We start from the raw sequence: 57,347 nt of genomic DNA, 5'->3' as shown, positions 1-57,347 counted from the left end.
AGCCAATAGTGAATTAAAAGCTGGTGGTGGAGTTGATGGTGCAATCCATGCAGCCTGTGGTCAGGAATTAGCTGATGAACTTAAGGAAGTGGGGGGTTGCCCTGTCGGAGAAGCAAGACTGACTAAGGCATATAATATCCCAGCTGAATTTATCATTCACGCCGTTGGCCCAAAATGGGAAGGTGGAGGAAATGGTGAATCTGATTTACTTGAGAAGTGCTATATCTACGCACTTTCACTTGCTCTAGAAAACGAATGTAAGTCTGTTGCCTTTCCATGTATCTCAACGGGAATCTTTGGCTATCCAAAAATTGAAGCTGCCATTACTGCAACTTCGGCCGTAAAAAGTTTTGATGCTATTGAAGAATTTGATGATGTAATCTTCTGCTGCTTCGACGATGAAAGCTACGAGATCTATAAAACAATTCTGTAGCCTCTACAAAAGAGTGATCTCTTAACAATACTTGAGTTTATTTACTCTTCTTCATTTTAGAATTTCTGTGAACGACTGATATGATACTTATCAAGAGGCACAATCATGAAGAAACGAAAAGTGTTCACTTATTTATTCCCACTATTGGCCATTGTTATTCTTGTGGCCTGTCTAGGTCGAGGCCACAATCTTAGAAAAATAAGAAGTGAGATGATTTCAGATCAATCTTTAAATGTAGGTACAAGGGCGCCGGCCAGTACATTTGTTGAAGGTGAGGAGGAAGTTGTTATTGGAAACTTCTTTGATATCACTCAAAAAAATTCTCTCGATGATACAGTCGGATTTATTCAAGAAGGGAATTGGTTTCAGGACACCCTAAAAGGATATCAGGGAAGTATAAGTCGCTACACCAATGATCCTGGCGCTAGGGCCATCTATGTCACAGATCTTTTGGGCGATTCGACCTATTGTATTTGGTACTACAGAGTGCCATCAATGAATGCTACAGATAATGCAATTATAGATATCTTTGATGGTGTTGAAGAAATTGGATTGGCCAACTTTAGTCTAAGACTTCAAAGTAGTGAAAAGGGACTTTATCCATTGGGTGAGTTCTCGTTTACTTCAGGACAGGAGAGTCGTGTGATTCTTTCAAAAGGTGCTGAGGATCCACTACTTCTAAGGGCCGATGAAGTAGTTTTCAAAAAGCTTGGTGATTATGAAGACTGTCAGGGAATAATTTATAAAGACCTCGATGAGAGTGCAACGATAATGGCCAAGGCTGTTGATCAGAAAACTTTTAAAGGAACAGATGGCTACCGTGAATACGGCGATTGGGTAAATAGTAAGCTTAAAGGTGCTGATGGAAATATTGTTCGAATGAGTGAAGATGAATATGCTTATTCAACTTATAACTTCATGCCTAGTAGAACAAATTATTGCTTACAAGTTTATCGACCTACGATTGTAGGGGCCCTATCAAATGTTAAAGTGAGTATCTTTCAAGAAGATGTGGAAATCTTTTCGACTTTTGTTAGTTATAATATGCAAAGTAGCAAGAGTGGTTGGGTAAACCTAGGAAAGCACGAGGTTGAGGCAGATAAAGTTGTTACGGTAATTTTTGAAAGAGACCCTCTCGACATCGGCTTATTACTAAGTGATGCCGTGAGGTTTATTCAATTATCTAAAGATCAAAGTTGTGATTAAACAAGTAAGTGGTAAGTAATAAAAGCACCACCATAAGCAAGAACTGTCATATACCCAAACATTAGGAAGACATGTCCCCAACCATCTGTTTCTCTTCGAACAATCCCAAGTGTTGAGATACATTGCATTGCAAAGGCAAAGAAGATTAGAAGAGACCAGGCCACGGCCGTATTAAATACTGGCTTATTTGTTTCTGGGTCAATCTCAGCTCTTAGTCTTTCTCTTAGAGTTGTTGATTCTTCATCGACATCACCTAGAGCATAAATTGTTCCAAGTGTTGATACGAATAGCTCACGTGCACCCATGGCAACAGTGATTCCAACTCCCATCTTCCAGTTGTATCCAAGTGGCTTAATAACTGGTTCAATTAATTTTCCAAATTGGCCAATAGTTGAGTACTCTAGAGAAATTGCAGCGGACTCTGCCTCTGACTTTCCAATAAGCAGCTCTTCAGCTGGTTTTGGGAAAGTCGAAAGAAACCAAATTACCATTGAAAGACCTAAGATGATTGTTCCGGCCTTCTTTAAAAATACTCTTCCTTTGAAGATCATCGCCTTAAAAGCGGGCTTAAGAGTAGGCATCTGATAAAGAGGTAATTCAATAATAAATGAAGTCGTACTTCCCTTATAAAGAGTTAGCCTAAAGATTTTTGCAATAATAAGTGCAACAATACTTCCTAGGAAATAAAGGAAGAAAAATGCTAGGGCTTGAGAATTGAAAATTCCAAATACAGTTTTTTCAGGAACAAAAGTTCCAATAAGAAGAATATAAACTGGCAGTCTTGCCGAGCATGTAATGAGTGGAATCGTCATTAATGTTGCAAGTCTCTCTTTTTTATCTGAAATCGTTCTTGTTGCCATAATCGCTGGAACAGAACAAGCAAACCCCGAAAGATATGGTAGGAACGCTTTTCCATTTAAGCCAAAATATGACATGGCCTTATCTGTAATGATTGAAGCACGTGAAATATATCCACTTTGCTCAAGAAGGCTTAAAAGGAAGAAGAGAATCATAATTTGTGGAAGGAAGATTACAACTCCACCAACACCTGCAATGATTCCGTCAACAATAAAACTATTTAGCATACCTTGCGGAAGCATAGCTGCAACGTATTCTCCGAATGCACCAACACCACCATCAATGAGATCCATTGCCGGACCTGCCCAAGTATAAATTGAATGGAAGATTAAGTAGAAAATTGCCAAGAAGATAACACCACCTAAGAAAGGGTGAAGAACAAAGTGGTCAATTTTATTTGAAAGTTGAATCAGGCTCTTATTTTTTCCAATCGCATATGATGCTTTTAGGTCTCTTGCTTTTCTTTGATACTTTTCAATTTGAGAAAGAGCAGAAACTTCATTTTGAAGCTCAACAAATTGATCTTCTTCAAAGCTCACATTAAATGGATTGTATTCCGTTGATTCATTTGAAAGTTTTATTTTATTAGTTGGAAGGAGAATTTCACTTGAAGAGTTTTCTCTTAAGAAGTTTTCAAGTGTTGCTCCACTGTCTCTCATTGTAGAGAACTTAATATAAGGAACACCAATGTGTTCGCCAATTTTATCAAAATCGTAATTCTTTGTTACATCAAGATCATACTTATTGAAGATGATTTTAATCTTGCCTCCAAAGAGTTCTTTAACAGCAAGTGCAAGAGATAGAGAAGAGTCCAGGCGAGCACAATCAACAACACAAACAATATCGTGAAATTCTGTAACTTGATTATTTCTTCCGATTAAAGTGGAAACTGTTACTGCTTCATCAATTGAAGATGGAACAAGTGAATAAATCCCAGGAAGGTCAACTACTGCTAACTTTTCTTCATGACGAGCATTAGAAATAAGACCCGCTGTGGCCGTATCAACAGTAATTCCATTGTAGTTTGCAACCTTACGATTCGCTCCAGAAAGGATATTGAAAATCGCCGACTTCCCTGAGTTTGCAGGGCCAATAAGTAAAATTTTTCTCATTAATTTAATTCCTCAACATTGATGAGACTAGCTTCGCTTAAACGAAGGGCAACTGTTTCACCATCTGTTAATCTAAGAGTAAGAGGAGAGCCTAAGAATGAAGGAGCGACAACTTGAATTGCATCACCTGGAAGAATCCCAAGTCCTGTCATAATTGTCTTATGTTTAAGTCCTTTATCAAATGATAGGATCTTAACATTTACGCCTTTTTTAACCTTCGATAAAACCATATTTAACTCCATTCGTCTCAATGGGCTTACTATAGTTTTATTAGTCAAACTTGTCTAGGAACACTTTACTGATATGAACCATGTTTACACAGTGAGTTAGTCGCGATAGAAGGCGTCGGTAAAGTGTGCAATGAGTGAATCGAGAACGTGTTCACCAAGAGTAAGCTGTCGATACTTCACTCCAGTGAGGTCGAAGATGCGACGAGAGATACGATTTGACTCAGTACCTGAATGTTTATCTTGTAAGTATACGATTTCTTTAATCTTTGAAGAAGCAAGAAGCTTGGCACACTCATGACAAGGAAATAGTGTCACGTAACATCTAGCGCCATATAATTTGTGATTTGAGTGAAGAATTGCATTGGCCTCGGCGTGAACAACGTATCCATACTTTTGTTGCTCGAGAGGGAGAGTTCTCTCTTTTCCCCAAGGAAGTTTTGTTTCATCAATTCCCGCAACAAAGCCGTTGTAACCAAAAGTTATTTGATGGTTATTATCATCAACAAAAACACATCCTACTTTTGTGGCCGGATCCTTACTCTTGAAACTTGCCATAATAGCCTGAAGCATAAAGTATTCGTCCCAATTTACGGCACTCTTTGTATTGATGTGATTAATCGACTTTTCCAACTCTGTTTTCATGGCAGCAAGATTAGTTAATTATCCTTCACTTGGCAACTACTGGAAGCTTGTTAAGTCAGATAGGGTGGTGCAAAATATTGGAATGACAAGAGAACACAGGAAGAATTTTTTACTATCCTCTATTAAGATGGCCGTTGCAACTTTATCAAGTCGTGTATTGGGTTTTGCTAGAGAAATTTTAATGGCCAAACTTTTTGGTGCTTCGGGGCTTACTGATGCCTATCAAATTGCTTTTCGTATTCCGAATATGTTACGTGACTTATTTGCAGAAGGTTCTTTCTCATCTGCCTTTGTCCCAATATTTACTTCGGCCAAAAAAGATGGCGATGAACACGCTCGCAAGCTTCTATGGTCAATGGCCATTGTCTTACTAGCTATCACTTCGATTGTTTGTTTACTGATTTTTATCTTTGCTCCACAAATCATTCAAGTATTAACAAATGAGCTTTTTACTTCTGATGTAAATCGATTTGAATTATCTGTATTGTTAACAAGAATGATGTCACCTTTCTTAGCATTCGTTTCTGTGGCCGCACTTTTTATGGGAGTTCTTAACACTTATAAAATGTTCTTTGCTCCTGCGATGGCACCAGCTGTTTTTAATATCATTATGATCATTGCGATGGTGACATTACCAAAGTACTTAGAAGCAAAGAATCTTCATCCGATTATTTCTTTAGGAATAGGGGTTCTTGTTGGTGGATTTTTTCAGATGCTTATTCAAGTACCGATGCTATTTTCAAAAGGACTTGTAAAGGTTGATGGTATTGATCTTTTTTCAAGTGATGTAAAAGAAATTTTAAAACGAATGAGTATTGGAACAATAGGTGTTGCTGCAACCCAGATCAATCTTTTGGTTTCAACTTTCTTAGCTACAGGTACAGTTGTTGGAGCTGTTTCTTGGCTACAATATGCTTTTCGATTATTTCAATTCCCTGTAGGAATTTTAGGTGTTTCGATTGGAAATTCCAATCTCGTTTACTTCTCTGAACTTTGGAGGGGAGGCAAGGAAGAAGAAGCAAAGGCAGCACTTCAAACAAGTTATATAACAAGTCTTTTTGTTCTTATGCCAGCAATGGCCTTAATGTTTGCACTTGCCCAAGACTGCGTTGCAATTTCTTTTCAGCGTGGAGCCTTCGGTCTTGATGATACTAAGATGGTAACAGAAGCACTTTATGCTTATTTATTTGGACTTCCATTTTATGGACTCTATAAGGTGTTTTCTCCGAGTTTTTACACATTAGATAAACCAAAGATTCCTGTAATTATCTCTTCGATTGCTGTCGGAATTAATATTGTCTTCTGTTTTTCACTTGTTGGTACATACGGTTTTAAAATTCTTGCTATGGGGACATCTGTATCGATGATTTTTATCATCCTTGTTCAGTCGATTCTATTATTTAAATTACTAGATCTAAGGCTTAATTTCTTCTTCCCGCTAAGATTTTTTAAAATTGGTTTAAGCTCACTATTGGCCTTTTATGCTACACAATATGTACGTGGCCACTTCCCAAATAATATTTTTTCGACTCTTGATAATCTCGCGGCCTTCGTTACTGCAGCGTGTGCAGGTGCTATTGCTTATGTTATTGTGCTAAGTGTCTTAGGGGATTATGTTTTAATTCAGCGCTTCTTAAATAAGATAATCCGCCGAAATTAGAATGGAAGTAATCATAAATTCTCTTGCTTGATGAGAGGCAAGTCGTTAAACTTAAAGAGATTACACATTTGGAGCAGTAAATGAGAACTAGTTTTGAAACACTCGAAAATTTAGCGAGTCATACAATTAATACACTTAAGGAAAAGGGTGTTATTGAATTCGATATTGCAAATCGTGAGAAGCTTATTGAATCAATGGCCACTGAATTTGGTGTATGTCTAGCAACTGATGAAGATATTCGCGATCAGGCTATCGAAGAAGTTGAAGAGAAGATGGGTGTAGATAATATGCCTGAAGACGTAACAGAGTCTGAAATGTTCAACCATGCTCGTAAAGAAATTATTAAGTCATTTAGTGGTGAAAATATTGGTGGTCTTTACTTAGTAGAGTCACTACATAATATTGCAAATCGTATGACTGCATTTTTAATTGATTGTGAATTCATTGATGATGTTTTTGGAACTGATGAAGAAATTCACAACTTCCTAGTACAGAATATTAGAACATTTAAGACTAGATAATAAAAAAGCTCCTTAAGGAGCTTTTTTTATTTCTTTTTAATATTGTGTAGCGACTGTTCGAAAAACATCCGCGGCATTTAAGCGGAGCTTAAATTGGACGCGGTGTTAGCTCCCTATCACTTTAGCTAAAATAATATATTCAACAGGCCTGCGTTTATGCAGGCTTTGTTGCCTCAGGAGCAATGGGAAAGTTATAGCCTTTTAATATTGTGTAGTGATTGTTCGAAAAACGGACCTTCAAGCAAACCATTTAGAACCGAACTCTCACTTTCTAAAATGACAATACCATCATCAGTTTTTAGTAGAGCAGCATCGTAGTAGACACGAAGCTCATGTCCCTTTGTGGCCGTTCCTTCAACTCTTAGAGTTTCTATTCCTTGCTCATATAATTTCTCGAAAGATTTAGGCTCGTGGATAATTGTTGTATCTTTATCAAAGACGAGTTCATTATTAATAGCGAGCTCTTCAAATGCCGATTGTAAATCTGAATAGTTTTTATTAGTGAAGCTAAAGCGCGATTGCCACTCGTAGCGAGTATCAGTTCTTTCAAATATTTTTAATTCAGATTCATCTGTCGTTAGAGTCCACCAAGGGGGAATTGGAATTTCAAGCCCGTGAAAAGGGAAGCTGATAGCATTCTTTAAGGCGACTTTTTTTTCACCTTTAATAACAAATGCTGCATAAGTAGCAAAAATTAAAATGCAAATGAGGATGATCCACCAAAAAATATTACTCATAATCCGCAATTTATCCCTAATTTTTGGCTTCGTAAACGTAATATTAATCAGTTAAATCAATACTTTATAGAAAAAGTCGATAGTTTACTCAAGTTTCATTCATAAAGTGTCGTTAAGTAGTTGAGGATTGTTAAAGTTTTTATGGAGAAAACTATGAAGTTAAGACTTATTGGCACGAAAAGCATCTTATTGGCGATGATGATGCTAAATACATATGCTGAGATCGACATCAGTGATTGTATCTATTTAAGAGACAATGGCTATGAAGATGATGCTCAGGCATGTGTGACAAGAGCATCTCGTGGAAGCTCTGGAAGTAATGACTTCTGTGTCGATTGTTTACCTAAACTTCCTGAAAGAAATGAGTGGGCCGAAGTTGCAAAAGTTGCAATTCCTTCACTTGCAGCAATGGGGAGTGTTTTTTTCGCCACTAAACACCAAGCTGATTCTCAAGAGTCATGGGCAAATGCTTATGAAAATGGAATTAAATCATGCCACGGTCAAATCGATGGCTATTTAGATTATAACCTTGAAAGGGGTGCAAACCCAATTCTTCCAAAAGAGCAAACTTCAATGCTTAATTCTTGTAACGGTTATGGCTACGGTATGTACGCTGGTGGACTTGGTCTTACTGGTGGAACTTTTGGTGGAGTTGGTAACGGTTGGCTAGGTCAAGGTTACACTTCAGGATTCCTAGGTGGAATGGGTGGACCAAACTTTGGTGGAAATATCTATGGCAATGCCGGTTGGGGCATGGGTAACGGCATGGGTAATGGAATGGGGATGGGCAATGGCTTTGGTGGAAACTACCAAGCGAATGTTTATATGAACCCATTAGGTTCTCTTGCAGGTTCGGCACTTGCTGGACTTCTAACAGGTGGTAATGCTGGATTTGGTGTAAATATCAACGGCGGAATGGGCATGGGTGGACACCCAGGAATGTACCCAGGAAATATCTATGGTGGAATGTACCCTGGATTCGGAATGAACACGGGATTCGGAATGGGGATGGGTCGATACCCATACGGAACAGGTTTTGGAACTGGCTTTGGTGCTAATTTTGGCATGGGAATGGGCAATGGTTTTGGAATGGGGAATGGTTTCGGAATGGGCAACGGTTTCGGACTTAATACTGGTTTAAATTTTGGACTAAATATTGGTAGCACTGGTGCGTTCCCAGGAATGAATACTGGCGCAGGTTGGGGGATGTACCCTGGATCTGGCTGGGGAATGTATCCTGGAACAGGTATTAATGCTGGTTTCAACCTTGGTTGGGGTGTTAATGGCGTAGGTAATGGTAACTGGGGTAATGGTGGAGTTTATCCAACATATCCAGGTCCTGGAAACGGTGGAGTTATCTCTGGCGGTTGGGGCGTCAATGGCGGTGGAAACGGCAATTGGGGTGTTAACGGCGGTTGGGCCAATGGCGGCGGAAACCCTGCATGTATGTGTATTTCAGCACCATGTGCTTGTGGAAATACTTTTCCTGGTGGAAATGGAAATATTAATGGCGGATGGGGAGTCAACGGAGGTTGGGGAACTGGCGCTAATAATGGTTGGGGTGTTAACGGAAACGCTGGTTGGGGAGTCAACGGTGGAAACGGTTGGGGCCTAAATGGTAATGCTAACGGAGGTTGGGGTGCCAACGGAAACTGGGGAGCAAATGGAAACTATAATAATGGTTATCAAGCACAACAGTTCCAGAGCTACATCAACGGACTTCAAGGACAAGCTGTTGCTCAAGGTAATTATCAAAACCAAGCGAACGTAATGTATGCTAACCAAGCTCTGTATCAGAACTTACAAAATGCTCAACAAAATATTTATGCAAATTCATATAATGGTTATTACAACTCTGGTACTAACTTTGGATCAATGGCCGGAGGGGCCCTTAATGGTCAATTTAGTGTCGGAATTGGTGGAAGTGCGGGAATGAATTGGAATTAAAAAATAATTTCAAGAGAGATGAGAGATAAAAAGAAAGCCTCCTGTATGGGAGGCTTTTTTATAAAAAAAATAGCGCCAGTGGCGAACCGAGAAACCTAAAGGTTTCTCTCTCGAATACTATGTGCACCGAATAGGGGCGCACAAATAAAAAAAGAGGCTATCAGCCTCTTTGTATTGCGTTTGTTGCGAACCGAAAGACCTAAAGGTCTTTCTCTCGTGTACGTCTTCATTCCAAATGAAGGACGCATAAATAAAAAAAGAGCTTATCAAGCTCTTTTTATATTTATTTATTATGCATAAGTATTTTAATTGAACCTCTGAAGAGGACTTCGATTTTATTAGCATCGAGACTCTTTTCAACAAGCCCTGGCCCAAAAGTTGGGTGAGCAAGTATGTCACCAACTTCAAATTTGTGACGAATATTATATGCAATAGGTTCACCTTCTAATTTTTGAAGCGCGTTTTCCCAAACATTAATAATTTTATCTTCAGTTGAAATTCTTTTTTTCGCAGGAGCTTTGCGACGAGTAGCACTTGGAGATGCTACCTTTTTTGGCTTGTATGCATGAGTTGCTTTACAAGTATTACACAGAACTTTGTATGGAGTATCTGCGTCTTTCATTGCTACAATTAAATGAGCAAGATCTAACTTACATTTGCTACAATATGTTACAATTTCCTTACCAACACCTAGTTTTGACATATTCTCTCTTCCTTTTGCTTAATTAGGTCAATTTAATGGCGAATAGGATTAAAGTAAAGAGAATAAAAGGTAATATGTAGATAATTATAATGAAGAAAAATACTTTAGCACTGCTGGAAAAAGCAAAACATTTACCGACAAAATCTGGATGCTATTTAATGAAGCGAAAGCGCGCTGGCATCGAAGAAATTCTTTATATTGGAAAGGCGAAAAACCTTCGTAGTCGAGTGTCTAGCTATTTTAATAGTTCTGAAAAATCACCAAAGACTCAAATTCTTGTCTCTCATATTCAAGACTTCGACTTTATAATGACTAAGACAGATGCAGAAGCATATATCTTAGAAAATAACCTTATTAAAAAGCATATTCCTAAGTATAACATCCAACTTAAAGACGATAAAAGTTATCCTTATATTCAAGTCGATATGAATGAAAAATTTCCACGACTTGTTTATACGAGAAGACCAAAGAGAAAGAAGAAGATTAAATTATTCGGCCCTTTTACAACGGGAAGTAACATCTTAAAAATTTCTAGAATTCTAACAAAGTCTTTTACTTTACGAGACTGTTCGATTGAAGAAATGAGAAAGAGGAAGCGCCCGTGTCTAATTTATCAAATGAAGCAATGTTCGGCTCCTTGTGTGGATTATATTTCTGAAAAAGATTATTTTAATGATCTTAACTACGTTATCAATTTCTTTGAAGGCCAAAGTCGTAATGTCTTAAAAATTTTAGAAGAGAGGATGTTTGAAGCTGCTGAAAGTGAGCACTTTGAAAGGGCCGCTGAAATACGAGATAGTATCGAAGAGTTAAAACAATTCTCATTAAGTTATGAAAAGCAAAATGTTGAACTTACGACTGAAAAAGACTTTGATATTGTTGCCTACCATGTTGGTGAATTAGAAATTGATATTTCAATTTATATGATGAGATCTGGAATCCTTCTTGGTCATAAAAACTATCACTTTGGAAAAGGTGATAGTGAGAATGAAAATCACGAGCTTTTTCAAACCTTCTTATTTCAATACTATTCAAATACAAAAGAGAAGCTACCAAGTCGTATTTATATTGATGAGAAAAAAGCTGATCTTTCAATGATTAGTGAAGCATTTAACGAAGTACTTGATCAAGAAGTCGAAGTTCAAAAGCCAATTGGGAAGATGAAAACTCTTTATGAGTTAACTCTTGATCATGCAAGAGAGCATCAACGCTTTAGAGTTAAAAACCTTGATGGACCATGGATTGGTTTAAATAAATTAAAAGAACTTTTAAATCTAAAAGAAACTCCTAAAATTCTTGAGTGTTTCGACGTTGCCATTTGGCAAGGAAAGTCTCCAACAGCATCGCAAATTGTTTTTCGTGATGGAAAACCGGATAAGACTCAATATCGCTATTATCACTTAGAAGAAAGGCCAGAGGGCAATAACGATTTTGCCATGATGAGGGAAGTTTTAGCGAGAAGACTTAAGAAAGGAAAGCTTCCAGATGTCTTCATTGTTGATGGTGGGAAGGGACAAGTTTCAAGTTTTCTTGCAGTTCTTGAAGATTTCGAACTTGATATTCCTGTCGTGGGAATTGCTAAAATTAAAACGAGCAAACAAGACTCTTTTAGAGATAAGGAAGTTTCAAGTTCAGACGAACGTCTTATTATTCCTAATCGAATTAATCCTTATATCTTAAAAAAGACACCGTCTCTAATGAGAATTGTTGTGCAAATGAGGGATGAGGCCCACAGGTTTTCGAGAAAGCTTCATCATAAGAAGGAGAGAGATCGTATTTTTACTTCGTGGTTTGATGATATTGAAGGAGTTGGTGAAAAGACTCTTAAAACAATTCATGAAAATATGGATTTAAATCTTAAAGAACTTTCGCAATTAAGTGTGATTGAAATAAGTCACAAGTTAGATATAAAAGAAGGGCTTGCTGAGAGAATCCATGCCAAGCTTATGGCCGAATTCCCTCAGAAATAACTGTCTAGTTGAGGTGGTGGATTTTTTTACGATTGCCGTGCCCGCAATCAGTACATCTCGAATTCTCGTGTATGTACAAGTTTTTATAATCCGATAGGTGTGTGTGAACCATTTTAGAGCCACAAACAGGACAATCATTTAAAACCTTATGTACTTGATCGGCATCACCAAATAACTCTTCAAAGTTTTCAAATTGGAAATCTGGATCGAATGACATTGTAGCAACTCCTTTAAATATTAATTACCACTGGGGATTTGAGATTGTGCAGAGTGTCCCAAGCAGTGGATGTAGTTGATTTATCGGCGGCTTAACAATGTTCTGAAATTTATGCTTTTTTTTTTAAAGACTTAGGGATATTTTACCCATAGGAAATAAAGTAATGGCGCAATTTTTAACCAAATTAACTAAAGATTTTAATAATATTTTAAAAGTCTCACGTGATGAGAAGCCGAATTACTGTGCCAAGTTATTTGAAAACACTCTTTGGTATCCTAAGTTAAAAGAGAGCAAACTTACTGCTAGCAAGGCTTCTTCGGATGAGCCTAGGGCCACACAAGTTGATTCTAAGCCGATTGTGGCCGCAGCTCAGCAAGAAGTTGCCAGAGCTGAAGAAACAGTCACAGCTCCAAAAATAGAAGTTCCTGTGGCACCTCAAAAGAGAAAGATTGATATTGCTGCCGCTTCAAATCCTAGTGAATCGACTCACACTCTGAAAGTTAATGATGATATAAATAAATTTCTTTCACAATATAATACATCTTGGAATCTTGAAACAATTCCTGGCTATCAGGATTATCAAGGCGAGGTAGATATTATCTTTTTTGGCCTTGATGAAATTGAAGAAGGGGAGCTCCCTGATTTTCTACCTTTATCAATGATTGAATCAGATCAAGATATTATGGGACGTATGATTAAGGCCATGAAGATCTCAAGTGGCCGCTTTATTCGTGTACCATTTATAAAAAAAGATGCCCGCGAGTTCCTCTTTACATGTTGTGCTCACTTTAAACCAAGATTACTCATTAGCCTTGGGGCTGCCGCAACAAATCTATGTTTAAATAAACGTGTTCGTCTTGCAAATGTTCACGGAGACTTCCATTCAGTTCAAATAGAAGTTGATGGAAATGCTCAGTTAATTGATGTCATGCCTTTATTTCATCCTAAATTACTAGAGGTAAATGAGTCCATGAAGAAAACGGCGTGGACAGATATGCAAAAAGCGATAAAATTTCTCTCAAGTTGAGTAGCTTAGTAAAATCATATATCATTTTATTAGATAAGTTGCTGGGCAAGGATGCCGCACAAATCAGGACGATCTTCGTTGAGAAATTTATTTATCTCTTTCATTATACTTTCTTCATTGAATTCTCTGGCGAGAATTAGCCCATTAGATAATTTACGATCAGGACACACGATAAAAGTTAGAGTAGCAAAAGACCTTGATAACGTTATGCTTGAAGGTGTTGATCTGACACGAAAAGTTGTTGCAACAAGGAATCGTAAAAGTTTTAAGGGCTTTAAGAAAATAAAAGTAAATTGCCAAAATTTACAATCTGCCAAGTCTGTTAAACCTCAGTACTTGGCCTCTCTTACATCGCAAACAGGACTAATTAGTTTTGATCGCAAGCAATTCATGGGGCAGATGCATATTGTAACGAGTGCCGATGGAAATTCTTGTGACGTTGTTAATGAGATGGATCTTGATGACTATATTGCAACACTTCTTGCTAAAGAGATGAACGCTTCTTGGCCAATTGAGGCCCTTAAAGCTCAAGCAGTTGCTGCTCGTACATACGCTCTTCATCACATGATGATTTCTGGACTTAAAAATGACACTCTTTATGATTTAGAGAACTCTGAAAAGCATCAGGTTAATGGAACATTTAATGATGTGACAGCAAGTACACTTGAAGCTGCAAAAGATACAGCAGGTCTTGTTTTAACAAATGGTGAAGGTAACCTTGTTCCTGCTTTTTTTCATGCAAGTTGTGGGGGAACAACATTAATCCCTTCTGATGTTTGGAGAAATGATGTTCACGGTTATTCAACTGTGAAGTGTGATTACTGTCAGAAAAAGAAGAATTGGGATTCTAAAATTACAAAGCTTCGATTTAAAAAATTTTTAAACTGGGCAATGAAAAAAAATTACATTGAACAACAAAGTTTAAAAAAGAAATTATTCTTGTATCCAGATAAAAGAGATGAAAAAAATCTTTACGTACAAAATGGTGTAAAGAAGATCAAAATCAAAAAGAGTTTATTCCGTCGCTACTTTGGCCGTGTTGAATTTCCTTCAAATCATTTCTATATGGTAGATGTTGGTGGAGCTGGTCTTCACTTTGTTGGAAAGGGCAATGGTCACGGTGTTGGTTTATGTCAGGTTGGTTCTTTAGGGCTTGCTCAAAAAGGAAAGGGCCATCGTGAAATTCTGGCCCATTATTTTCCGAAATTAAATATCTTAAAACTTTATTAGTTTTTAAATCATTAAGGACATGGTGTTGAGAAAGTCACATTCATCATAACAGGTCCTAGTGTTCCTTGCATTGGCTGAGAGTACTGGAAAGGTGCTGCCGTAATTTGAAAGTGAGCAGCATCTATTGTTGCCGCTGGACAATTCGCTCCTGTTCCTAAACTCATTCCTGTACTTAGCTGTATTCCTTGAAGTCCACGATCATCACCAATGATTGGGAACCTATAATTCTGATATGTAAAGTAACGTGAGCAAAGTGAGAGGCGAACATTGTATCCTACAACAGAGTTTCCATTAAGAACCTTTGTCATAATAAGAATATCACCGAAGCTATTTACTCCAACGTGATGTTGGTTTGATTCATTAGGAAGCATTCCTTCTTGTAAAGGACCATAAACAGAGTCATTATTATAAGAATATCCAGATTGAATATTAGCTACAATCGTTGCGCGTCTTTGACCAATCTTAAGGTAGTTTCCATAGCTATCCATGTTGAATCGATCATTACCATATTGCTGACAACTAAAAGCTTGAGCATTTACGAGACTATCGAATAAAGCCTGTCCTTGTGAGTCCATTCCTGTTGAGCCTGTATTTGAACCACTTCCACCTGTACCCCAGCCAGAGTAGTAGCCACCACTACCGCCCTTAGAGTCTTGTCCACAGCTTGTTACAAGCATCGAAGCAATTGTCACAACCATTAATAACTTAAACTTTTTCATAATATCCTCAAATATTAGTTTTCACGCTATTTCTTGTATCGGTGAAAATTTAGGATTTCTTTAGAGATTGATAAAATTAATTAAGAATTTTTTTAAATTACCCGAAATAGTAAGTAATTATGACAGCTTATGAACAAGTAAAAGAATCAACATTTAAGATTATTACAGGCTCCTTTAAAGACTTTAAAAAGGATGATCAGGCGAAGTTTCGTTTAAAGATGGGACTAATTTTTGCAGTCATACCTTTTATCTCAATTTTTGTGGGATTCATTCTTAATTGGATTCTTTTAAAATCAACAATCATTTATATTACAGCTTATCGAAAGGATATTGATTATATCATCGATTCTCTTATTTATGACTATCTACAAATTGGATTAATGGAAGCCTTACCATGGATGATTATTTCAATTGCCTTCTTATTGGTAGCAGGAATTGTTCTTGCTCAACTGATGCTGAGACCATTTGATGAGATTGCACAATACTGTTTGGACTTTCTTGGAGCTGAAGAAAAAGTTACGAATTTCGATGGAGAGTTTAAATCTGAGTTAAGATTGTTATCAAGTTTTAGTGATTGGTTCTTTACCACCACTTCGACGCTGCGAATGAGTGGAAAATTAACTCAAATTGAAGTTCCTTCTAAATACAAGAGGATACACAAACCGGTCTTTGAAACTATGTTTTTTGTCCATAAGAGTATTTATGTGGCCATTACTTGTATTTTGACTGGGATGATTATTTTAATTATCAATTACGCTCTCTTTGATGCTGTGATTTCTGTAGTTAACGAAATCTTTACCAATGGTAAATTTGCTAAAGATTACTTTAGTAACATGGCCTTAATTCAGGACGACATTGTTGGTATTACAATAATTATTAATATTGTTTCTTATGGCTTTTTCATGGCCTATCTTTATAACAAAGTTGCAACGCCAGCATTTGGTATTTTTGCGACGATGCGATCTTTCATTAGTGGACGATATACATCAAGAGTTCACCTTATCGGATACAAGTACGTTCGTCATCAGACGCGTGCCATCAACAAGTATTTGGACTATATGGAAAAAGAGTACTCAGTAAAAGATGATTGAGTATTTAACTTTGTTCAAGTAAAATCATAATAATAATTTGATGTGAAATTTGTTCATAATAACAAAAGGGATAGTAATGAAAAAAGCATTAGGCATTGTAATGTCATTAGTTTTACTTGCGAGTTGTGTAGGTAAAGATGAAATCAAAAAAGCATTAAAAGATGATCCAACGATTTTAGCAGAAGCAATTAAAGCTAACCCTGCTGAAGTTATGGAAGCTCTTCAAGTTGCAGCTCAAAACGCAAAAGAAGCAATGGCGAAGAAAAGAGAAGAAGAGGAAAACAAAAAACTTCACGAGTTTATTGAAAACCCTCTTAAGCCAGAAATTAGATCAGATGAATCAGTTAGAGGTACTAAAGGTGGAATCATTACTCTAGTTGAATACTCTGACTTTCAGTGTCCTTACTGTACAAGAGGGTTTGATAATGTTGTTAAGCCAATGCTTGATAAGTACAAAGGTAAGGTTCAATTTGTTTACAAACACCTTCCACTTTCTTTCCACTCAGAAGCTAGAATTGCAGCGGCTTATTATGAAGCTGTAAGACTTCAATCAGAAGAGAAAGCATTTAAATTTCACGACATTCTTTTTACTCAAGAAGGTCAACAAAAACTTAGAAACCTAAAAGAAAAATACCTAAAGAAAACAGCGAAAGACTTAGGTGTTAATATGACTAAACTTGCTAAGGATGTTAAGTCAGATGCAGTTGAAAAAAGAATTGCTCAAGACGAAGCTGAAGCTAGAAAGTTTGATATTCAAGGGACTCCAGGTTTCGTAATTAATGGTGTACCAGTAAAAGGTGCTTACCCATTATCACACTTCGAAATGATTCTAGGTCTACTAAAAGAAAAAGGTAAACTAGATATCTAATCAGTGATCAAATTCAATTAAAATATGAAGGCCCACCATCGAGTGGGCCTTTTTATTTTTCCATGTTATAATATGATCATTGGAGGTTATTATGGTGAACTTCTTTGATCATAATCAGGTAAAAGTTAATAAAGAATTCTTTCGTGAAACGGCAAGACAAATTGATTATTCAATTGAAGATTTTCTTCATGATGATGTACCTCATTCTTTAGTTGAACAAAATGTTTTAAATACTGCATATATAAATCATCTAACATCTTTGTTAAAAATTAATTCAATTTTTGATTTGGCCCAAGAAGTTTTAGAGCTTGAAAGAAGCTTAGAGAAGCTTTCTCATCGTCTTCCTATTGATATAAAGATTCCAACAATGGAAACTTTTTATCATCAACTCGGACCTGTTTTTATACAACTTTTTGTCGAAGTAAGAGACCTTGAAGATCATAAAGAACTTGAAGGAGAGTGGCTAAAAGCAGTGAGAATCGCACTAGAGGAAGAGATAGTAGTTTGGCAAGAAAAAAACTTAAAATAAGTGTAAAAATAAAAAAAATCTTTAAAAGTTAAAAAAAACGCTAAAAAGCCTTGTCAAAGCGTGTTTCAAACTTCATCCTACTTTTACAACAACTAAATAACTAACTATTTGGAGTTAAAATGAACAGAAAAGAACTTGTAGAAGCAATCTTAAAAAACAAAGAATTAAGCCACCTAACTAAGAAAGATGCAGATGCATTCGTATCAACTACTCTTGAAACAATCAAGAAAGCAGTTAAGAAAGGTGACGATGTTTCACTAATCGGTTTTGGTACTTTCACAAAAGTAAGAAGAGCAGCTAGAACTGGTATCAACCCAGCTACTGGTGAAAAAATCAAAATCAAAGCTAAGACACTTCCAAAATTCAAGCCAGGTAAAGCTTGGAAGGAAATGTTCTAATTTTTGTTTGAAATTAGTTTCATAATAAGAAGCCTCCCTTAGGGAGGCTTTCTTATTTCTAGAGGCATATTTTGCCTATCACACCCTGTCAGCGTCAAAAAAACGTCGACATTTTGACACCACCACTTTTTTACATTTCTCATAAAGTCTTAAAATTGCAAAATTAATGGGCAGAATCTTCCGGAACATACTTTACTATCTTGTAGAAAATGGCCGCTAGATGTATAATTTTTGACGAGGCACAGTTTTTAAAGGAATTTTTTTCTGTGTGAAGTAAAGGATTTATAGATTATGGCAGATGGAAGTGCTGACAATTCATATCAAGGAAGTGGAAAGAACCCTCTACTAACAGTAGCTCTACTACTGAATATCGTATTAATGGGTGTTATCGCTTACTTTCAATACCAAACTCATTTAAAGATTTCACAGCAATCGTCTGTGGAAGATATTGTTAAGGCCCAAATGGCCGAACAATCTCAAGATAAAGATGTTGTAACTACTGGTGAAGCACAAGAAGAGGAAGGAAAGTTATTTCCACTTGATAGCTTTACGGCCAACCTTGCACAAGGCGATGGGCCACAACGATACATTAGATTAAATGCTGTTCTTAAACTATCGCTTAATGCGAAAGAAGAGGAATACAAAGCAAGAAAGCCTCAAATTAGGGATTCAATCATTAGTATTTTGAACTCTAAGAGGCCAAATGATCTTCTTAAAGTACAAGGTAAGGAATACCTTAAAGAAGAGATCAAATCAGCTATTAACTCTTATTTAGTTGATGGAAAAGTTTTAGATGTTTACTACGTTGGTTTCCAGATCAACTAGTTAATATAAAGTTTTAAGTTTAATTTTTGGCAGGATGCCAAGATCATCAAATCCTAGGAGGGGAACGATGGCACAGGTTTTAAGTCAAGACGAAGTCGACGCTCTATTAAACGCTGTTAACGATGGTGACGCAGATGATTTTCTAGGTGAAGGTGGAGATTTCGATGATGAAGCTGAAGACGAAAATATTCAGCCCTATGACTTAACTAATCAAGACCGAGTCATTCGTGGGCGAATGCCTATTCTTGAAATCATCTACGAAAGATTCATTCGTTCATTTCGTGTATCACTTTCAAACTCTCTAAGAAAGATCTCGACTATTTCGATGATCTCAACAGATCTTTTAAAGTTTGGTGAGTTTGTAAACACACTTCCGATTCCTTCGTGTATGTGTATCATGAAATTTAACGAGCTAAGAGGTCCGGCACTATTAGTATTCGAATCAAAGCTTGCTTATGCAATCATCGATTCTTACTTTGGTGGAACAGATCGTCCTTTCACAAAAATTGAAGGAAAAGAATTTACAGCGATTGAACTATCTTTCATGAGAAAGGTTATGGATATGGCCATTGCTGACCTTGAGGAAGCATGGGCACAAGTTCACCGTATTGATGCACAATACGTAAGAACTGAAATTAACCCACAATTCGTTGGTGTTGTTCCTCCATCAGATGTAATCATCGCAACAACTTTAGAAGTTGAATTCGAATCTGCTTCAGGAACAATTATGATCGTGGTTCCATACTCAACTATTGAGCCGATCAAGCAAAAACTTTCTTCAAATTACCAAACTGATAATGATATGGCCGATAGTATTTGGACAAGTGCTATGAATGAGCACATCAAAGATACTAAAGCCGAAATCGTTGTAAAACTTGGTGAAGCAGAGATGACTGTAGGAGACCTGCTTACTCTTCAAACTGGAGATATTATCCCTTTAAATCAAGAAGCTTCAAGTGAAGTAAAGGGAGCAATACAAGGTGTTGAGAAGTTAAGGTGTTTAATTGGTACATATAAAGGAAACAGAGCGGTGCAAGTTACACATGTTGATAAGACACCTAAAGTTTCTATGGATATTGATGTCGAATAATTAAGGGAGATATAGATGAGTGATCAAACAGAACTAAATAACCAAACACAAGGGCTTGAAAATTTCAATACTATGGAAGTTGAAAAACTTGCAGATGAAATCAGAGCTGGTGATGATGCAATCAATAAACTTAAGGTTCAAAACCTAGATTTTATCTTAGATATTCCTCTAAAGGTAACAGTTGAACTAGGTAGAACAGAAGTAATTATTAAAGACCTTCTTCAACTAGGACAAGGTTCGGTACTAGAACTTGATAAATTAGCTGGTGAGCCTCTAGAAATCCTAGTTAATGGAAAGTTAGTAGCAAAAGGTGAAGTTGTTGTTGTAAACGAAAAATTTGGTATTCGTTTAACAGATATCATTTCACCAATCGAGAGAATTGAAAATCTAAAGTAGTAGAAAAACGTAGGAACTAATTATGGCCAGACAACTTAAATTATTATTTTTAGCACTTTCACTTATTACGACGAATGCATTTGCTAGAGTTGAAGTAGGGAAGGTTAAGTTAACTAAAAATGGTTCAACAGGAGTTGTTACTGTTGGATTAAAAGGGAAGTTTGATACTACTCCTGAGTTAACAATTAAGGATGATATTATTCAAATTGCTCTTCAAGATGCAATCGTATGGCCAAAGATTGAGAAACAAGTATCTGTTAATGAAAAATTTGATACGAAGCTTCTAGCTTATCAATTTACTAAAGATGTTGCTCGAGTTCGTGCAATTCTCCCGTACGATATCAAGGGTAATGAAGATAAGGTAAGTTTAGAAGTAAGTGATAATGAAATTAAAATGTACTTTCCAATCACAACAAATAAAAAAGAAGTTGCAGTAACTAAAGCAGCTCCAGTTAAGAAAGCTCCTGTAAAGCAAAAGAGTGCAGAAGCTTATGATGAAAGCTACCTTGCAAAACTACTTAAAGATAAAGAAGAAGTATCAAAAAATAATAATAAGAATAACATAAAGCTTGAAAAGACTAGTGAGTCTTTACTTGCTCTTGCCAAAGAGAAGAATGAGCAGATTGAAGATACTGTTAGCAATCTTTCTTCAGGTGTTGAAAAAGGTGGATTTCAGATGTCGACTTATATTTTTAAATTTATCGGCTTTTTTGCTCTATTTGCTGCAGGGATTTTCTTTTTAATGAACTTCTTTAGAAAGGGAATGTTAAAGAAGGGTGGATTAGGACTTTTCTCAAATGCAAAAATGGTTGAAGTTTTATCGACAACTTATCTTGCACCGAAAAGAAGCCTTCTTGTTGTTAGAGTACAAAAGCAAGTCTTTCTAATGGCACAATCTGAAAAAGGGATGGATTTCTTAACTGAAATTAAAGATACAACTGAGTTCTTTAAAGAAGGTGAGAAAGCGTTAACTGGATCTAACTTTGATACTAATTTAGATACTGCTAATTCAGGTTCTAAGGAATTTAAATTAAAAGAAGTTGCTATGAATATGAAAGAGGCGAGTAACTCGACGACTTCATCACAACAAGATATTTTAAACAGCCTTGCAGGGCAAGCAACTCAAGAAGAGAAAGTTAGCTTAACTGCTCAAATTAAGAAAAAAGTAAAAGACATGAAGTCTTTACAATAATTTTATTAAAAATAATTCAATAGGAAGTTGGATGAAGAATTTTTTAAGAGCATTATTAATATTTAGTATTGGGGGATGGCTAAGTACGATCTTTGCTCAACAATCAACTAACCTGGGACTTCCAGGTCTTTCTGTTAATTTCGGACAGGGTGTTGATCTCGTTGATACTATCGAACTAACTATTCTTTTTACAGTACTAACTCTTGCACCGGCGGTTTTAATTCTTTGTACATGTTTTACAAGAATTATCGTTGTTCTATCATTCATGAGACAAGCAATTGGTACGCAAAGTATGCCACCAAATCAACTTCTAATCGGTTTTGCACTCTTCCTTTCTGTATTTGTTATGCAGCCAACGGGAGAAGAGATTTATGCAACAGCTGTAAAACCTTATATGGATAAGAAAATTACGACAACTCTAGCAGTAGATCGCATTGAAGGTTCTCTGAGAAAGTTTATGAACAAGCAAGTTCGTAAAGCTGATATAGGTCTTTTCTACGATGTAACTAGTCGTCAGGCACCTCAGTCAATTGATGATGTTCCAATTCATTTTTTAATTCCTGCTTTTATTATTTCAGAGTTAAAGACAGCATTTCAAATTGGATTCTTACTATATATTCCATTTCTTATTTTAGATATGGTTGTGGCTTCAGTTTTAATGGCCATGGGGATGATGATGCTTCCTCCGGTAGTTATTTCTCTGCCTTTTAAATTATTACTATTTGTTCTTGTGGACGGTTGGCAACTTGTTACTGGATCACTTTTACGTTCATTTAATTAGGAGTAGTCATGGACTTTTTTTCTGACATCGCAAGACAAGCAATCACAATTGGACTAATGATTTCAGCACCAATGTTAGCAGGTGCACTTATTATGGGTATCTTAGTTTCAATTTTCCAAGCGGTTACTCAAATCAATGAGCAAACACTTTCATTTATCCCTAAGATCTTAGTTATTGTTGGAGCTCTTGTTCTAACTGCTCCGTGGATGACGGATCAGTTAACAACTTTTACAAAAGATTTAATTATTTCAATTCCTAGTCTTGTTACTGGAAGGTAGGCGAAATTAGATGACAATTCAAATTACTGACATTGTCCCAATCATTGCGTTCTGGTTAATTTTTACCAGATTGCTGGCCATTAATTTTCAACTACCTATTTATGATAACTTACCAATCCCAATGATTGTTAAGATCTTATCGACACTAGTCATGAGCTTTTGCTTCTACCCATATATCCAAGGAGAAGTAATCAAAGACATCATGTATGTAGGCAAGGACCAGTTCTGGGCCCTAACTATTATTTACACACTTATTGGATTGGTAATCGGATATTTGGTAAAATCAATTATGGGTATCTTCCTGTCAGCAGGTAGTATTATTACCCAGCAAATTGGATTTGCGGCCATTCGCTACTTCGATCCATCTTCGGGTCAGCAAGTAGGTCCTTTCGAAAGGCTAATACAATGGACTGTTCTCGTTATGGTTGTTTCTTCAGGTGCTTTACTACCAATGTTTAAAGGGATTTTTGAATCTTTTTATACAATTCATATTTATGATTTTGGTGTATTTGCGAAGTCACATATTTTCTATATCGAAGCATTCAAATCAATTTTTATTGCTGCAATTATGCTGGCAACACCATTAATTTTTACAAATATGCTCATCAGTACGGTTCTAGGAATTATTGCTCGTACTGTTCCACAAATGAATATCATTATGGTTAGCTTTGTCGTCAATATTGGACTAGGTCTACTAGTATTTACGGCAACAAGCGATGAGTTCTTTCAAGTAGCATTTAGAATGTATACTGAAAGACTTGGCGAGTGGTTTAACTTTATACTTTAAAGGGGTAAGTCGTGGCCGAAGATACAGATCAGGAAAAAACGGAAGATCCTTCCCAGCATCGAATTGACGAATCGAGAAGAAAGGGTGAGGTCGCATCCTCAAAAGAACTAACAAGTGTGTTAGTGCTGGCTGCCTGTATCATGACATTAGGTCTTTCACTTCTTTTTATATATCAAGAAATGGAAGAGTTCATTAGATGGATTATGCACCTTGATCCGGCAACGGCATTTACAGAAAAATCGCTTAAGACTATTGCAAATAAAACGGCTACAACAGCTCTTATTTGTGCAGCACCTGTTTGTATTGTTTCACTATGTGCTGGTATTATTGCAAACGTTGCTCAAATTGGTTTCATCTATGCGCCAGAAGTTCTTGAGTTTAAACCTGAAAGAATTGATCCAATCAAGGGAACTAAGAATTTGTTTTCAATGAAGGCAGTTGTTGAGGCAATTAAAGGTGTCTTCAAATTCATAATCGTTCTTGGAATTGTTTACTTATATATGAAAGACGATATTGCTCAATTTGTAGGATTTCTACATGTTGATTTCTTTCAGGCTTTTGTTATTGGTAAAGATATTCTAATTAAATTAGGTTTCTCAATCCTTGCAGGACTTGTTGTTGTTGCTGTAGGGGACTTTGCTTATCAAAAATATGCTCATAAGAAAAAACTTATGATGACAAAAGAAGAAGCCAAGCGTGAGTCTAAAGAGCAAGACGGTTCTCCGGAAGTTAAACAAAGAATTCGCCAAATCCAAAGAGAACAAGCGCAAAAAAGAATGCTTGCCGATATTCAAACTGCAGATGTTATTGTGACAAACCCAACTCACATTTCGATTGTTATCAAATATGATCAAGAGACTATGATCGCTCCAGGAATTGTTGGAAAGGGTGCTGATCACTTGGCCTTAAGAATTAGAGAAATTGCTAAAGAACATAATATTCCAATCGTAGAAAATGTTCCTTTAGCAAGAGCACTATATAAGTCAGTTAAAGTAGGGGAAGGAGTCCCTCGTACCTTATATAAAGCAGTAGCTGAAGTTTTAGCATTTGTTTATAAACTTAAGAAAAAGCAAAAAGCTATAAGTTAATTAGAATTTAGGAATATATCATGGATGATATCTTTAAAAGATTAAAAGTTTTAACAGAGAATTCAGATCTCGCGGTAGCAATAGGTATTCTAGCAGTTCTTGCTGTTATGATTATTCCTGTTCCTCCAGTCGTTCTCGATTTACTTTTAGCAATTACTTTATCATTTTCAATTATTATTTTATTAGTTTCTGTTTATACTAAGAAACCTCTAGATTTTTCTACTTTCCCAGCAGTTCTTCTTGTAACAACTCTTTTTAGACTTTCATTAAACGTTGCTTCAACTCGTAACATTCTTCTTCGTTCAGGAAGTGAGGGAACAAGTGCTGCCGGTGAAATTATTAGAAGCTTCGGTGAATTCGTTGTTGAAGGTAACTTTGTTGTTGGTATTATCGTTTTCATCATTCTTGTTATTATTAACTTCATGGTAATCACTAAAGGTGCTGGAAGGGTTGCTGAAGTTGGTGCGCGCTTCACTTTAGATGCGATGCCTGGTAAGCAGATGGCCATTGATGCTGACTTAAATGCTGGTCTAATTAACGATGAGGATGCAAAAAGAAGACGTGCTGAAGTTGCTGAAGAAGCTGACTTTTACGGGTCGATGGATGGTGCTTCTAAATTCGTACGAGGGGATGCCATTGCTGGTATTCTAATTACTGCTATTAATGTTATCGGTGGTATTATTGTTGGTGTTGGCCAATATAATATGAACTTTAGCCAAGCAGCTGAAACATACACTCTACTTACTGTCGGGGATGGTCTTGTTTCTCAAATTCCTGCTCTAATTATTTCAACTGCAGCCGGTATTATTGCTACAAGAAATACAAGTGAAGATAATCTTGGTGCTCAAATGAGTAAGCAATTTAAGCTTCACCCGAAAGCAGTTCTAATCGCAGGTTGTGTTCTTTTAATTTTTGCTATGATTCCAGGACTTCCAAAATTACCTTTTATCACAGTTGGACTGGCGCTACTTTATGTTTCAAATAAAATGGAAAATCAAATTACTCAAGAGAAGCTTGCTGCTGAGACAGTTGTCGAAGATGAGAAGAAATCGACACCAGAATCACTTGAAGATCTACTTAATCTTGAACTTGTTGAACTTGAAGTTGGTTATGGACTAGTAAATCTTGTCGATTCATCTCAAAATGGTGACCTTCTTGAGCGTATTACTTATATGAGAAAACAATTTGCACTAGATTGGGGTGTAATTATCCCTTCTGTACGAATTAAGGACAATCTTGAGCTTGCTCCAGGTGGATATTCTCTAAAAATTAAAGGTGTTGAAGTTGCTCAAGGTGAACTTGTACCTGACCACTACCTTGCAATGGATCCAGGAAGTGTTATTGAACCAATTGATGGAATTGAAACAATTGAGCCAGTATTTGGTCTACCAGCTGTGTGGATTACTGAAGATCAGAAAGATGATGCTGGATTCAATGGTTATACTGTAGTGGATCTGTCAACTGTTCTGGCAACTCACTTAACTGAGATCCTGAGAACAAATCTACATGAATTATTTGGTCGTCAAGAACTTGTACGAGTTATGGATAATTTCAAAGAACACTATCCAAAAATTGTTTCTGATCTTGTTCCTGAGATTCTACCTCTTGGTGCCGTATTAAAGGTTTTACAGAATCTTTTAAGGGAAAATGTTTCCATCAGAGACCTTCGTACGATATTAGAATCGCTTTCTGAGCATGGGGTTAGAATTAAGGATACAGATCTTCTGACTGAAAATGTCAGACAATCGTTATACCGCACTATCACTGAGTCTATAAAGTCTGCCAATGGTGATTTGCCGATATTTACGTTAGATCGTAAAATAGAAGAACAGGTTGCTGGCAATCTCATACAAACAGAAAATGGTCAACAAGTTTCTTTAGACCCAAGAATTACCCAATCGATTTTGGCCAGTTTAAATGAGAAAATAGAGGAGGCCACAAACATGGGAGAAAAGATGGTTGTTCTTTGCTCACCAGTTATTCGTGGACACTTTAAGAAATTGACAGAAAAATTCATACCAAACTTGATTGTAGTAAGTCATAATGAATTAAGTCCGGATGTGAATATTAGGTCACTTGGAACGGTGAGGTTATAGGATGTACGTAAGAAAATTTGAAGCAGATTCTTTAGATGAGGCGTTAGCGAATATTAAGGCCGAACTGGGACCTGATGCAATTATTCTTAAAACGCAGACTAATAAAGGGATCAAAGGTGCTTTCAAAAAGAAAAAAATTGAAATTACTGCTGCGATCTCTGAAAAGAACTACACTAAGAAAGCTAAGGTTGATAACGTACTAACATCTGATCAAAAAAATTCTTTTTATAAAAACAACTCATCTTATATCGCAAATATGATTAATTCACATGACCAAAATACTAGTTCTCAAGCACAATCAAATTCAATCAATGGATATGGAAATTTAGGTCTTAACAGAAAGGTGAGTGCTGTTGAAGAGAACTCTTCACAATCAAATTCAGGTTTAGATGATTTCTTAAACTCAATTGATAGAGAAGAAGTAAAAAAAGCTGCCGCAAATACTGAATCTGAATATTTTAATGATTTCTTAAATGGAGATTTCTCTTTAGAAGAGGAAATTCAGGAAGAAGAAGTTATTGAAAGACCTCAAGTTCAAGCAAGGCCAATTCAGTCTCAACAACTACATGAGTCTCGTGTAAGTAATGATGAGGTTAGTGACTTAATTGAAAATCAAAGAAATAAAATCGATGATCTAGAAAAGAAAATTTTCGAATTAACACAAAGTGTGCAGGGGATGACTAAGCCTCAAGCTCTTGGTGTAAAAGAGATGGTAACAATTTTTAGAAGTTTAGACATCGAAGAAAGATATATTCAAAAAGTTGTTCGTAAAGCAAACTTTGAATTATCAGATGAAGAGAAAGAAAATCCAGATACTGTTTTTGAATTTGCTCTTAAAGAAATGATGGGAGAAGTGAGAACTGCGCTACCTCTATTTTCTTCTGTTGATAATGAGCAGTCTAAAACGGTTACAGTACTTATTTCAGATGCTTCTTGTGGGCAAAGCTCAATGTTAACAAAGCTTTCAGCTCTTAAGCAAGATTCGGTAATTATCAGAAATAAAGCAAATACAGGATTTAAAGATAATACTTCTTTTTCTGAAAAGTTCTTTAATGTTGAATCAAATATCTGTGAATCAATTTCTGAAATCGTTGCACAAACAAGAAAATCAATAGAAACAAAGAAAAATGTTTTTATCGACTACAAGGCGACAAATCAAGAAATCAATGAAATCAAGAAGTTCGTGGATGGTCTAAGACGCTCATTTGAAAATGTGGAAGTTTTAATCTGTCTATCGGGAATCAATACAGAGTTGTATAATAGAAAAGTGCTAAATCGTTATGCAAATATTGCAAATGGTTTAGTGGTAACACACTTAGATCAGTGCTTAAATTATGGATCACTCTTTAATCTGGCCATTGACTTCAGTTCGTTACCTTACAAGTTTTTTGGAACGGGTGAGATTGTTCCTGATGACCTAGAAGCTGCTACTGCCGAAAGGATTTTGGCCGGTATTTTTAAACTGTAGCTTTTTTTGTTATTAGATTAAATTTTTAAGTTTTGTTTAGGAGACAGGATGTCCAGAAACGATCTTTCAACATGGTTGTTGTCGCACCGTAGTGACGATAACTGCGAATTGAATGTTAAAAGCCCTCTTAATTACCTTAATGAAGAATGTGAAATTATTGCAGTTGGTTCAGGTAAAGGCGGTGTAGGTAAGACTACAACTGCTTTAATGATCGCAAATGAATTAAGTGCAAAAGGAAAGAAAGTTCTTTTAATCGATTGTGATTATAATCTTTCAAACACGGCCGTAAAATTAGGTCTTCCTTTGAACGATAACTTCTACTCACTTCTTTCTCTTGAAAAATCATTTGATGAGTGTCTATACAAACTTGGAAATATTCATCTACTAAGTGGTTGTAATGGAAACAGTGATCTGTTTGATACTAGTTTTGAGCACGATAAATTCATTATTGATATTATCGCTGCCCATAGAAGTGAATATGATCATGTAATCCTTGATTGCCCGGCTGGAGTGAACAAGGAGACGATCAATCTACAAGCTTATGCTGATTATCGTTTTATGGTTGTTAATCCTGACCGTTCATCTATCACTGATACTTATGCATTAATTAAAATCCTAAACCAAAAATACCAAATTAAAAATAATCACCTAATTGTAAATAGAGTTGACTCAAATCAACAGTATAGAAAAGTAGTGAAGTCACTAGTGGATACTGTTGCAAGCTTTATGCAAGCAAACTTAAGAGTATTGGGTGGTGTAAAGAATTTAGAAATCCCATCTGACAAATTTGATCACGCTCTTTTGAACACGGAAAAGAATTCCCTTTCGAAATATTACACTAACATCATTAATAAATTTACCGACGAGGACAGTACTAGTCGAGTCGCGCCTGTATTACTGAAGGGATTCAGTCATTCAGGTAGTAACCCACAGCAACTAGCTTAATCAAGGAGTGAGAGAGATGTCATCGTTGGCCAGAAAATTAAAGAATTTAAAAGACTATAGATCAACTGTAGATCCAAAAGTAAAAGATGAAATCGTAGTGGAATACGCTCCACTTATTAAGTATATTGCACAAAAAATTGCCTCACGCCTACCATCAAATATTGAGCTAGATGATCTAATCTCATGTGGTGTTATTGGTCTTATGGATGCGATCGAAAAATTTGATCCTTCACGTGATAATAAATTTAAAACTTATGCTGAATTTAGAATTAGAGGAGCTATCTTAGATGAGCTTCGTTCTCAAGACTGGGTACCACGTTCAGTAAGAGAAAAGGCTAAGCTAATTGACCGCGCATATTCTAAACTTGAATCAGAGCTTGGACGTCCAGCTACTGATGATGAAATGTGTAAAGAGCTTGAGTGTTCTAAAGAAGAATTTCACTCAATGCTTAATAAAGCAAAATCTGTTTCTATCCTAAATATTGATGACTCTGCTACGTTTAATCGTAATGATAAGCGTGCAATGGCAGGTCTTAATGAAGACAGTAAGGCAATGAATCCATTTACTGCTGTTTCAAATAAAAACTTCAGAGATAAAATTAAAGAGGGAATCGAGCAGCTTCCTGAAAAACAAAGACTTGTTCTTTCACTTTACTACTATGAAGATTTAAACCTTAAGGAAATTGGTCAGGTACTAGATGTTACTGAATCACGTGTTTCTCAACTTCATACTCAAGCAGTAATGAAGCTTAAAGCTAAGCTACAAACGATGTTTGAAGGTTATGAAGAACTAGTAAGCTAATCACAATTTTATTCTAAAAAAACATACTTATTTACTCAGGCCCTTTTCATTAAAGGGCCTTTGTTTGCCTATAAAATAAATTAATTAACCCTTTAAAATTCACTCAAAAAATTGCATAATGGATGTAGAAATTTCTTACGTTCACAGGATGTGAAGGACCGTTAACATATGGAAGTGATTTTCCCATTCCGACATTTAGGAGACCTATAATGAAGCTTCGTTTCAGTAAGCCGTTGTTTATCTATTTCTCTGTTTCTCTTGTTCTAACGACAGCTCTTGTTTCATTTGGAGTTTGGTCCTTTTGGAAGAATGGCCCGGCCAACTTTGACCGAATGACGATGGTATATGAATCGACATCTAAATTTGATGAAGTTAAAAATTCAAATACACTTCAAGATATAAAAGAATTGGTAAGAGTTGATCGTTCAAAAGAGGCGACTTCAGAGTTTGATCAATTTGAAAATTCAATTAAAAGTTTAAATGAAATCGTAACTATTGCTGAATATGAAACACTAAGTGGTAACTTAAGTGAACTAAGAAAGAAACTTGATGATATTACGACTTCTGCAAATAAATCGACACTGATTAATGTTTTAAGAACAAAGATGATTGGCTTCCAAAATTTTGTTGTACATAATCAGTGGAGAACACTAACAAGAGTTTCAAATAAAATTAAAACTAAAATTTCTGTAGGTACGACAAAAAGCTCCAACTTTTATAGTTATGGAAATTTAAAGCGTTTACACGAATCAATCGTTGCAGATGTAGACTATATGGAAAAGGTTACAATGAAGTCTGTTCTTTCTGATGAAGATAAGAACTTAATTGTTGTTCGCCTTGGAACACTTAGAACTGAATTAAATCTATTAGAAAAATCATTAAATACACTACGTGACTTCGATAGCATTTGGAAAACAACGAATGAAAGTTATCTTGCATGGAGTGAGAAGTTTGGGCCAAAGCTTACATATCAAAAAATTGAACTTAACCAAACTTCTAAAACAACTCTTTATGGATTAATTGCTATTGTTGGGATTCTTATTGCAATGTTTGCTGGTGGAATCTTTATGTACTTTTATTCTGAAAAAAGAGCGAAGAAATTATTAGAAATTACTTCTCTTGATTTAATTAAAGATGGTGTTATCCCAGTTAAAGCAAGTCTGAAAGGTGATTGGACACATCCATTTAAAGAAGAAATTGAAAAATATCGCGGTTATATTCACAAGAGAATGAGTTTTGGATCGATCTTTCAAGATGCTATGCCATTTTCATCTCTACTTCTGGATTCAAATCTAAATGCTGTTTGGGCAAACTCGCTATTCTATGAGCACTGGAGTATCGATAGCGCTAAAAAAGATATGAGTATCACATGGGATTATCTAAGTACTTTTACAAATCTTGGTGAGAATGATCCTGTTATTAGTGCAGTAAGAGATGGTATTGCTGGAATTTATCAAATTCAGGTAAAAACAGAAAATTCTAGCGAAGCTGCACCTTTTGAAATGTACGTTTCACCTGTTGAATATGCTGATCAAAAAAGAATTATGGTTATTTTCTATCCATTGAGAAGCTTAGAGGAAACTCTATCAAATCAAATGAAGTCGGTAGTGTCTCCTGTTTGGAAGTCTCTAGATGCTCTAGTTGAAGATAAGTTTAATGGAGAACTAAGAGAAAAATTACAGCAAGACTTCTCTGCTGCTGGAATTGATAACGTTTATGAGAAATTCACAAAAGTTAACGATCACTTCTTAATGCAAAAAGCTTCATTTTTAAAAGAGATTGAACTTTTAGAAAATAATCTTTTTGAACAATATAAAATTATTGATGATGTAAGAATTATTTTTGAAGGTCAAAAAGATCTTCAAAAAGATGCGATCAATAAATTCAAAATTGCTAAAGACAAAATCGTCTCTGTAGTTGAGATGAGAGCAAAGTTTGAGGAAATGAATCGTTATATGATTGAGATGACGAATCGTTTATTTGATGAGGAAATAGAATTAGCAACTCGCTCAAGTGAGATTGTAGAGATTATTAATGAGAATAAAGCAGCATATGCAGGACTTGTGAGATCTCGTGATCAATTTAAATCTCTTAAGTCACAAGTTGAGTTATTTAGAGCAAGAAGTTCTCAAATTATCGATCAAATTCAACGTGGGGTTGCAAGTGAAACAACTGTTGGAAAGTTTGCAGGAGAACTAAGAGAGTTCAATTCAACTCTTGGAAGTTTCTCTAAAGTATCGACTCAGCTTGATGTTGGTCTTTCTAAAGTACAAATCATTATGGACAGTAAAGAAGTTCCAGATGTTGGAGTTATAAAAGATACGTTTAAGGCAATCAGAAATGAGATTAATGAAGTTGCAACACAAACTCAGCATCTTTCTCGTTTTGCTCAAGAAGAAGATGAGCAATTAATTTCTTCACTTCGTGGGCTTTATGGAAGTTTTCAGAATCTTCGCACTCAAAACGGCGAGATTGAACACACTGTCGCTGACAATAATCCAATTATTTAGAAATAAAAAAGGCTCCGTAGGGAGCCTTTTTTAATGCATATCAAAGTGATCAAGAAACATATTTAAATTCAAATCTTCAGGTTTTCCTGAGTTATCGATGACTGTGTCAGCAAGTTTTGCTTTTTCTTCAATATCGATTTGTTTTGCTAGAATTTTACAAGCCAAGTCTTTTTCAATTCCGTCACGGGCCATAAGGCGCTCTACCTGCTTTGCTCTTGGGCAATAAACAACGGCCTTATGATCAATAAAAGAATCAAGATTCTTCTCATATAGGAGAGGCACGTCGTAAATGACAACTTTTGGTGAACCAAGATCTTTGAATGCTTTTAAGAAAGCTTCAGGAAGTTGGCGATAAATTAAACTTTCAATATCATTTTGAATTTGAATATCTTGAAAAAAGTACTCACGAAGAAGTTTGAAATTGATTGAATTGTCTTCTTCTACAACACGTGAATAGTACTTCTTCAAATGATCGATTGATTCTTTTGTTTTATAAACTTCTTTTACAAGAGCATCTGCATCGATAATAGGGAATCCTTTATCACGTAGTATTTTTGACACCGTCGATTTTCCGGTAGAAATACCTCCTGTTAGTCCAACAACTGGACAAGGCATTTGGTATAGACGTTTATCTTTCTTCAAAGTGATAAATTCTTTTTTAAGTTTAATTGGTGATGCTTTCATAATTAGTTACTTTTTTCTTTTTCTTTTACGCGAGACCAAAGGGTTTCAAGTTCGTCCTGAGAGCTTTCACGAATAACAATGCCTTCTTCTTTAGCAATGTCTTCAAGTTGATTGAATCTTCTTTTAAATTTTAAGTTTGCTTCTCGCAGTGTGATCTCTGGATCAAGATCGAGATGTCTTGCAAGCTGTGCAACTGAAAATAAAAGATCTCCCATTTCTTCTTGAACTCTTTCTTTATTAAGCTCACGTCCTGGAGTGATTTCTTCTTTTAGCTCCTGCCACTCCTCTTCGACTTTATACATTACTTGTGTGTAATCTTCCCAGTCAAAGTTTATTTTATTTGTTTTCTTTCCAATTTTTGCAGCACTTGTAAGGGCCGGAAAAGAGAGAAGTTCATTACAAATTTCATATTTTTTAAGGCTTTCTTCGTTTGCTTTTTCAGCTTTCTTTATTTCTTCCCAGCGTTGTTTAATTTCGGCAACGTCTTTTGCCTTATTATCTGTAAAAACATGAGGGTGTCGTCTTACCATTTTATCTGCGATTGTTTTGGCCACAGAGTTGAGATCAAATTTTGATTTCTCACTTGCTAACTGAGAGTGAAGGACTACTTGTAAAAGAACATCACCTAATTCATCTTCCATCTTACGATAGTCACCGTCTTCCACTGCATGCATGAACTCATAAGATTCTTCCATCAAATATTTTAGAAGTGACTTGTGAGTCTGCTCTAGATCCCATGGACAACCGTCTTTAGGATCTCTTAACTTTGCAACAACTTCTCTTAATCTTTCCATTTCGCTTAGTGACATAACTTCGCCTTGGTAATATAATCTATGTAACCTAAGACAGAATAATACACCCTTAAAAAGAGATTGGAAATAATGGCCCATAGCGCAACTATTCAAGTAAACAAATCAAGACTTATTGTTAACTTAGCTGACAATTCTAGAGCTGATTGGGGACTTAAGGCCTGCGAAAATATGTTAAAGGATTCGCTTATTGTCTTAAGTAATTTCCTTTATTCAAAGAACACTTGTTTAGACAAGAAAGTTCACGAGGAGATTGAAGTTGATCTTCACTTTTGTGGCGACTCTCGTATGAAACAGATCAATCGCGAACATCGCGGTAAAGATAAAACAACAGATGTTCTTTCGTTTCCAATGTATGAAAGTCTTCGTCCAGACAGTACGGATTTCGTTCTTCCTGGTCCAGTAATGCTTGGGGATATCATTATTAGTCGAAATGTTGCCGCAAAACAGGCTCGCGAATTTGATATCGAGTTAGAGCAAGAAGTTATTCACTTATTTTGTCACGGACTTCTTCATTTGTTAGGATATGACCATGAAATCTCACAAGAGGAAGAAGAAATTATGGAAGCTCTTGAAAAAGAGATTCTAATGAAAATTAAAAAATCTAGGCAAAAAAAATAGGAATTAAAAATGGAAGAAAGTATTCGCATTGCCCTTGGTGAAAAAAAATCACTAATGGTAAGTTATGATGAGAAGCTTGCAAGTCTAAGGAGGTCACTTTGATGTTGACCAAAAGTCAGCACGCATAGGTGAAATTCAAGATATGGAGGCCATGCCTGGCTTCTGGGACGACAATCAAAATGCTGCCAAAGTACAAAAGGAAAAAAACCTTTTAGAAGATGTCGTTAATACTTATACAAAATTAAAAGATCTATATGATGAATTTGAAATTTTGAATGAATACGCTGCTGAAGGTGATGAAGAATCTGCTACAGGTGCGATTGAGATTTCAGATGAATTCGTCGAAGCTTTCAATAAAGCGGAATTAAAAGTTCTACTCTCTGATGATGCTGACCCAAATAATGCGATTGTTAGTATAAATGCTGGTGCCGGTGGTACCGAATCTTGCGATTGGGCAAGTATGCTATTTAGAATGGTAAAGAGATGGGCCGAACATAAAAAGTTTAAGGTTCAACTTCTTGATGTTCAAGATGGTGATAGTGCAGGGATCAAATCAGCAACGATGTTAATTGAAGGCAATTACGCTTACGGAAATCTTAAATCTGAAACAGGCGTGCATCGTCTTGTGCGTATTTCACCATTTGATTCAGCTAATCGTAGACATACTTCTTTTGCTTCAATTTTTGTTTCACCAGAAGTCGATGACGATATTGAAATTGAAGTTTTAGATAAAGATATTCGTATTGATGTTTACCGCTCTGGTGGTGCTGGTGGACAGTCAGTAAATACAACTGATTCGGCCGTTAGAATTACACACTTTCCAACTGGTCTTGTTGTAACTTGTCAAAATGAAAGGTCACAGCTGCAAAATAAAATTCAGGCCATGAAAGTTCTTAAGTCTCGTTTATATGAGTTAGAGCTTGAAAAGCAAAGAGCAGCGGCCGCTGAAGAAGAAGCTAATAAGAAAGAGATTGGATGGGGGGCACAGATTCGCTCTTACGTTCTACATCCTTATAAAATGGTTAAAGATCACAGAACTAACTATGAATCATCACAAGCTGAAAAAGTTTTAGATGGTGATATCGATGGTTTTATGGATGCATATTTAAGATGGTCAGTTGATGGGATGAAGGAAGAGTAATTTGAGTTTTTTCTATCTATTTAAAGATTTTCAATTACTTTTTTTTCGTGATCGATCGTCACGTTATTTTATTACGGCCACAATTATAGGCCTTATGTTTTCTCTTGCCGTTATTCTTTGTAGTTTGGCCCTGATGGATGGCTTTGGGGTAACTCTTAAGAAATCCCTCAATGCAGGAAGTGGTGAGATTATTCTTACGGCAACGAATGGATTCTTTGAGTTAAATGAAAATGAACAAAAGGATCTTGATAACTTTCCAATTCAAACTAAAATTCCAATGCTTCGTACACAATCATTTGTAAATAAAGATGAGAAGGGAAAGGCCGTCTTTGTCGTTGGTGTTAATGAAAAGATTAATCAACTCGATAATGGTCTAGTTGAGCCTGGCGAAAATGAAGTTATAATTGGTGACCTTCTTGCACAAGATTTAAAGGTTAAAGTGGGAGATACTTTAAAGTTCAGTTTTTCGGCGGGTAAATTAGGTGAGCGATATCTTCCAACAAATGCGGTTTTAAAAGTAAAAGATATTAAAACTTTTAAAATTCACGAATATCGAAATCGTTTTGTTTATGTGAACTTAAAAAAGATTCAAACTCTTTTGGGAGTTAAGGATCGTATTAACTTAATGAGCCTAAGGCTCAAACCTGAGTATCGAAGTCTTTCGAAGATCAATGAAGTTGTAGCTGATATGAAAAGTGTCTTCTACTATGAATATACTATCGCACCTTATTGGAGCGATTTTGCAACTTTCTTAAAGGCCGTTGAATTTGAAAAATATATGATTTCGATTGTTTTCTCAATTGTTGTTATCTTAGCTATCTTTAACTGTTTAGCTTTTATCATATTTTCAAAAGAGAGAAGGTCACAAGAAATCTTTTTACTATATGCTATTGGACTTTCTCCTAAGAAATTTAGAACACTTTGGATGGTTCAGAATATCGGGATTTGGCTTATTGCATTTTTAGGCTCTCTCGTTTGCGTAGAGATTTTTGATTATCTTCTATCAACTCTTGATATTTTTTCTCTTCCAACAGATGTTTATCACCTAAATCGAATTGAGCTATTCTTATCCCTAAGAGATATTTTTATTGTTGGATTAATTTCATTTATCTTTATTATATTCTTAACTTTTGTAGTTCTTAAGAGATTAGATTCAAAATCAATGGCCCAAGGCCTTAGAGAGGAGTTTTCGTAAATGGCAGTTTTAAATGTATCGAATGTTTACAAAGACTTTGGAAATTCTCATATCCTAAAAGGGGTTGATCTTGAACTTTCACAAGGTGAACAATGTGTAATTAAGGGATCATCGGGGTGTGGTAAATCAACTCTTTTGTATCTTATTGGGGGACTTGAGAATATTACTTCAGGTCAAATTACAGTTGATAACTTGAATATTGGTCAAATGAATGATGCGAAGTTAGCAAATTATCGTAATTCCAAAATAGGATTTGTTTTCCAATTTCACTTTTTACTTTCATCTCTAACATGTCTTGAAAATATTCTTCTTCCGGCCCGCTTGGGTGGACATGATGTGTCAAAGGTAAAGAAGTATATTCTCTCTCTGGCCAAGACTTTAGGTGTATCTGAGTGCCTTAAGCGCTACCCATATGAGATCTCTGGTGGGCAGCAGCAGCGTATCAATCTTATACGCGCTCTATCACTGCGTCCAAAGCTTTTACTGTGCGATGAGCCGACAGGTAATCTCGACTCTAAGAATTCAAAAATTGTTGCTGATCTTATCTTCGAATTATCAAGAGAGCTTGGAACAACTCTTCTTGTTGTAACGCATGACGGGGAAATGTCTCGTAAGTTTAGTCGTGTTCATACGATGATCGATGGAATCCTGCATTAATACATCACTTTTTTGTGCAGGATGTTCGTTTTTCTTTTTGTAACTTTGTAAGATTATTGATATTTTTTTACTCAAGTATTTTTTGTCTGCACACACATGACAGGATCGTGAGATCACGGAGACTAGATGATTAACTCTTGGAAGAGTTTTATATATATAATTGTTTTTTCAATTACCTTAAGTATTCAAGCAAGTGAAATTGGACCACGTGTTCGTCTGTTTAAAATCTCAAGTGTTGAAGTTCAAGGTTTAAAGAAGGTAGAGAAAGAAGCTGTTCTTGATAAGCTACGTTCTCGCGCTGGCCTTACTCTTACAAATGAAATTCTATTTGATGACATTAAAACAATTTATAACCTCAAGTACTTTGAGTCCGTAGAGGCTCATCAGGATGGCAATAAGCTAATCTTTCAAGTTGTTGAAAAGCCTATTATTGCTAAGATCGTTTTTAGTGGAAATGATGAAGTCGATAAAGACGACTTAAGTGAAAACTTAAAGACAAGAGAATACTCAATCCTAGACATTAACTCAATTCAAGCTGATGTTCGCCAAATGGAGAAGACCTACGAAGAAAAGGGCTTCTACCTGGCCAATGTTTCGTATGAAATTAGACATGTCGACAAAGAGAATGTTCACTTAGTTTATACAATCAGTGAGTACGATAAGGTTCGAGTTAAGAAAGTGACTTTCTTAGGTCTAACTGCTTTTGCAGAAGAAGAAGTTAAGTCAATTATGGAGACAAGAGAGGAGAGTCTATTTTCATTCCTTTCTGGTTCAGGAAACTTTAAAGAACTAAATTTTAAAACAGATATTGAAAGAATTAAGTATTTCTATTCGACTAAAGGTTATCTTCAAGTCAACGTTGCTGTCCCTGAAGTAACAGTTTCAGAAGATAAGAAATGGGTATTCATTACTGTTAAGATTAAAGAAGGTCCTAAATTTGATGTTCGTGATGTTTACTTCCAAGGTGAGCTTCTCTTTACTGAAGATGAACTTAGAGAAAAAACAAAACTTAAGGCCGGAGAAGTTTATTCAGAAGAGCTTTTAAGACGTGATATTCAAACTCTTACTGAGTCATACCAAGACCTTGGTTATGCCTTTGCCAACGTTATCAGAAATATCCAACTAGTACCTGGTGAAAATAGAGTTGATATTCAGTACTCATTTGAAAAAGGGAAGCTTGCGAAGTTTGGTCGCATCTCAGTAACTGGAAATACTAAAACTCGTGATAAAGTAATTCGTCGTGAGCTTAAAATTCATGAAGGTGGGAAGTATTCTGGTTCAGGTCTTCGTGAGTCAAAAGAAAATGTTAATCGTCTTGGTTTCTTTGAACCAGGTAGCGTTATCTTCAATACTGTTTCATCGCCGGGACAAGACGATATTCTTGATGTTGAGATTAGTGTTAAAGAAAAGAGTACAGGACAAATTTCTCTTGGTGCTGGTTACTCAACGGCAACAGGTGGTTTCTTTCAAGCTTCTATTTCTCAAAACAACTTTAGAGGTTTAGGACAACAATTATCGTTCTCAACAAATATTGCAAAAGAGCAACAAAACTTCTCTCTATCATTTACTGAACCATACTTTATGGATTCGAAATGGACTCTAGGTGGAGAGGTGTTTAGAACAGTTGATACTCAACTTGATTCATACGATTATAAGAAGCATGGTTTTGCGGCCCGTATTGGTTATCCTATCTTCGAATACACAAGGCTATATACAACATATAAACTTGAAGAAACTGAGCTTACAGATATTAAAGATCCAACAGTCGATGAGAACGAAGATGGTGTGACTTCTTCAGTTCGTCTTGCTGTTGTAAAGGATAAGAGAAATAACCGTTTTGAGCCTACTGATGGTTACTACTGGAACCTTGCTACTGAGTATGCAGGACTTGGTGGTGATAAAGAATGGTGGAAGAATGAAATTGATGTACGTTATTTCTATCCGGTATGGAAAGAGCTAGTTTTTAGAAGTCGATTCTACACTGGGAAAATTGAAGATAAAGGTGTTCCTGTACCAAGAAATGAGAAATTCTCATTAGGTGGTGCGAGAAACTTACGTGGTTATGACATCGAAGATATTGGTCCAAAAGAGACTGTTACTTATGATGATGATAATGACCCGGGAACTCCTAATGTTACTGAAACATTTAATACAGGTGCCCCGTTCACTGTGTTTACAACACTGGAGCTTGAGCACCCACTTGCCAAAGAAGCAGGCCTTAAATTTGTTACTTTCTTTGATGCAGGTACGGCCAAAAGGCTAGAAGATATCGATAAGATATATATGGATTATGGTTTTGGTTTCCGTTGGTTCTCACCAATTGGTGTTCTAAGATTTGAGTGGGGTATTCCTATTAACCCTGACCCAGATATGAATGCGGGAACAAAATTCCACTTTGATATTGGACAATTATTTTAATTCGTAAGGAGACGATATGAAAAATTTATTAGTAATTGGATTACTTTTCTCTTCATTAACAGCATCTGCAATGAATATCGGACGTGTTGATGTTCAAAAAGTTCTTTTAACAGTTAAAGAGTCTAAAAAGATTAAGGATAAACTGCAAAAAGAAATCGATAAGAAGCAAGCTGAGCTTAAGAAAGAAGAAGAAGCTCTAGTAAAAGAAAAAGAGAAGTTTGAAAAACAAGCTCTTGTTATGAATGAAAAAACTAAGCAACAAAAAGGTCAAGAACTACAGAAGAAGTTCTTTGGTTTCCAACAGAAAATGCAACAGTACCAAGGTGAGCTTGCAAAAATGGAACAAAGTGCAAAAGGACCAATTTTAAATAAAATTAAAACTGTTGTTGAAGAAGTATCAAAGAAGAAAGGTCTTGATTGGACTTATGAGACTTCGACAACTCCAATTCTTTACATCAATAAAGTTACTGACATTACTGAAGATGTAATTAAAGCTTACGATAACAAACATAAGTAAATTGCTAATAAAAATAGACTCATGAAGGGAATACGAAGGTATTCCCTTTTGTCGTTTTAAAGGAGGGGATAAAATGTCCATTCTGATTAAAAATATTATCGAAAACGATAGCGATATGAGTTTTCTATCTGGAAATCTTGAGTACTCTGTTTCTGGGATTTCATCGATAGAAGAAATTATTGAAGAAAAAATTCTCTTCATTGGTGCTAAAAAATTTCTAGCTAAATATAGAGATGCTGGCGCTGGAGATAATTTAGCACTAATTATTGATACAAGTCTTTTTGAATCGCTTGATGACTCTGAAAAGAAAGAACTAGAAAATAATTCGATAGTGTTACTTACTTCTTCAAATATACCTATCTCAATTACGAAAGCATCTAAATTATTTTTCGACGAAAAACTTGGGAGCTTAAATTACGATCTTGATGGCCGTAAAAGTAGCTTGGCCTCAATTCATCCTTCAGTAAAAATTGCTGAAAATGTTTTTGTTGGAGAGGGTGTCGAAATCGCAGCTGATTGTATAATCATGCCTGGCTGCGTGATTTTACCAAATGTTAAAATTGCCGAGAATTGTACAATTTATCCAAACGTGACAATTTATCCTCAAACTGTCATTGGAAAAAATTGTCGAATTCACTCTGGTACGACTATAGGTAGTGATGGATTCGGTTATAACTTTCATCAAGGTGTTCATCATAAGATTTGGCACTTTGGTGGAGTTGAAATTGGTGATGATGTTGAAATTGGTTCAAATACTTCAATTGACCAAGGAACATTCTCTCCAACACGTATCGGTAGTGGCGTAAAAATTGATAATCTTGTTCAAGTTGCTCACAATGTTAAGGTTGGAAACGGAGTTATTCTCTGCGGACAGGCCGGACTTGGTGGAAGTACAAAGATTGGAGATTATGCCGTTCTTGGAGGAAAAGCAGCTGTTGCAGACAACTTAGAAGTTGGTATGGCCGCTCAACTTGCAGGAGGATCGGTTGCTATTGGAAACGTGAAGCCGAAGGAAATCGTTGGTGGATACCCAGCAAGACCTATGCGTGAATTTTTACGAGGAATTGCTTTTTTACGAAAGAATATTTAACGGAAGGTAATGTATGCAATTAAACAAAGAACAAGTAATGCAAATTCTCCCTCATCGCGAGCCATTCTTATTTGTTGATGAAATCACAAGTGTAGAAGCAGTAGGTGAGGTAAACGAATTAAAAGATCTAGTTGGAGCAGTTGTAAAAGGACATTATACAACTCGTGAAGATCATCCTATTTTTGCAGGACACTTTCCTGGAAATCCAATTCTTCCAGGTGTTGTTCAAGTAGAAATGATGGCACAATTTACTTCATTTCAATTAAAGCTTTATTACAAAAATTTAGAAGAAGGTGAATTTGAAGTTGCGCTATTATCAATTGAAGGCGCAAAATTTAGAAAACCAGTTCATCCTGGAATGAAATTAGATATTGAAACTGTATGTACAAAAATGCGTACTGGTTTCTTACAAAATGATTGCAAAATCTATCACGAAGGCGACTTAGTAAGCCAGTGTCAGGTTCTTGCATCTTTTAAAGTAAAAGAAAATTAAGAAGGAGCCTCCATGAGCGAGAGATTTCACCCAACTGCAATTATTCACGAGTCAGCTGAAATTGGAGAGGGAACAACTGTTGGTGCGTATTGCATTATTGGTCCAAATGTAAAAATTGGAACTAATTGTGATATTCGCAATCACGTAATCATTAATGGTCATACAACAATTGGTAATAATAATAAGATTTATCAATTTTGTTCAATTGGTGAAGAGCCACAAGATCTAACATACAAAGAAGAGCATGCTACTTCTGTTGAAATTGGAAATGATAACGTTTTACGTGAGTACGTTTCAATTCACAGAGGAACAATGAAAGATCGTGAGAAAACGACTCTTGGAAGTAATTGTCTACTGATGGCCAAAGTTCACCTAGGTCACGATGTTGTTGTTGGTGATCGTGTTATTATGGCAAACTCAACAAACCTTGCAGGTCACGTGAAGGTTGGTAATAAAGTTATCATCGGTGGTGGTACAAATATTTCTCAATTTGTAAAAGTTGCTGAAGGTGCATATATCGGTGGTGCTTCAGCTATTGATAAAGATATTCCACTATATTGTACTGCTTATGGTAACCGTGCAAAGCTACGTGGGATCAATATTATTGGTCTTCGTCGTGCAGGTGTTGAAAGAAATGCTATTTCTGAAATTGTTGATTTCTTCCGTGATATGGAAGCTTCAACATACTCACCACGTACTTTCGTTGAGACTGAAGAGCTAATGAAGCCATATGCAAATAATGAAATCATCGAGCGCATTAAAGAGCATATTGTAACGACAAAAATGGGTATTGCTCCATTTTTAAGCTAATAGGAATAAATTATGTCTAAAGTAAAAGTTGCTTCAATCGGTTATGGACACTTAGGCCAATGGCATGCTCAAAAAGCATACAACTTAGATAATTGTGAATTGATTGCCATTGTTGAACCATTTGCCGCTAACCAAGAAAAAGCAAAAGAAAAATATCCTGACATCAAAGTTGTATCTGATATCAAAGAAGTTATTGGAGAAATTGATGCTGCAGTTATTGCTACACCAACAAGCTTTCATTTTGAAATTGCTAAATTCTTATTACAAGAAGGTAAGCATGTTTTTTGTGAAAAGCCGGTTACAGTAACGGTTGAAGAAGCAAAAGACTTGAAGATTATTGCTTCTGAAAAGGGTGTTAAGTTACAGGTTGGACATAGTGAAAGATGCCATCAAGTTTGGGAGCGTCTTGAAGAGTTTAAAGACATTACTGCAAACTCTAGTGTTGCTACAATTGTAAGAAATTCTCCATTTAAGGGAAGGGCCGCAGATGTTGGAGTTGTTGAAGATCTAATGATTCACGACCTTGACTTGGCCCTTATGCTATTTGGAAAACCAAAATCGATTAGAGCATATGGAATGAAAGTTCTCACTGATAAGTTTGATCACGTTAAAGCTCTACTTAGCTATGGTGATCGTCTTGTTACAATTGAAAATTCAAGAAATGATGTAAAGACTGAAAGAAGCGTTCAGATTAACTCTGCTAAGGGAATCCTTAGAGTTGATCTTTTAAATAATAAGGCATCTTATTCGACTGATATTAAAGCTGGAGAAGAGCAAGTAATTAATGAATTTGATTACGAAAAAAGAGATCACTTACTAATTGAACAAGAACGTTTCTATAATTCAATTTTAAATAATACGAAAGAATTTGTAACGATTGATGATGGAATTGCTGCAATGGAATTAATTGCTGCAGTTAATGAATCACTCGAGAAAAACATTGAGGTTGAACTTAATTGAAAAGCTGCTTAATTATTGCCGGTGAAAAATCTGGTGAAGAACATGCAATGACATTCCTTGAGACTCTTACAAAGGGAGCTCCTGATACTCAATTCTTTGGAGTAGGGGGAGAGCTTATGAAAGAGCAAGGAGTCGAACTTCTTTACGATTTAAAAGATTTTTCCACTTGGGGAATTACAGAAGCAGTTAAAAAGGTTCCGTTTTACTACGGTGCTTACAATCACATCATTGATGAAGTTAAAAAGCGTGGAACTAAAGTTGCTATCTTAATTGATTTTCAGACATTTAATCTTAAGTTGGCCATGAAGCTTGAAAAGCTAGGTGTCAAAGTTCTCTACTATGTTGCGCCTCAAGCATGGGTATGGAAAGAGTGGCGAACAAAATATCTTCAAGCTTCTGTTGATACTCTATTCTGTATTTTACCATTTGAAAAAAAGTGGTTTATGGATCGTGGAGTAAGTAAGGCCATAACAATTGAACATCCACTACTTAAGAAGACAAAGCCTCTGTTGGAAAATTTTCAAAGAACCAATGTCGATTTTAAGAATGGAGAGTTTAATATTTTACTTCTGCCTGGAAGTCGTCGCTTTGAAATTGAATTCATGTTGCCTCAATTTATTAAGGCATGCCAAAAACTTAGAGAGAGTTATAAATTTAAGCTTTCAATCGTTAAAGCAAGCTCTGTTGATGAAGAACTATTTTCTCGTTTTGAAAATGAATTTGATAAGATTTATGAAGATCGTGAATTAGATGAGGCGCTCAAAGCAGCAGACTTTTCTTTCGCAACTAGTGGAACAGTAAACCTATCTTTGGCCCTTTATGGGGTACCAAGCGTGATCGCATACGATCTTAATCTGCTCAATATGTTTATTGCAGAAAATATTGTTAAGTATAAAGGCTTCGTTTCTATTCCTAATTTAATTTTAGGTCATGAAGTTTATCCTGAGCTACTCGGCGAAGGCTTCAGTGAATATAATCTTGTTCGCAAGGCCAAAGACTTATTCGATGATGAAAAACGCTATGAATTTGTTTTAAGTGAACTGAAAAAGCTAAGAGATTTAACTGAAGGTGAGGATATAGAGGTTTCTCAATATCTTCTCGAAAAAATTAAAAGTGCTTATTTATAATGAGGAATCATGAATAATATTAATATAAAACTCATTAACTTTTTTTCCGTTGCTCTTACTCCTGTTAGTTTTTTGTGGGAGTGGATTTATCGTTTACGTCGTTTTGCTTTCAAGATGGGAATTCTAAAATCATCATCTTTTGAAGTACCAATTATTAGTATCGGAAATCTATCGCTAGGTGGAACAGGAAAAACACCTTTTACGCTTTGGATTGGTAATTATTTGAATGATATTTTAAATAAAAAGACGATGGTTCTAACGAGAGGCTATAAGGGCGAATTAGAGAACTCAAGTGGAATCATTAAAACGGGAAAGAAAATCAGTGAAAACCCTTTTGTTTTTGGTGATGAGGCACTTGTTTTAAGTCGCAATCTAAAGAATGCTAGTGTTGTTGTTGGTGCAGACCGAAGTGATAATTTAAGACGATATTATGAAGAAGAAAAAGCAGATGTTGTTCTTCTTGATGATGGGTTTCAGCATTTAAAAATCAACCGCAATTTGAATATCGTTCTTTTCGACTCTCTACTTCCAATGTCGAAGTATCATTGTCCTCCTAGGGGATACTTAAGAGAGGGCGTAAGTGCTCTAAGAGAAGCGGATATTGTTCTATTTGGTAGGGCTGATCTAGTAACTGAAGAAAAACTTGAAAGGTTAGAAAGTTATATTCTTAAAAACTGTAAACCGAATACGCCGAGCGGTTTCTTTAAGTATGCTCCAAGTGCAATTAAGAACCTCTTACATGAAGAAGATTATGCTTTGACTGACTTAAAAGGAAAAAGTGTAATCTGTGTTTCTGGACTTGCATCTCCTGAGGCGTTCTTAAAGTTAGTTAAGCAACTTGATGCAAATATAGTTGACGATTTTAATTTTCCTGATCACCACCTTTATAAAGTTAGTGAGTTAGAAGGCTTAGTGGAACTAGCACAAGAAAAGGATGCCATCATTCTTACAACAGAGAAAGATATTGTTAAAATGAAGAGGTGTTCTAGTAGTGAGAGAATTCACTACCTACAAATTGGTATCGAGTTTATAAAAGGTGAACAATTTGTAAAAGATAAAATCAACTCGGTTGTTAGAGGTTAGAGTGAGAAATATTTTTTCTTTAAGTCTTTTGGCTTTATTACTTTTTGGTTGTGCTGGTGCACTTATGAAAAGTGATAGCGATGATATGGATCTAGTGGAAATTTTCTCTGATGAGGAAAGTAAGACTTTAGAGAAGTTTAAAACGACTGAAGTCGAAGAGCCTGCTCCGACATCGACTCCCTTTTCTTCTTCAATTGAAGAGAAGGAGATTGAGAAAGTTGCAAAGAAAAAAGAAAAAGTTGTTAAAGCTAAGCCTGTTGTTAAAGCGGCTCCAAAGGTAAAAACTAATCCTCAAGAAAAAGAAGATTACCCAAAAGCATTTTTAAAATTTGATAAAGAATCAAAGAAATATTGGGATTCATATAAGCCGATCTTCTTTGTTGGTGAAGAATTCAAATATGAGATTACTTGGTCAATCTTTAAGGCGGGGATCGCAACGATTACAACACAACCGATGGCACTGATCGGAGAAAAAGAAGTTCTTCATGTAAATGCTCTTTTAGAATCTGCTGAATATTTTGAAGGTATCTATAAGCTAAAAGATACTCTTGATGTTTATGTCGATGCGGACCATGGAAAATTCTCTTCTTTAAAGTATGAAATGAAGCAGCGTGAATCAGGACAGGTTGTGGATGATCTTCAACTATTTGATCATGACGAACTGAAGACCTACTTTTTTTATAATCGTCTGAAGAAAGGAAAAACAAAGAAGATTAAGAAAGTAGACTCTCTACCACGATACTTTACTGATTCTTTTTCCGCTCTTTATTTTATTCGCGGTATTCCAATGAAGATTGGAACAAGCTTTGATTTTCCAATTATTACAAGAGGTAAGGCGTGGCTTTTAAAAGCGACTGTCGATGAAATAGAAGATATCACTATTATGGGAAAAGCTTATCAAGCTTATAAGATAACTGCCCAAACACAATTTCCTGGGGTTCTAAAGAAATCTGGCGATATAAATTTTTGGATTTCAACTGATGAAACTAGGACTGTACTTAAGTTCTCTGCAAAGGTTAAAATTGGAACTGTAAAAGGAGAGCTTATCTCTCATAAAGCGGGAAAGGATACTGGTAAGTAAAGTTAATGGTTAATATTTTTAGAAAACAACAAAATATTCTTTATGTTTCTCCAACCTATAGTTCAGGTTCGAAGGAGCGCATGCTTTTAAGAGATAGTATTTTGTTAAAAGAAATTGGCCATAATATCTTCATTTACTGCTTGAAAGACTCGTTCTTGCATAGAGAGTGTAAAAAGGCCGGGATCGATTGTATTTTCCATACAGGTACAACTAAGTTAAGAGTTTGGAATTGGTATAAGCTTTCAAAACTTAGAGGAATAATAAAGCGTTACGATATTAATATCGTTCACTGCTATCAATTAAATTTCCTATGGCCGCTGGCCTCGTTCTTAAGAAAGAGAAATTTAACAGCACTCTTTTTCACGATTAATTTTGAAGTGAGTAAATTCTATAAACAGTTTTGGTATCGTCGCCTGATAGGAAGAATTGATCTGATCTTTATTCCTTTTAGAGAGATGATTGATTCAATTAATACTCATATGGATGTGCCTGTACGTAAGATTTATTCTTCTGGCCTTGGTGTTGATAAGATTAACTTTGAGAAAAAATATACTTTTGATGAGGAAAACTTAATTCACCTTTCTTGTTGGGTTAATGATCACGAAGTTGAGTTAAATGATCTCTCAGTTTGCTTAGAGGCTTTATGGGCCTTGAATTTAGATAATGAGCTACCTAAGAGATTTAAACTGCATATCTTCTCAAATCGAAAGTGGGAGAGAAATATCCTTTATAATCCGATAAAGGATAGAATTGCAGAGTATAAACTTGAAAATTACGTTGAATTTCATGAGCACGATAATATTTATGAAGTACGCTCTGATATCTGGATTTCGTACACGTCAAAATCTCCAATTGAAGACTACGCACTTCTGGCAATCCTTAAAGGAATTCCTACTGCTGTTCCGCGCAATGCTACGACGGAGGAACTTCATCGAATCTACCACGGCTCTCTTGCGACTTACCGTCAAGGTGATGCACGTGAGTTGAGGACTAGAGTTAAAGATATCGTCCAAAATAATACTAAGTATAAGGAATCATGTCTTAAGTCCCGTGATGAGCTATGGAATGAGCACGGTATTGATGGTTATAAATATAACCTATTTAAACTGTACGAAAAGCACCTGAACAAACGCCTAAGGTTCTATAATTAATAAGTTTTTATTGTTGACGTAGGGCCCCAGAAAACTTAAGATGCGCAAAATCAAAAAATTGTAAGTTGTCTTCAGTAGAAGAGATTTACACTAAGGGTTTCCCTTAGAATCAAAAAATATAAGGAATATTGATTGGACACAGTTAATAATCCTTCCATGAGGTAAATTATGACAGATTTAAACAATCTAAAACAATCTTGGATGCAAGGTTACGAAGTTGTTCTTGGTGAAGACATCGAGACAAGAGATGAAACAGAGTTTTCGAAACTACTAGATTCGACAGAAACTCCAACATTTACAGAAGGTGAAGTTTTCAAAGGTAAAATTGTTAACATCTCACCAGATTACGTACTTGTTGACATTGGATACAAGCAAGAAGGTCTTGTTCCAAAAAGAGAATTCACTAACTACGATGGTTCTCTAAAAGTTGCACTTGGTGACGAAATTGAAGTTTATCTTGATAAACTAGAGTCTCACCTAGGTAACCTAGTTCTTTCAATGGACAAAGCTCAAATCCTTAAAGCTTGGGATAAAATTTCTGAAGCATGTGAAGACGGTACTCCAGTTACTGGTACAGTTGTAGCAAAAGTTAAGGGTGGTCTATCTGTTGATATCGGTGTTAAGGCTTTCTTACCTGGTTCACAAATTGATGTTAGACCAACTAGAAACCTTGATAAATTCATCGGTAAAAAGATGGAATTCAAAGTTATCAAGTTTAACAAGAAACGTGGAAACATCGTTCTTTCAAGAAGAGCAATTCTTGCTGAAGAAAGAGGTAAACTACGTGGTGAAGTTCTTTCTCAAATTGAAGAAGGAATGGTTGTTAAAGGTATCGTTAAAAACATCACTGATTACGGTGCATTCATCGATCTAGGTGGAATTGACGGTCTTCTACACATCACTGATATGTCATGGGGACGTGTTAAGCACCCATCAAATATCCTTACTCTTGGTGACGAAATCGAAGTTAAGATCCTTAAGTTTGATAAAGAAAAAGAAAGAGTTTCTCTTGGTCTTAAGCAAGTTCAAGAAAACCCTTGGGAAGCTGCTCAAGATAAGTATGTTGCAGGAACAAAAGTTAAAGGTGAAATCGTATCTGTTAAAGATTACGGTATCTTCATCGAGCTTGATGACGGAATCGAAGGTCTAATCCACGTTTCTGAAATGTCTTGGACAAACTCTATCAAGAACCCAACTAAGCACTTCACTGTAGGTGAAATCGTTGAAGCACAGGTTCTAGAAGTAGACGTAGAAAACAAGAGAATTTCTCTTGGTATCAAGCAACTTCAAGAAAACCCATGGGATGCTCTAGAAGCTAAGTTCCCTGTAGGTTCAAAAGTTACTGGTAAAGTTAAATCAATCGTTGAATTTGGTATCTTCGTTGACCTTGGTGAAGAAGTAGATGCTCTAATTCACGTATCTGATTTCTCTTGGACTAAGAAAAATATCAACCTAAACGATGATTACAAAGTTGGTGATGAGATTGAAGCTGCTGTAGTTTCAGTTGATAAAGAAAACCAAAAATTCTGTCTAGGTGTTAAGCAACTTAAAGAAGATCCTTGGAAGAAAATTGAAACAAGACTTCCAGTTGGTACAATCGTTGAAGCTCAAATCGTTAGAGTAACTGATTTTGGTGCTTTCGTTGAACTTGAAACTGGTATCGAAGGTCTAGTTCACATTTCTGAACTATCTGAAGATAGAGTTGAGAAGCCAGAAGACGTAGTTAAGAAAGGTGACGTAGTTAAAGCTATGGTTATCTCTCTAGATAAAGATGCGAAGAAAATCGCTCTTTCTATGAAGTCTGCTCTAAACTCTGATACTCAGGGAATGCAACAAGAAGTAGTTAAGTCTGCAACTCTTGGTGATGTTCTTAAAGGTTTCAACCTTGGAAATGACGAGTAATCTACTACTTAAATAGTTGATTATACGAGGCCACCCCTAGGGTGGCCTTTTTTATGCCCGCGAACGCATGCCCAGGATGGAATTTATATTTATTCTTTCTTCAAACTCAGTTCTCCGTTAAAATATATTTATGCACAAAATCACAAAAAATAACTCTGGCTTTACCTTGCTTGAGATTGTTATGGCAGCAGGCCTTTTAGCAATTATAGCACTTGGATTCGCTCGTTTCATGAAGACTCAAATGAAGTCGACAAAGACTGCAATTAATCAAACAGAGCTAAATAACTACGCTAATGCAATTAAGGCCTATATGGCAAAGCCTGGGATCTGTAAAAGGTCTCTAGGAAAGCTTGGGGTGATAGAGAATGATCTCATTCTTGAAGAGATAGTTAGAGCTGATGGTAAGGCAAAGTACACGATAGGAGATAAGGTTAACGGAACGAATTTCGTTCTTTCTTCAATGTATATTTCGAACTTCTATGTGAACAAAGTAGAAGGACAAGACTTTCACCGTGCGGAATTAAAATTAAATTTAGAACTTAATCGTATGAATAATAACGCTTATGGTGGGAAGACGATTATTAAGCGATTTGAGGTTGATCTATTTGTGAATGATTCAAATCGAGTAGAGGACTGCGGGGTTCTGGGTGGAATATATTTACCAAAGATACCTTTTATGAGTACTTCTTCGAGTTCCTCAACTGCAGAAACAAGTAGTGGTTCAGATTCAAACCCTAGTGAGAGTGAATCTAGTCAAGAGTCAGTAAATAACGATCTTTCGAAAAAGACTGATTACGATAAGGTCTTTGAGGAATCAATTAACGAAGCGGCCCAGAAAACTGGTCAATCACTGTCACAAGAAGATATTAGTAAGGCCGTAAAAAATAATCCTGAACTTCAAAAGGCAATGGAATCTTTAAAATCTCTTCAAGAGAATACAAAGAAGATGGAAGCTCTTCTCAATGAAGAACTTTGATCTTAATTTATTGATGAACCTTTCCATCTGGAAGACAAATTGAGCACCCTCCATCTTCTTCATCGATATGAGAGGCAATTTCTTCATCCAGCATTTCCTTAAGCTTTTCAACTGTTTCACTTGAGGCACCGAGAGATTCAATAAGAGTTTGCGAGACTGAAGGGATAACTAGCTTAATATCAAGGCCCATTTCTTCCAGCTCTTCAGATTTTTGATAAGCACGATCTGCGTCTTCCATTGAAAACTCATATAAGGTAGAATTGGATAGGTTATCAATAATTTTAATGCGGCTAGACATGTGGACTCCCATTACTCTTATTGATTAAATGTAACATACGAAGGCTTAATCGTGAAAATTAAAAAACTATTCTTTTTATCTAATAACCAAATGATGATAACTGCTATCGAGGCCTTAGGTAGGGAAGTCGGTGGAGATTTCTTCACGCTATCTAATGAAGAAGAGGCCTTTCATTTTATCAGAGATATTGTGCCTGAAGTCATCCTCGTGGATCTTTCGACAATCACGGCCGATACAATTGGAAAAATCGAATCAGAGTTTTGCCAAAATATCCCTGTTGTTCAACTTGTGACGAAGAGTGAAGAGGGTGCTCAGCGTGTTATAGAGGCACCGTTAGATATTGCAAATTTACTTTCTAACCTCGATCGTATTTGTGGAGATTTTAATGGAGAGGGATGAGTTTTACATGTATCTTGGCCTTGCCATTATAATTCTCGTAATCATAGGAACATACTATTGGCGATTTCATTCTTAAAAAATATATTCAAAGGAAAAACTATGTCTAAGATTCGTTGTGCTCACATTCTTGTTGATCAAGAATATGAAGCGAAAGATTTATTAAAAAAGCTTGAAGATGGAAAAACTTTTGAAGAACTTGCAAAAGATTTTTCTAATTGTCCTTCTGGGCAACAAGGTGGAGACCTTGGAGAGTTTGGAAAAGGGATGATGGTGGCACCATTTGAAAAAGCTGCGTTTGCACTAGAAGTTGGAGAGCTCTCTCCAATCGTTCGCACGCAATTTGGTTACCACCTAATTAAGAGAATCTCTTAAGACTTCTACTTCTGTTCTGGGCACTTGCTGTCCAGAACTAGTATTTGCCCTTCCTTATCATTTAATACTAAACAAGAACTTTTCTCATCTTTGATATTCTTAATGATTTCATTGTGGATGGCCATGCAATGTCCATATCCTGGAAGAGTGAAAATATCGTGTCCACGTGTGCTATATAGGTTTAGGCCATTGATAAAACCCTGACAGTCGAGAATGACCTTATCGTAGTTCTTATTTTTGATTGAGAACATGAAGTCCATATCTGTTTTAAAATAAGCTTCAACGTCGATTGTTTTAACTGCTGAAAAGGCAGACCAAGATAGCGTAGATAGAAGTGTTGCGAGTATGATTTTGTTCATACTCGCTCATCGGAATAGTAAAATTTAAATTTAATTTTTTACTTAGACTTCGTCTAGTTCGTCTAGAAGGGGATCGTGAGGTCCGAGCTCAAACTTTTGTAACCCTAATGGATTATAAATAAAGTCAGGTACTCTAACTTGATAGTAGATCCCTTTTTCGTGATTACTTGTTTTAATGACGTTTGTTTTTGAAACCACAATTGAGTGTGCGGCCCCTGCATCATATGGAATAAAGAGATCGTAATTATTCTGCTTTTCTAAAAAGAAGTTAACGATGTATTCACGAAGGTTATCAATTTCATCAGTATTAAAACTAGAGATCACAAAGCTATTAGGATGTTTTCTCTTGATGATAGTTTCAGTAATCTTATCATTTAACTTATCTTTCTTATTGAAGACAATGAAGCGCTCTTTATCAGCAAGTCCAAGTTCACTTAGTACATTATTTGTAACTTCAAGATGCTTTTCGTAATTAGGATCACTAATATCACAAGCGATTATTAGAAGGTCCGCTTCTAGGGCAGATTCAAGAGTTGTCTTGAAACCATCAATAAGAGTGTTTGGAAGGTTTGATAAGAAACCTACCGTATCAATAAGGATCATCGGCGGCTTTGTATCTGGGTTTAACATCCTAAATGTCGAATCAAGAGTCGCAAATAGCTTATCTTCTTCTAAGACGTTTACGCGGCAAAGACGATTCATAAGAGACGACTTCCCAGCATTTGTATAACCAACAAGGGCCGTTGTAATTGCCTTCTTTGAGCGTTTCTTCTTTTGCTCAATACGAGATTTTTCAACCTCTTTAAGCTCTTTCTTATAGAACTCGATACGCTCGCGAATGATACGACGGTCAAGCTCGATCTGCTGTTCACCCTCTCCACCACGGACACCAATACCACCTTTTTGACGGCCAAGGTGAGACCAGAAACCGGCCAGGCGAGGAAGGATATATTGTAGACGTGAGATTTCAATTTGAATACGTGCTTCTTTTGTACGGGCGTGCTCAGAGAAGATCTCAAGAATAATATGGCAACGGTCAACAACCGACATTCCTGTTAGCTTTTTGATATTTCTAATTTGTGAAGATGTAAGCTCGCAGTCAAAAACAAGAAGAGTCGAGCCTTCAGCTTTTGCATCCATTGCGATTTCTTCAAGCTTTCCTGTTCCTAAGATTGTTCCAGGATCAACAGTCTTCTTATTTTGAATATACTGTTCACCTGTTTCAATATCTAATGTTCGCATTAGTTCTCTAAGCTCTCCAAGTGAACGGAGAGTGTCTTTTTCTGTCGCATGTTCTTTAAACTTTGGACAAACTAAAGAAACAAGAGAGGCCTTTGCCTCACGTGAAATAAAAAATTCATTATCAAGCATAAGTAATTTCCACTAATCTGTTATCGATAAGGCGAGTAGGTTTACTTCCTACAAAGTATGCACCAGCGATAACAACTTCTTTTGTATTTGATTCAACATCTTCTAAATTTGTACTATCAAGTACTTCAAGATAATCCCAATTTGAGTCTTTTAAAGTTTCCTCAAGGATTTCGTTAAGCTGAGCCTGTGCTTCAACCCATGTCGTTCTTGCTAGAAGATTTTCTAGTTCATTTAATTTATTTGGAAGAATAAGAGCAAATTCTTTTTCTTCACTTGTCAGGTAGCCATTTCGTGATGAAAGGGCAAGGCCACTTTCTTCGCGTTTAATTGGCACTGTTTTAATTTCAAGTTCAAGATTTAAGTCATGGGCCATTTTTCTAATGACACAAACTTGTTGATAATCTTTCTGACCAAAGAAAGCCTGGCTTGGTTTAATTAGTGTGAAGAGTTGATAAACAACAGTTGTCACACCACTAAAGTGCGTCGGACGACTTTGTCCACATAGCTTTTGCGTAATACCATCAACTGATACCGTCGTGTTAAAGCCTGCTGGATAAACTTCACTATTATCTTTTGGTAGGAAAACCAATATATCAGCGGCACGATTACCTGCCGTTTCCTTGATTAGGTCAAGGTCTTGTTCTGGTGTTCGAGGGTAGCTATCCAGATCTTCATTTTCTCCAAATTGCTTTGGGTTTACAAAGATTGTGACAACAACTTTATCACAGGTTTCAAGAGCGTTTGTTAGAAGGCTCATGTGACCTGCGTGTAGATTTCCCATTGTTGCAACAAGGCCAAGAGAGTCGTGTGAGACTTCTTTCATTGCTGCAATTAAATCTGATCGCGTTTGAATTAACTTCAAGCTTTAATCCTTTTAAATATTTCTTTTGCTAACTCGATTTTTGATAGCTCACCAGTAAAGGCAATTACGCCATCGTTAAGGATTGTGTAGTAAGCTTCATTATTACCAAAGCCCTTTCGTGAACTCTTACAAAGGCCACTGTCGACATGAGTTCCGATTAAGAGTTTCGTTGGCTTACGATTATATTTTGATTCTAAGACTTCTTTAGAAAGATCTGTTTCAGCAGCAAATCCGACAATAATTTGATTCTCTAACTTATTGGCAACAACATGAGCAAGAACATCTTGGGCCTTTTCAAATTCTAAACTAGAAGATAGGGCTTCCTTCTTTAGTTTACCTTCTGCTGTCTTAAATTTTAGATCACTAATGGCGGCCGTTGAAATATAAGTATCAAATTGATTTTCAAGCGCAAGAACTGCTTCATACATTTCATCCGTTGTGCGAACTGAAATGATTTTAACTCCTGGAAGGCTTTTTAAAAATTGAAATTCTGGACATGAGTTTTGTCCTAGTAGAATTGTCGTTTGATATCCTAAGCGAAGAGATTCTTTTGCAATTTCATAACCTGTTTTACCAGATGATGGATTTGTTACAAAACGTACAGGATCAATTGGAGCAACAGTTGCTCCCGCTGTAATAACAACTCGTTTTGATGATTCATTTATTGATGGGTTGATAGCATCAAAATTGGCCAGGACCTCTTCAACTGCTGGAATTTTTCCCGCACCGACATCACCACATGCGAGTTCACCAGAAGCTGGTGGGTAGATAAAGATATTACTTTGCTTATTCAGCCTCTCAAGTAGGTCAATATTTTCTTGAGTGATTGGATTCGTCCACATTGACGTATTCATGGCAGGATAAATAATCGTTTGAAACTTATCCCATCCTGCTAAAAAGATTGATGTTAGTAGATCATCGGCCTTACCCATGGCAAGATTGGCAATTGTATTAGCACTGGCCGGATAAATATGAAGTGAGTCTGCCCACTTTGCTAGCTCAATATGAAGAACAGATTTTGTTTCGACACTTCCACTAAAGTCAGATTGCGCGCTATAGACTTGGGCGGCACCAAGGTAAGTATAGAGGTCAGCATGAACAAATTTCGTTGCTCCACTTGTTAAAATAACCTTTACCTCGTGACCTTTCTTTACCAGCCCTCTTACAAACTCAATTGATTTATAAGCGGAAACTGAGCCACATACACCTACTAATATTTTCATATATTTAACTTTCTGGTTGTTAATACTATGTGTCTATCTTATATATGTTTTTAAGGATTTAGGCCATTGAATTTGAAATATCTGAAGGTATTCGGAAGGCCTGTGTAATAAGTAACAAAGGTAAGTTTATGAAATTTGGTAAGTTCTCAATCATCTCACAACGTGACGTACAAGCACTGGGAGATACACTAGAACTAATCTACATAAATTACGATCATATCGTGTCAATGAAGCCAATTAATATCGTTATTGAAGGTGATGTTAAGGAAGGTTATTGGCTACGACTTTCTAATGGCAAGAAGTATCGCGCTATCGAAATTCCAGCAAATTTTAAAAAGAACTTTGTAGGTTAAAGTAGACTTAAGAGAGCATGATGAATTAGTTCGCTCTGGATTTCACCACAATCTTTTAATTTATGAGAATCACCACCAGTTAAAATGACTCTGTGTTGATTATATTTTCTCACTTGGGAAATTATCATCTCAAGATAGGCCATGTAGGCATGTGAGATGGCCTGTTCTGTATTAGTCATATCATTTATATCGATTTCACTTAGTAGGGGAAGATTCGCTGAAAATTCTGGGTATGATTTTAAGTAATTTGCCAGTCCTAAAAAGATCGGGCCACCAAGATGTTTTCCATGATCAATTTCATCGAATGTGATGAAGCTTCCTGTATCGACGAGTAGAAGTTTTTCGTTCGGAAAATTCTTTTGTAGGTAATGGGAAATTACCTTGCGATCAATACCTAGCTTATTTGGATCGTAAGTCGTTTTAAAATCCCTAATAAGATCATTCGCATTCTCTGCTCTTTCTGGCAGTAAGTCTGTTATTTCTTTTGAGACATTAGAATAGATAATTGGAGCACTCTCTTCAAATTTAAAACTAAAATTTGAGATATTTAATTTTTTAACATCTCTTAGAATGCTATCTTTAAAAACACCTATTTTTAAGAAAGTGTTTCCACTATCAATGGTGTAGGTCTGCATCGTCTGAATTATCCGCTTTTTTACTTTTAAGAATATATTCACTAATTAGTTTTAGTTTTTGTTCGTAGAAGTTAGCAATTGGCTTACAAAAATTTGGATACTTTCCAGGTCCCATCTTCAAGAGATCATTAATCACAAGAACTTGTCCATCTGTATTCTTTCCGGCTCCAATTCCAATTGTAGGAATTGAAAGCTCTCTTGTAATAATTGTCGCAATCTCATCAGTGACACATTCAAGAACAATTGAAAAACAACCAGCTTCTTCTAAAAGTTTTGCTTCGGCAAGTAGTCTTGCTTTATCCGAATCATCCTTACCGTGTGTATAGTAACCACCTTGCTCATGAACGCTTTGAGGCGTTAGACCAATATGGCCCATAACAGGAATCCCTGATTGAGTAAGTCTT

60 protein-coding genes (2 of these 60 running past the window's edge) are annotated in these 57,347 nt (G+C 36.1%); 44 read left to right on the top strand and 16 right to left on the bottom strand.

What is annotated here, in order from left to right:
• Both ACMAYS_RS12955 and ACMAYS_RS12950 read left to right on the top strand, forming a co-directional pair.
• Positions 1–433, top strand: partial view of a macro domain-containing protein gene (locus tag ACMAYS_RS12955; protein WP_103217761.1) — the 3' portion only. 65 nt of this gene lie to the left of the window's left edge; only the last 433 of its 498 coding nucleotides appear in the window; the start codon falls outside the window, past its left edge; the stop codon is at positions 431–433.
• A 105-nt stretch (positions 434–538) separates the two neighbouring features.
• On the top strand, positions 539–1,639 hold the full coding sequence (locus tag ACMAYS_RS12950; protein WP_392993450.1) for a hypothetical protein: 1,101 nt from the start codon (positions 539–541) through the stop codon (positions 1,637–1,639).
• Here ACMAYS_RS12950 and feoB read toward each other — a convergent pair.
• From feoB to ACMAYS_RS12935, 3 genes are all read right to left on the bottom strand, one after another.
• Positions 1,636–3,609 (bottom strand): ferrous iron transport protein B, encoded by a 1,974-nt coding sequence (gene feoB, locus ACMAYS_RS12945; RefSeq protein WP_412463429.1) that lies wholly within the window; start codon positions 3,607–3,609, stop codon positions 1,636–1,638. The genes ACMAYS_RS12950 and feoB overlap by 4 nt on opposite strands.
• Positions 3,609–3,839, bottom strand: a complete 231-nt coding sequence (locus ACMAYS_RS12940) for a FeoA family protein (protein WP_392993444.1) — start codon at positions 3,837–3,839, stop codon at positions 3,609–3,611. The genes feoB and ACMAYS_RS12940 overlap by 1 nt, the downstream gene beginning before the upstream one ends.
• A 96-nt stretch (positions 3,840–3,935) precedes the next feature.
• On the bottom strand, positions 3,936–4,481 hold the full coding sequence (locus ACMAYS_RS12935; protein WP_103217765.1) for a deoxycytidylate deaminase: 546 nt from the start codon (positions 4,479–4,481) through the stop codon (positions 3,936–3,938).
• On the opposite strand from ACMAYS_RS12935, the gene murJ reads away from it, so the two are divergent.
• Together murJ and ACMAYS_RS12925 are read left to right on the top strand one after the other, a co-directional pair.
• Positions 4,480–6,141, top strand: a complete 1,662-nt coding sequence (gene murJ, locus ACMAYS_RS12930; protein ID WP_392993441.1) for a murein biosynthesis integral membrane protein MurJ — start codon at positions 4,480–4,482, stop codon at positions 6,139–6,141. The two genes, ACMAYS_RS12935 and murJ, sit on opposite strands and share 2 nt — an antisense overlap.
• 80 nt (positions 6,142–6,221) lie before the next feature.
• Positions 6,222–6,662 carry a DUF507 family protein gene (locus ACMAYS_RS12925; protein WP_103217767.1) on the top strand — a complete coding sequence of 147 codons (441 nt, stop codon included), beginning with the start codon at positions 6,222–6,224 and terminating at the stop codon, positions 6,660–6,662.
• A gap of 191 nt (positions 6,663–6,853) precedes the next feature.
• On the opposite strand, the gene ACMAYS_RS12920 is transcribed toward ACMAYS_RS12925, so the two are convergent.
• Positions 6,854–7,399: a hypothetical protein gene (locus tag ACMAYS_RS12920; protein WP_412463428.1), complete on the bottom strand. Its 546-nt coding sequence runs from the start codon at positions 7,397–7,399 to the stop codon at positions 6,854–6,856.
• Positions 7,400–7,552: 153 nt separating this feature from the next.
• Between ACMAYS_RS12920 and ACMAYS_RS12915 the strand changes: the two genes are divergently transcribed.
• On the top strand, positions 7,553–9,346 hold the full coding sequence (locus ACMAYS_RS12915) for a hypothetical protein (RefSeq protein WP_412463427.1): 1,794 nt from the start codon (positions 7,553–7,555) through the stop codon (positions 9,344–9,346).
• A 283-nt stretch (positions 9,347–9,629) separates the two neighbouring features.
• On the opposite strand, the gene ACMAYS_RS12910 is transcribed toward ACMAYS_RS12915, so the two are convergent.
• The gene (locus tag ACMAYS_RS12910) at positions 9,630–10,049 is read right to left on the bottom strand and encodes a hypothetical protein (RefSeq protein ID WP_103217770.1); all 420 of its coding nucleotides are present in this window, start codon (positions 10,047–10,049) and stop codon (positions 9,630–9,632) included.
• 89 nt (positions 10,050–10,138) lie between these two features.
• Between ACMAYS_RS12910 and uvrC the strand changes: the two genes are divergently transcribed.
• The gene (gene uvrC / locus ACMAYS_RS12905) at positions 10,139–12,019 is read left to right on the top strand and encodes an excinuclease ABC subunit UvrC (protein ID WP_103217771.1); all 1,881 of its coding nucleotides are present in this window, start codon (positions 10,139–10,141) and stop codon (positions 12,017–12,019) included.
• Between the two features lie 4 nt (positions 12,020–12,023).
• Here the strand turns inward: uvrC and ACMAYS_RS12900 are convergent, their stop codons facing one another.
• A complete protein-coding gene (locus tag ACMAYS_RS12900; RefSeq protein WP_021267851.1) occupies positions 12,024–12,236 on the bottom strand; it encodes a hypothetical protein in 213 nt (70 codons plus the stop codon).
• A gap of 163 nt (positions 12,237–12,399) precedes the next feature.
• On the opposite strand from ACMAYS_RS12900, the gene ACMAYS_RS12895 reads away from it, so the two are divergent.
• Together ACMAYS_RS12895 and ACMAYS_RS12890 are read left to right on the top strand one after the other, a co-directional pair.
• Positions 12,400–13,263, top strand: coding sequence for a hypothetical protein (locus ACMAYS_RS12895; RefSeq protein WP_103217772.1), 864 nt, complete (start codon positions 12,400–12,402; stop codon positions 13,261–13,263).
• A 78-nt stretch (positions 13,264–13,341) separates the two neighbouring features.
• Positions 13,342–14,493 (top strand): SpoIID/LytB domain-containing protein, encoded by a 1,152-nt coding sequence (locus tag ACMAYS_RS12890; protein ID WP_158246853.1) that lies wholly within the window; start codon positions 13,342–13,344, stop codon positions 14,491–14,493.
• An 11-nt stretch (positions 14,494–14,504) separates the two neighbouring features.
• On the opposite strand, the gene ACMAYS_RS12885 is transcribed toward ACMAYS_RS12890, so the two are convergent.
• Complete coding sequence (locus ACMAYS_RS12885) at positions 14,505–15,212, bottom strand: hypothetical protein (RefSeq protein ID WP_412463426.1); 708 nt, start codon at positions 15,210–15,212, stop codon at positions 14,505–14,507.
• Positions 15,213–15,331: 119 nt separating this feature from the next.
• Between ACMAYS_RS12885 and ACMAYS_RS12880 the strand changes: the two genes are divergently transcribed.
• From ACMAYS_RS12880 to ACMAYS_RS12800, 17 genes are all read left to right on the top strand, one after another.
• Positions 15,332–16,303, top strand: a complete 972-nt coding sequence (locus tag ACMAYS_RS12880; protein WP_103217775.1) for a hypothetical protein — start codon at positions 15,332–15,334, stop codon at positions 16,301–16,303.
• A 76-nt stretch (positions 16,304–16,379) separates the two neighbouring features.
• Complete coding sequence (locus ACMAYS_RS12875; protein WP_412463425.1) at positions 16,380–17,171, top strand: DsbA family protein; 792 nt, start codon at positions 16,380–16,382, stop codon at positions 17,169–17,171.
• A 91-nt stretch (positions 17,172–17,262) separates the two neighbouring features.
• Entirely contained in the window at positions 17,263–17,700 is a 438-nt protein-coding gene (locus ACMAYS_RS12870; protein ID WP_392993434.1) for a hypothetical protein, read from the top strand.
• A 119-nt stretch (positions 17,701–17,819) separates the two neighbouring features.
• Positions 17,820–18,098 carry an HU family DNA-binding protein gene (locus ACMAYS_RS12865; RefSeq protein ID WP_021268333.1) on the top strand — a complete coding sequence of 93 codons (279 nt, stop codon included), beginning with the start codon at positions 17,820–17,822 and terminating at the stop codon, positions 18,096–18,098.
• A gap of 291 nt (positions 18,099–18,389) precedes the next feature.
• Positions 18,390–18,923: a flagellar basal body-associated protein FliL gene (gene fliL, locus ACMAYS_RS12860; protein WP_103217778.1), complete on the top strand. Its 534-nt coding sequence runs from the start codon at positions 18,390–18,392 to the stop codon at positions 18,921–18,923.
• Positions 18,924–18,990: 67 nt separating this feature from the next.
• Positions 18,991–20,013 carry a flagellar motor switch protein FliM gene (fliM, locus tag ACMAYS_RS12855; RefSeq protein ID WP_392993431.1) on the top strand — a complete coding sequence of 341 codons (1,023 nt, stop codon included), beginning with the start codon at positions 18,991–18,993 and terminating at the stop codon, positions 20,011–20,013.
• A 15-nt stretch (positions 20,014–20,028) separates the two neighbouring features.
• Complete coding sequence (gene fliN / locus ACMAYS_RS12850) at positions 20,029–20,409, top strand: flagellar motor switch protein FliN (protein WP_021268549.1); 381 nt, start codon at positions 20,029–20,031, stop codon at positions 20,407–20,409.
• A gap of 22 nt (positions 20,410–20,431) precedes the next feature.
• Positions 20,432–21,601: a flagellar biosynthetic protein FliO gene (locus ACMAYS_RS12845; RefSeq protein WP_412463424.1), complete on the top strand. Its 1,170-nt coding sequence runs from the start codon at positions 20,432–20,434 to the stop codon at positions 21,599–21,601.
• Positions 21,602–21,632: 31 nt separating this feature from the next.
• Positions 21,633–22,382, top strand: a complete 750-nt coding sequence (gene fliP, locus ACMAYS_RS12840; RefSeq protein WP_103217781.1) for a flagellar type III secretion system pore protein FliP — start codon at positions 21,633–21,635, stop codon at positions 22,380–22,382.
• A gap of 8 nt (positions 22,383–22,390) precedes the next feature.
• Positions 22,391–22,660, top strand: a complete 270-nt coding sequence (gene fliQ / locus ACMAYS_RS12835) for a flagellar biosynthesis protein FliQ (RefSeq protein WP_021267947.1) — start codon at positions 22,391–22,393, stop codon at positions 22,658–22,660.
• A gap of 10 nt (positions 22,661–22,670) precedes the next feature.
• Positions 22,671–23,447 (top strand): flagellar biosynthetic protein FliR, encoded by a 777-nt coding sequence (locus ACMAYS_RS12830; protein ID WP_103217782.1) that lies wholly within the window; start codon positions 22,671–22,673, stop codon positions 23,445–23,447.
• An 11-nt stretch (positions 23,448–23,458) separates the two neighbouring features.
• Entirely contained in the window at positions 23,459–24,535 is a 1,077-nt protein-coding gene (gene flhB, locus ACMAYS_RS12825; RefSeq protein ID WP_103217783.1) for a flagellar biosynthesis protein FlhB, read from the top strand.
• A 20-nt stretch (positions 24,536–24,555) separates the two neighbouring features.
• Positions 24,556–26,631 carry a flagellar biosynthesis protein FlhA gene (gene flhA, locus ACMAYS_RS12820; protein ID WP_103217784.1) on the top strand — a complete coding sequence of 692 codons (2,076 nt, stop codon included), beginning with the start codon at positions 24,556–24,558 and terminating at the stop codon, positions 26,629–26,631.
• Between the two features lies 1 nt (position 26,632).
• Positions 26,633–28,099 (top strand): hypothetical protein, encoded by a 1,467-nt coding sequence (locus ACMAYS_RS12815; protein WP_103217785.1) that lies wholly within the window; start codon positions 26,633–26,635, stop codon positions 28,097–28,099.
• A gap of 48 nt (positions 28,100–28,147) precedes the next feature.
• Complete coding sequence (locus ACMAYS_RS12810; protein ID WP_412463423.1) at positions 28,148–29,044, top strand: MinD/ParA family protein; 897 nt, start codon at positions 28,148–28,150, stop codon at positions 29,042–29,044.
• A gap of 16 nt (positions 29,045–29,060) precedes the next feature.
• Positions 29,061–29,846 carry a FliA/WhiG family RNA polymerase sigma factor gene (locus ACMAYS_RS12805; RefSeq protein WP_103217787.1) on the top strand — a complete coding sequence of 262 codons (786 nt, stop codon included), beginning with the start codon at positions 29,061–29,063 and terminating at the stop codon, positions 29,844–29,846.
• 209 nt (positions 29,847–30,055) lie between these two features.
• Positions 30,056–32,356, top strand: coding sequence for a hypothetical protein (locus ACMAYS_RS12800; protein ID WP_103217788.1), 2,301 nt, complete (start codon positions 30,056–30,058; stop codon positions 32,354–32,356).
• A gap of 30 nt (positions 32,357–32,386) precedes the next feature.
• On the opposite strand, the gene coaE is transcribed toward ACMAYS_RS12800, so the two are convergent.
• On the bottom strand, positions 32,387–33,040 hold the full coding sequence (gene coaE, locus ACMAYS_RS12795) for a dephospho-CoA kinase (protein WP_103217789.1): 654 nt from the start codon (positions 33,038–33,040) through the stop codon (positions 32,387–32,389).
• A 2-nt stretch (positions 33,041–33,042) separates the two neighbouring features.
• On the bottom strand, positions 33,043–33,849 hold the full coding sequence (mazG, locus tag ACMAYS_RS12790; RefSeq protein WP_158246854.1) for a nucleoside triphosphate pyrophosphohydrolase: 807 nt from the start codon (positions 33,847–33,849) through the stop codon (positions 33,043–33,045).
• Between the two features lie 72 nt (positions 33,850–33,921).
• Here mazG and ybeY point away from each other — a divergent pair, with 72 nt between their 5' ends.
• From ybeY to ACMAYS_RS12710, 16 genes are all read left to right on the top strand, one after another.
• Positions 33,922–34,470 carry an rRNA maturation RNase YbeY gene (ybeY, locus tag ACMAYS_RS12785; protein ID WP_392993419.1) on the top strand — a complete coding sequence of 183 codons (549 nt, stop codon included), beginning with the start codon at positions 33,922–33,924 and terminating at the stop codon, positions 34,468–34,470.
• Between the two features lie 27 nt (positions 34,471–34,497).
• Positions 34,498–35,611 (top strand): peptide chain release factor 2 gene (prfB, locus tag ACMAYS_RS12780; RefSeq protein ID WP_392993663.1). Its coding sequence is split into 2 segments (ribosomal slippage): positions 34,498–34,569 and positions 34,571–35,611, totalling 1,113 coding nucleotides; the frame shifts between segments, so codons are not numbered across the junction.
• Position 35,612: 1 nt separating this feature from the next.
• Positions 35,613–36,806, top strand: a complete 1,194-nt coding sequence (locus ACMAYS_RS12775) for an FtsX-like permease family protein (RefSeq protein WP_103217792.1) — start codon at positions 35,613–35,615, stop codon at positions 36,804–36,806.
• Positions 36,807–37,463 carry an ABC transporter ATP-binding protein gene (locus ACMAYS_RS12770; RefSeq protein ID WP_412463422.1) on the top strand — a complete coding sequence of 219 codons (657 nt, stop codon included), beginning with the start codon at positions 36,807–36,809 and terminating at the stop codon, positions 37,461–37,463.
• 126 nt (positions 37,464–37,589) lie between these two features.
• Entirely contained in the window at positions 37,590–39,881 is a 2,292-nt protein-coding gene (gene bamA / locus ACMAYS_RS12765) for an outer membrane protein assembly factor BamA (protein ID WP_412463421.1), read from the top strand.
• A gap of 16 nt (positions 39,882–39,897) precedes the next feature.
• A complete protein-coding gene (locus ACMAYS_RS12760; protein WP_103217795.1) occupies positions 39,898–40,398 on the top strand; it encodes an OmpH family outer membrane protein in 501 nt (166 codons plus the stop codon).
• A 73-nt stretch (positions 40,399–40,471) separates the two neighbouring features.
• On the top strand, positions 40,472–41,488 hold the full coding sequence (gene lpxD, locus ACMAYS_RS12755; RefSeq protein ID WP_412463420.1) for a UDP-3-O-(3-hydroxymyristoyl)glucosamine N-acyltransferase: 1,017 nt from the start codon (positions 40,472–40,474) through the stop codon (positions 41,486–41,488).
• A gap of 13 nt (positions 41,489–41,501) precedes the next feature.
• Entirely contained in the window at positions 41,502–41,981 is a 480-nt protein-coding gene (locus ACMAYS_RS12750) for a 3-hydroxyacyl-ACP dehydratase FabZ family protein (protein WP_392993413.1), read from the top strand.
• Between the two features lie 12 nt (positions 41,982–41,993).
• The gene (gene lpxA / locus ACMAYS_RS12745; RefSeq protein ID WP_103217798.1) at positions 41,994–42,791 is read left to right on the top strand and encodes an acyl-ACP--UDP-N-acetylglucosamine O-acyltransferase; all 798 of its coding nucleotides are present in this window, start codon (positions 41,994–41,996) and stop codon (positions 42,789–42,791) included.
• Between the two features lie 12 nt (positions 42,792–42,803).
• Positions 42,804–43,751 carry a Gfo/Idh/MocA family protein gene (locus ACMAYS_RS12740; protein ID WP_412463419.1) on the top strand — a complete coding sequence of 316 codons (948 nt, stop codon included), beginning with the start codon at positions 42,804–42,806 and terminating at the stop codon, positions 43,749–43,751.
• The gene (gene lpxB / locus ACMAYS_RS12735; protein ID WP_103217800.1) at positions 43,748–44,878 is read left to right on the top strand and encodes a lipid-A-disaccharide synthase; all 1,131 of its coding nucleotides are present in this window, start codon (positions 43,748–43,750) and stop codon (positions 44,876–44,878) included. Before ACMAYS_RS12740 ends, lpxB begins: the two co-directional genes overlap by 4 nt.
• Positions 44,879–44,887: 9 nt before the next feature.
• Positions 44,888–45,961, top strand: a complete 1,074-nt coding sequence (gene lpxK / locus ACMAYS_RS12730) for a tetraacyldisaccharide 4'-kinase (protein ID WP_392993407.1) — start codon at positions 44,888–44,890, stop codon at positions 45,959–45,961.
• Between the two features lies 1 nt (position 45,962).
• Positions 45,963–47,042, top strand: a complete 1,080-nt coding sequence (locus ACMAYS_RS12725; protein ID WP_412463418.1) for a DUF3108 domain-containing protein — start codon at positions 45,963–45,965, stop codon at positions 47,040–47,042.
• Positions 47,043–47,047: 5 nt separating this feature from the next.
• Positions 47,048–48,193 carry a hypothetical protein gene (locus ACMAYS_RS12720; RefSeq protein ID WP_103217803.1) on the top strand — a complete coding sequence of 382 codons (1,146 nt, stop codon included), beginning with the start codon at positions 47,048–47,050 and terminating at the stop codon, positions 48,191–48,193.
• A gap of 168 nt (positions 48,194–48,361) precedes the next feature.
• On the top strand, positions 48,362–50,095 hold the full coding sequence (locus ACMAYS_RS12715) for a 30S ribosomal protein S1 (protein WP_103217804.1): 1,734 nt from the start codon (positions 48,362–48,364) through the stop codon (positions 50,093–50,095).
• Between the two features lie 130 nt (positions 50,096–50,225).
• Positions 50,226–51,071: a prepilin-type N-terminal cleavage/methylation domain-containing protein gene (locus ACMAYS_RS12710; protein WP_412463417.1), complete on the top strand. Its 846-nt coding sequence runs from the start codon at positions 50,226–50,228 to the stop codon at positions 51,069–51,071.
• Between the two features lie 7 nt (positions 51,072–51,078).
• On the opposite strand, the gene ACMAYS_RS12705 is transcribed toward ACMAYS_RS12710, so the two are convergent.
• Positions 51,079–51,369 carry a hypothetical protein gene (locus ACMAYS_RS12705; RefSeq protein WP_146037837.1) on the bottom strand — a complete coding sequence of 97 codons (291 nt, stop codon included), beginning with the start codon at positions 51,367–51,369 and terminating at the stop codon, positions 51,079–51,081.
• 51 nt (positions 51,370–51,420) lie between these two features.
• Here ACMAYS_RS12705 and ACMAYS_RS12700 point away from each other — a divergent pair, with 51 nt between their 5' ends.
• Both ACMAYS_RS12700 and ACMAYS_RS12695 read left to right on the top strand, forming a co-directional pair.
• Positions 51,421–51,768 carry a hypothetical protein gene (locus ACMAYS_RS12700; protein ID WP_412463416.1) on the top strand — a complete coding sequence of 116 codons (348 nt, stop codon included), beginning with the start codon at positions 51,421–51,423 and terminating at the stop codon, positions 51,766–51,768.
• Positions 51,769–51,867: 99 nt separating this feature from the next.
• Positions 51,868–52,140, top strand: coding sequence for a peptidylprolyl isomerase (locus ACMAYS_RS12695; RefSeq protein ID WP_103217808.1), 273 nt, complete (start codon positions 51,868–51,870; stop codon positions 52,138–52,140).
• A gap of 5 nt (positions 52,141–52,145) precedes the next feature.
• On the opposite strand, the gene ACMAYS_RS12690 is transcribed toward ACMAYS_RS12695, so the two are convergent.
• Genes ACMAYS_RS12690 through coaBC form a run of 4 tightly spaced genes read right to left on the bottom strand, consistent with a single transcriptional unit; the run spans position 52,146 to position 55,955 of the window.
• On the bottom strand, positions 52,146–52,499 hold the full coding sequence (locus ACMAYS_RS12690) for a hypothetical protein (RefSeq protein ID WP_103217809.1): 354 nt from the start codon (positions 52,497–52,499) through the stop codon (positions 52,146–52,148).
• 42 nt (positions 52,500–52,541) lie between these two features.
• Positions 52,542–53,870, bottom strand: a complete 1,329-nt coding sequence (gene hflX, locus ACMAYS_RS12685; protein ID WP_103217810.1) for a GTPase HflX — start codon at positions 53,868–53,870, stop codon at positions 52,542–52,544.
• Positions 53,863–54,732 (bottom strand): pantoate--beta-alanine ligase, encoded by an 870-nt coding sequence (panC, locus tag ACMAYS_RS12680; protein WP_103217811.1) that lies wholly within the window; start codon positions 54,730–54,732, stop codon positions 53,863–53,865. Before panC ends, hflX begins: the two co-directional genes overlap by 8 nt.
• The gene (gene coaBC, locus ACMAYS_RS12675; RefSeq protein ID WP_412463415.1) at positions 54,729–55,955 is read right to left on the bottom strand and encodes a bifunctional phosphopantothenoylcysteine decarboxylase/phosphopantothenate--cysteine ligase CoaBC; all 1,227 of its coding nucleotides are present in this window, start codon (positions 55,953–55,955) and stop codon (positions 54,729–54,731) included. The genes panC and coaBC overlap by 4 nt, the downstream gene beginning before the upstream one ends.
• 128 nt (positions 55,956–56,083) lie before the next feature.
• On the opposite strand from coaBC, the gene ACMAYS_RS12670 reads away from it, so the two are divergent.
• Positions 56,084–56,308, top strand: coding sequence for a hypothetical protein (locus ACMAYS_RS12670; RefSeq protein WP_103217813.1), 225 nt, complete (start codon positions 56,084–56,086; stop codon positions 56,306–56,308).
• On the opposite strand, the gene ACMAYS_RS12665 is transcribed toward ACMAYS_RS12670, so the two are convergent.
• The gene (locus ACMAYS_RS12665) at positions 56,305–56,943 is read right to left on the bottom strand and encodes a type III pantothenate kinase (protein WP_412463414.1); all 639 of its coding nucleotides are present in this window, start codon (positions 56,941–56,943) and stop codon (positions 56,305–56,307) included. The genes ACMAYS_RS12670 and ACMAYS_RS12665 overlap by 4 nt on opposite strands.
• Positions 56,924–57,347: the 3' portion of a 3-methyl-2-oxobutanoate hydroxymethyltransferase gene (panB, locus tag ACMAYS_RS12660; protein ID WP_103217993.1), read on the bottom strand. It continues 383 nt past the right edge of the window; only the last 424 of its 807 coding nucleotides appear in the window; its start codon lies off the right edge, out of view; its stop codon occupies positions 56,924–56,926. Before panB ends, ACMAYS_RS12665 begins: the two co-directional genes overlap by 20 nt.

Origin of the sequence: Halobacteriovorax sp. RT-2-6 (assembly GCF_047085025.1) — a bacterium.
Taxonomy (GTDB): Bacteria; Bdellovibrionota; Bacteriovoracia; order Bacteriovoracales; family Bacteriovoracaceae; genus Halobacteriovorax_A.
The sequence above is the reverse complement of the archived record's forward strand: the minus strand, read 5'-3'. Positions and strand labels throughout refer to the sequence as shown.

What these genes read in the sequence shown, in the direction of transcription:
- ACMAYS_RS12925 (WP_103217767.1), top strand. Translation starts at nt 6,222, where the DNA reads ATGAGAACTAGTTTTGAAACACTCGAAAATTTAGCGAGTCATACAATT.
- lpxD (WP_412463420.1), top strand. Translation starts at nt 40,472, where the DNA reads ATGTCCATTCTGATTAAAAATATTATCGAAAACGATAGCGATATGAGT.
- ACMAYS_RS12915 (WP_412463427.1), top strand. Translation starts at nt 7,553, where the DNA reads ATGAAGTTAAGACTTATTGGCACGAAAAGCATCTTATTGGCGATGATG.
- ACMAYS_RS12935 (WP_103217765.1), bottom strand. Translation starts at nt 4,481, where the DNA reads ATGAAAACAGAGTTGGAAAAGTCGATTAATCACATCAATACAAAGAGT.
- ACMAYS_RS12845 (WP_412463424.1), top strand. Translation starts at nt 20,432, where the DNA reads ATGGCCAGACAACTTAAATTATTATTTTTAGCACTTTCACTTATTACG.
- ACMAYS_RS12900 (WP_021267851.1), bottom strand. Translation starts at nt 12,236, where the DNA reads ATGTCATTCGATCCAGATTTCCAATTTGAAAACTTTGAAGAGTTATTT.
- ACMAYS_RS12940 (WP_392993444.1), bottom strand. Translation starts at nt 3,839, where the DNA reads ATGGTTTTATCGAAGGTTAAAAAAGGCGTAAATGTTAAGATCCTATCA.
- ACMAYS_RS12770 (WP_412463422.1), top strand. Translation starts at nt 36,807, where the DNA reads ATGGCAGTTTTAAATGTATCGAATGTTTACAAAGACTTTGGAAATTCT.
- ACMAYS_RS12720 (WP_103217803.1), top strand. Translation starts at nt 47,048, where the DNA reads ATGGTTAATATTTTTAGAAAACAACAAAATATTCTTTATGTTTCTCCA.
- uvrC (WP_103217771.1), top strand. Translation starts at nt 10,139, where the DNA reads ATGAAGAAAAATACTTTAGCACTGCTGGAAAAAGCAAAACATTTACCG.
- coaBC (WP_412463415.1), bottom strand. Translation starts at nt 55,955, where the DNA reads ATGAAAATATTAGTAGGTGTATGTGGCTCAGTTTCCGCTTATAAATCA.
- ACMAYS_RS12875 (WP_412463425.1), top strand. Translation starts at nt 16,380, where the DNA reads ATGAAAAAAGCATTAGGCATTGTAATGTCATTAGTTTTACTTGCGAGT.
- ACMAYS_RS12865 (WP_021268333.1), top strand. Translation starts at nt 17,820, where the DNA reads ATGAACAGAAAAGAACTTGTAGAAGCAATCTTAAAAAACAAAGAATTA.
- feoB (WP_412463429.1), bottom strand. Translation starts at nt 3,609, where the DNA reads ATGAGAAAAATTTTACTTATTGGCCCTGCAAACTCAGGGAAGTCGGCG.
- fliQ (WP_021267947.1), top strand. Translation starts at nt 22,391, where the DNA reads ATGGACTTTTTTTCTGACATCGCAAGACAAGCAATCACAATTGGACTA.
- ACMAYS_RS12810 (WP_412463423.1), top strand. Translation starts at nt 28,148, where the DNA reads ATGTCCAGAAACGATCTTTCAACATGGTTGTTGTCGCACCGTAGTGAC.
- ACMAYS_RS12670 (WP_103217813.1), top strand. Translation starts at nt 56,084, where the DNA reads ATGAAATTTGGTAAGTTCTCAATCATCTCACAACGTGACGTACAAGCA.
- ACMAYS_RS12665 (WP_412463414.1), bottom strand. Translation starts at nt 56,943, where the DNA reads ATGCAGACCTACACCATTGATAGTGGAAACACTTTCTTAAAAATAGGT.
- fliP (WP_103217781.1), top strand. Translation starts at nt 21,633, where the DNA reads ATGAAGAATTTTTTAAGAGCATTATTAATATTTAGTATTGGGGGATGG.
- ACMAYS_RS12920 (WP_412463428.1), bottom strand. Translation starts at nt 7,399, where the DNA reads ATGAGTAATATTTTTTGGTGGATCATCCTCATTTGCATTTTAATTTTT.
- ACMAYS_RS12695 (WP_103217808.1), top strand. Translation starts at nt 51,868, where the DNA reads ATGTCTAAGATTCGTTGTGCTCACATTCTTGTTGATCAAGAATATGAA.
- hflX (WP_103217810.1), bottom strand. Translation starts at nt 53,870, where the DNA reads ATGCTTGATAATGAATTTTTTATTTCACGTGAGGCAAAGGCCTCTCTT.
- fliN (WP_021268549.1), top strand. Translation starts at nt 20,029, where the DNA reads ATGAGTGATCAAACAGAACTAAATAACCAAACACAAGGGCTTGAAAAT.
- fliM (WP_392993431.1), top strand. Translation starts at nt 18,991, where the DNA reads ATGGCACAGGTTTTAAGTCAAGACGAAGTCGACGCTCTATTAAACGCT.
- ybeY (WP_392993419.1), top strand. Translation starts at nt 33,922, where the DNA reads ATGGCCCATAGCGCAACTATTCAAGTAAACAAATCAAGACTTATTGTT.
- ACMAYS_RS12800 (WP_103217788.1), top strand. Translation starts at nt 30,056, where the DNA reads ATGAAGCTTCGTTTCAGTAAGCCGTTGTTTATCTATTTCTCTGTTTCT.
- ACMAYS_RS12895 (WP_103217772.1), top strand. Translation starts at nt 12,400, where the DNA reads ATGGCGCAATTTTTAACCAAATTAACTAAAGATTTTAATAATATTTTA.
- ACMAYS_RS12740 (WP_412463419.1), top strand. Translation starts at nt 42,804, where the DNA reads ATGTCTAAAGTAAAAGTTGCTTCAATCGGTTATGGACACTTAGGCCAA.
- flhA (WP_103217784.1), top strand. Translation starts at nt 24,556, where the DNA reads ATGGATGATATCTTTAAAAGATTAAAAGTTTTAACAGAGAATTCAGAT.
- ACMAYS_RS12760 (WP_103217795.1), top strand. Translation starts at nt 39,898, where the DNA reads ATGAAAAATTTATTAGTAATTGGATTACTTTTCTCTTCATTAACAGCA.
- ACMAYS_RS12880 (WP_103217775.1), top strand. Translation starts at nt 15,332, where the DNA reads ATGACAGCTTATGAACAAGTAAAAGAATCAACATTTAAGATTATTACA.
- ACMAYS_RS12815 (WP_103217785.1), top strand. Translation starts at nt 26,633, where the DNA reads ATGTACGTAAGAAAATTTGAAGCAGATTCTTTAGATGAGGCGTTAGCG.
- ACMAYS_RS12870 (WP_392993434.1), top strand. Translation starts at nt 17,263, where the DNA reads ATGGTGAACTTCTTTGATCATAATCAGGTAAAAGTTAATAAAGAATTC.
- ACMAYS_RS12885 (WP_412463426.1), bottom strand. Translation starts at nt 15,212, where the DNA reads ATGAAAAAGTTTAAGTTATTAATGGTTGTGACAATTGCTTCGATGCTT.
- lpxK (WP_392993407.1), top strand. Translation starts at nt 44,888, where the DNA reads ATGAATAATATTAATATAAAACTCATTAACTTTTTTTCCGTTGCTCTT.
- coaE (WP_103217789.1), bottom strand. Translation starts at nt 33,040, where the DNA reads ATGAAAGCATCACCAATTAAACTTAAAAAAGAATTTATCACTTTGAAG.
- ACMAYS_RS12830 (WP_103217782.1), top strand. Translation starts at nt 22,671, where the DNA reads ATGACAATTCAAATTACTGACATTGTCCCAATCATTGCGTTCTGGTTA.
- lpxA (WP_103217798.1), top strand. Translation starts at nt 41,994, where the DNA reads ATGAGCGAGAGATTTCACCCAACTGCAATTATTCACGAGTCAGCTGAA.
- ACMAYS_RS12710 (WP_412463417.1), top strand. Translation starts at nt 50,226, where the DNA reads ATGCACAAAATCACAAAAAATAACTCTGGCTTTACCTTGCTTGAGATT.
- ACMAYS_RS12750 (WP_392993413.1), top strand. Translation starts at nt 41,502, where the DNA reads ATGCAATTAAACAAAGAACAAGTAATGCAAATTCTCCCTCATCGCGAG.
- ACMAYS_RS12910 (WP_103217770.1), bottom strand. Translation starts at nt 10,049, where the DNA reads ATGTCAAAACTAGGTGTTGGTAAGGAAATTGTAACATATTGTAGCAAA.
- ACMAYS_RS12715 (WP_103217804.1), top strand. Translation starts at nt 48,362, where the DNA reads ATGACAGATTTAAACAATCTAAAACAATCTTGGATGCAAGGTTACGAA.
- bamA (WP_412463421.1), top strand. Translation starts at nt 37,590, where the DNA reads ATGATTAACTCTTGGAAGAGTTTTATATATATAATTGTTTTTTCAATT.
- mazG (WP_158246854.1), bottom strand. Translation starts at nt 33,849, where the DNA reads ATGTCACTAAGCGAAATGGAAAGATTAAGAGAAGTTGTTGCAAAGTTA.
- ACMAYS_RS12705 (WP_146037837.1), bottom strand. Translation starts at nt 51,369, where the DNA reads ATGTCTAGCCGCATTAAAATTATTGATAACCTATCCAATTCTACCTTA.
- ACMAYS_RS12950 (WP_392993450.1), top strand. Translation starts at nt 539, where the DNA reads ATGAAGAAACGAAAAGTGTTCACTTATTTATTCCCACTATTGGCCATT.
- fliL (WP_103217778.1), top strand. Translation starts at nt 18,390, where the DNA reads ATGGCAGATGGAAGTGCTGACAATTCATATCAAGGAAGTGGAAAGAAC.
- ACMAYS_RS12690 (WP_103217809.1), bottom strand. Translation starts at nt 52,499, where the DNA reads ATGAACAAAATCATACTCGCAACACTTCTATCTACGCTATCTTGGTCT.
- murJ (WP_392993441.1), top strand. Translation starts at nt 4,480, where the DNA reads ATGGCAGCAAGATTAGTTAATTATCCTTCACTTGGCAACTACTGGAAG.
- ACMAYS_RS12805 (WP_103217787.1), top strand. Translation starts at nt 29,061, where the DNA reads ATGTCATCGTTGGCCAGAAAATTAAAGAATTTAAAAGACTATAGATCA.